The 57,671-nt window shown below is 43.8% G+C and carries 54 protein-coding genes and 8 tRNA genes (1 of these 62 running past the window's edge); 37 read left to right on the top strand and 25 right to left on the bottom strand.

Annotated elements, in window-relative coordinates; genetic code table 11:
• The 3 genes from cbiQ to EKG38_RS17775 form a co-directional block, all read left to right on the top strand.
• Positions 1 to 235, top strand: the end of a protein-coding gene (cbiQ, locus tag EKG38_RS17785; protein WP_126521583.1) for a cobalt ECF transporter T component CbiQ. The gene continues 533 nt to the left of window position 1, outside the view; only the last 235 of its 768 coding nucleotides appear in the window; its start codon lies beyond the left edge, outside the window; it ends in the stop codon at positions 233 to 235.
• Positions 236 to 282: 47 nt separating this feature from the next.
• Positions 283 to 948: an energy-coupling factor ABC transporter ATP-binding protein gene (locus EKG38_RS17780; protein WP_126521581.1), complete on the top strand. Its 666-nt coding sequence runs from the start codon at positions 283 to 285 to the stop codon at positions 946 to 948.
• A gap of 275 nt (positions 949 to 1,223) precedes the next feature.
• Positions 1,224 to 2,120, top strand: coding sequence for a helix-turn-helix domain-containing protein (locus EKG38_RS17775; RefSeq protein ID WP_126521579.1), 897 nt, complete (start codon positions 1,224 to 1,226; stop codon positions 2,118 to 2,120).
• Positions 2,121 to 2,230: 110 nt separating this feature from the next.
• Here the strand turns inward: EKG38_RS17775 and EKG38_RS17770 are convergent, their stop codons facing one another.
• From EKG38_RS17770 to EKG38_RS17755, 4 genes are all read right to left on the bottom strand, one after another.
• Positions 2,231 to 3,160: a SphA family protein gene (locus EKG38_RS17770; RefSeq protein WP_246033207.1), complete on the bottom strand. Its 930-nt coding sequence runs from the start codon at positions 3,158 to 3,160 to the stop codon at positions 2,231 to 2,233.
• Positions 3,161 to 3,978: 818 nt separating this feature from the next.
• Positions 3,979 to 4,254, bottom strand: coding sequence for a VcrB family reductive dehalogenase putative membrane anchor (locus EKG38_RS17765; RefSeq protein WP_185826897.1), 276 nt, complete (start codon positions 4,252 to 4,254; stop codon positions 3,979 to 3,981).
• 12 nt (positions 4,255 to 4,266) lie between these two features.
• Positions 4,267 to 5,697, bottom strand: a complete 1,431-nt coding sequence (locus tag EKG38_RS17760) for a reductive dehalogenase (RefSeq protein WP_126521575.1) — start codon at positions 5,695 to 5,697, stop codon at positions 4,267 to 4,269.
• A gap of 128 nt (positions 5,698 to 5,825) precedes the next feature.
• A complete protein-coding gene (locus EKG38_RS17755) occupies positions 5,826 to 6,737 on the bottom strand; it encodes a LysR family transcriptional regulator (protein WP_126521573.1) in 912 nt (303 codons plus the stop codon).
• A 555-nt stretch (positions 6,738 to 7,292) separates the two neighbouring features.
• Here EKG38_RS17755 and EKG38_RS17750 point away from each other — a divergent pair.
• From EKG38_RS17750 to EKG38_RS17725, 6 genes are all read left to right on the top strand, one after another.
• A complete protein-coding gene (locus EKG38_RS17750) occupies positions 7,293 to 8,402 on the top strand; it encodes a tetratricopeptide repeat protein (RefSeq protein WP_126521571.1) in 1,110 nt (369 codons plus the stop codon).
• 37 nt (positions 8,403 to 8,439) lie between these two features.
• The gene (locus EKG38_RS17745) at positions 8,440 to 9,963 is read left to right on the top strand and encodes a 4Fe-4S dicluster domain-containing protein (RefSeq protein ID WP_126521569.1); all 1,524 of its coding nucleotides are present in this window, start codon (positions 8,440 to 8,442) and stop codon (positions 9,961 to 9,963) included.
• Complete coding sequence (locus tag EKG38_RS17740; protein WP_126521567.1) at positions 9,963 to 10,271, top strand: VcrB family reductive dehalogenase putative membrane anchor; 309 nt, start codon at positions 9,963 to 9,965, stop codon at positions 10,269 to 10,271. The genes EKG38_RS17745 and EKG38_RS17740 overlap by 1 nt, the downstream gene beginning before the upstream one ends.
• An 84-nt stretch (positions 10,272 to 10,355) precedes the next feature.
• Complete coding sequence (locus EKG38_RS17735; protein ID WP_126521565.1) at positions 10,356 to 11,582, top strand: FMN-binding protein; 1,227 nt, start codon at positions 10,356 to 10,358, stop codon at positions 11,580 to 11,582.
• Positions 11,579 to 11,797, top strand: coding sequence for a hypothetical protein (locus EKG38_RS17730; RefSeq protein ID WP_126521563.1), 219 nt, complete (start codon positions 11,579 to 11,581; stop codon positions 11,795 to 11,797). The genes EKG38_RS17735 and EKG38_RS17730 overlap by 4 nt, the downstream gene beginning before the upstream one ends.
• A 66-nt stretch (positions 11,798 to 11,863) precedes the next feature.
• Positions 11,864 to 12,739: an AraC family transcriptional regulator gene (locus tag EKG38_RS17725; protein ID WP_126521561.1), complete on the top strand. Its 876-nt coding sequence runs from the start codon at positions 11,864 to 11,866 to the stop codon at positions 12,737 to 12,739.
• A gap of 96 nt (positions 12,740 to 12,835) precedes the next feature.
• Here the strand turns inward: EKG38_RS17725 and EKG38_RS17720 are convergent, their stop codons facing one another.
• Complete coding sequence (locus EKG38_RS17720; protein WP_126521559.1) at positions 12,836 to 13,597, bottom strand: substrate-binding periplasmic protein; 762 nt, start codon at positions 13,595 to 13,597, stop codon at positions 12,836 to 12,838.
• A gap of 213 nt (positions 13,598 to 13,810) precedes the next feature.
• Here EKG38_RS17720 and EKG38_RS17715 point away from each other — a divergent pair, with 213 nt between their 5' ends.
• From EKG38_RS17715 to EKG38_RS17700, 4 genes are all read left to right on the top strand, one after another.
• Complete coding sequence (locus EKG38_RS17715; RefSeq protein WP_126521557.1) at positions 13,811 to 14,380, top strand: histidine phosphatase family protein; 570 nt, start codon at positions 13,811 to 13,813, stop codon at positions 14,378 to 14,380.
• A gap of 623 nt (positions 14,381 to 15,003) precedes the next feature.
• Entirely contained in the window at positions 15,004 to 15,924 is a 921-nt protein-coding gene (locus EKG38_RS17710; protein WP_126521555.1) for a DUF2971 domain-containing protein, read from the top strand.
• 122 nt (positions 15,925 to 16,046) lie between these two features.
• The gene (locus EKG38_RS17705) at positions 16,047 to 16,526 is read left to right on the top strand and encodes an SLATT domain-containing protein (protein WP_126521553.1); all 480 of its coding nucleotides are present in this window, start codon (positions 16,047 to 16,049) and stop codon (positions 16,524 to 16,526) included.
• A 175-nt stretch (positions 16,527 to 16,701) separates the two neighbouring features.
• Positions 16,702 to 17,676, top strand: a complete 975-nt coding sequence (locus EKG38_RS17700; RefSeq protein WP_126521551.1) for a transposase — start codon at positions 16,702 to 16,704, stop codon at positions 17,674 to 17,676.
• 606 nt (positions 17,677 to 18,282) lie between these two features.
• On the opposite strand, the gene EKG38_RS17695 is transcribed toward EKG38_RS17700, so the two are convergent.
• On the bottom strand, positions 18,283 to 18,948 hold the full coding sequence (locus tag EKG38_RS17695; protein WP_126521549.1) for an NAD(P)-dependent oxidoreductase: 666 nt from the start codon (positions 18,946 to 18,948) through the stop codon (positions 18,283 to 18,285).
• Between the two features lie 102 nt (positions 18,949 to 19,050).
• On the opposite strand from EKG38_RS17695, the gene EKG38_RS17690 reads away from it, so the two are divergent.
• The 6 genes from EKG38_RS17690 to prpF all read left to right on the top strand — a co-directional run bounded on the left by EKG38_RS17690 (position 19,051) and on the right by prpF (position 27,278).
• Positions 19,051 to 19,944, top strand: coding sequence for a LysR family transcriptional regulator (locus tag EKG38_RS17690; protein WP_126521547.1), 894 nt, complete (start codon positions 19,051 to 19,053; stop codon positions 19,942 to 19,944).
• Between the two features lie 473 nt (positions 19,945 to 20,417).
• Complete coding sequence (locus EKG38_RS17685; protein WP_126521545.1) at positions 20,418 to 21,080, top strand: GntR family transcriptional regulator; 663 nt, start codon at positions 20,418 to 20,420, stop codon at positions 21,078 to 21,080.
• Positions 21,081 to 21,148: 68 nt separating this feature from the next.
• A complete protein-coding gene (gene prpB, locus EKG38_RS17680) occupies positions 21,149 to 22,027 on the top strand; it encodes a methylisocitrate lyase (RefSeq protein WP_126521543.1) in 879 nt (292 codons plus the stop codon).
• Between the two features lie 137 nt (positions 22,028 to 22,164).
• Entirely contained in the window at positions 22,165 to 23,289 is a 1,125-nt protein-coding gene (prpC, locus tag EKG38_RS17675; protein WP_126521541.1) for a bifunctional 2-methylcitrate synthase/citrate synthase, read from the top strand.
• A gap of 66 nt (positions 23,290 to 23,355) precedes the next feature.
• Positions 23,356 to 25,962, top strand: coding sequence for a Fe/S-dependent 2-methylisocitrate dehydratase AcnD (gene acnD, locus EKG38_RS17670; RefSeq protein ID WP_126521539.1), 2,607 nt, complete (start codon positions 23,356 to 23,358; stop codon positions 25,960 to 25,962).
• 113 nt (positions 25,963 to 26,075) lie between these two features.
• Positions 26,076 to 27,278, top strand: a complete 1,203-nt coding sequence (gene prpF, locus EKG38_RS17665; protein WP_126521537.1) for a 2-methylaconitate cis-trans isomerase PrpF — start codon at positions 26,076 to 26,078, stop codon at positions 27,276 to 27,278.
• A gap of 196 nt (positions 27,279 to 27,474) precedes the next feature.
• On the opposite strand, the gene EKG38_RS17660 is transcribed toward prpF, so the two are convergent.
• The gene (locus tag EKG38_RS17660; RefSeq protein ID WP_126521536.1) at positions 27,475 to 29,085 is read right to left on the bottom strand and encodes an ABC-F family ATPase; all 1,611 of its coding nucleotides are present in this window, start codon (positions 29,083 to 29,085) and stop codon (positions 27,475 to 27,477) included.
• Between the two features lie 322 nt (positions 29,086 to 29,407).
• Here EKG38_RS17660 and EKG38_RS17655 point away from each other — a divergent pair, with 322 nt between their 5' ends.
• The gene (locus tag EKG38_RS17655) at positions 29,408 to 29,905 is read left to right on the top strand and encodes a VF530 family protein (RefSeq protein WP_126521534.1); all 498 of its coding nucleotides are present in this window, start codon (positions 29,408 to 29,410) and stop codon (positions 29,903 to 29,905) included.
• A 419-nt stretch (positions 29,906 to 30,324) separates the two neighbouring features.
• Here EKG38_RS17655 and EKG38_RS17650 read toward each other — a convergent pair.
• From EKG38_RS17650 to EKG38_RS17615, 8 genes are all read right to left on the bottom strand, one after another.
• Positions 30,325 to 30,401 (bottom strand) — tRNA-Val (locus tag EKG38_RS17650).
• A gap of 144 nt (positions 30,402 to 30,545) precedes the next feature.
• A tRNA-Met gene (locus EKG38_RS17645) sits at positions 30,546 to 30,622 on the bottom strand.
• A gap of 196 nt (positions 30,623 to 30,818) precedes the next feature.
• A tRNA-Val gene (locus tag EKG38_RS17640) sits at positions 30,819 to 30,895 on the bottom strand.
• A gap of 2 nt (positions 30,896 to 30,897) precedes the next feature.
• Positions 30,898 to 30,974 (bottom strand) — tRNA-Met (locus EKG38_RS17635).
• 38 nt (positions 30,975 to 31,012) lie between these two features.
• Positions 31,013 to 31,089 (bottom strand) — tRNA-Val (locus EKG38_RS17630).
• Between the two features lie 2 nt (positions 31,090 to 31,091).
• Positions 31,092 to 31,168: transfer RNA gene (locus EKG38_RS17625), tRNA-Met, on the bottom strand.
• Positions 31,169 to 31,206: 38 nt separating this feature from the next.
• A tRNA-Met gene (locus EKG38_RS17620) sits at positions 31,207 to 31,283 on the bottom strand.
• Positions 31,284 to 31,505: 222 nt separating this feature from the next.
• On the bottom strand, positions 31,506 to 32,882 hold the full coding sequence (locus tag EKG38_RS17615) for an MATE family efflux transporter (RefSeq protein WP_126521532.1): 1,377 nt from the start codon (positions 32,880 to 32,882) through the stop codon (positions 31,506 to 31,508).
• A 32-nt stretch (positions 32,883 to 32,914) separates the two neighbouring features.
• Between EKG38_RS17615 and EKG38_RS17610 the strand changes: the two genes are divergently transcribed.
• A complete protein-coding gene (locus EKG38_RS17610; protein WP_126521530.1) occupies positions 32,915 to 33,529 on the top strand; it encodes a riboflavin synthase subunit alpha in 615 nt (204 codons plus the stop codon).
• 41 nt (positions 33,530 to 33,570) lie between these two features.
• On the opposite strand, the gene EKG38_RS17605 is transcribed toward EKG38_RS17610, so the two are convergent.
• Together EKG38_RS17605 and EKG38_RS17600 are read right to left on the bottom strand one after the other, a co-directional pair.
• Complete coding sequence (locus EKG38_RS17605; RefSeq protein ID WP_012142463.1) at positions 33,571 to 33,771, bottom strand: CPXCG motif-containing cysteine-rich protein; 201 nt, start codon at positions 33,769 to 33,771, stop codon at positions 33,571 to 33,573.
• The gene (locus tag EKG38_RS17600; protein ID WP_126521528.1) at positions 33,746 to 34,018 is read right to left on the bottom strand and encodes a hypothetical protein; all 273 of its coding nucleotides are present in this window, start codon (positions 34,016 to 34,018) and stop codon (positions 33,746 to 33,748) included. The genes EKG38_RS17605 and EKG38_RS17600 overlap by 26 nt, the downstream gene beginning before the upstream one ends.
• Positions 34,019 to 34,664: 646 nt before the next feature.
• Between EKG38_RS17600 and thrS the strand changes: the two genes are divergently transcribed.
• From thrS to rplT, 4 genes are all read left to right on the top strand, one after another.
• Positions 34,665 to 36,593, top strand: a complete 1,929-nt coding sequence (gene thrS, locus EKG38_RS17595) for a threonine--tRNA ligase (protein WP_126521526.1) — start codon at positions 34,665 to 34,667, stop codon at positions 36,591 to 36,593.
• A 3-nt stretch (positions 36,594 to 36,596) separates the two neighbouring features.
• Entirely contained in the window at positions 36,597 to 37,139 is a 543-nt protein-coding gene (infC, locus tag EKG38_RS17590; RefSeq protein WP_126521524.1) for a translation initiation factor IF-3, read from the top strand.
• 83 nt (positions 37,140 to 37,222) lie between these two features.
• On the top strand, positions 37,223 to 37,417 hold the full coding sequence (gene rpmI, locus EKG38_RS17585; protein ID WP_012142466.1) for a 50S ribosomal protein L35: 195 nt from the start codon (positions 37,223 to 37,225) through the stop codon (positions 37,415 to 37,417).
• Between the two features lie 18 nt (positions 37,418 to 37,435).
• Positions 37,436 to 37,795 (top strand): 50S ribosomal protein L20, encoded by a 360-nt coding sequence (gene rplT / locus EKG38_RS17580; RefSeq protein ID WP_012142467.1) that lies wholly within the window; start codon positions 37,436 to 37,438, stop codon positions 37,793 to 37,795.
• Between the two features lie 223 nt (positions 37,796 to 38,018).
• Here the strand turns inward: rplT and trxB are convergent, their stop codons facing one another.
• On the bottom strand, positions 38,019 to 38,969 hold the full coding sequence (gene trxB / locus EKG38_RS17575; protein WP_126521522.1) for a thioredoxin-disulfide reductase: 951 nt from the start codon (positions 38,967 to 38,969) through the stop codon (positions 38,019 to 38,021).
• 135 nt (positions 38,970 to 39,104) lie between these two features.
• Positions 39,105 to 40,220 carry an alanine dehydrogenase gene (gene ald / locus EKG38_RS17570; RefSeq protein ID WP_126521520.1) on the bottom strand — a complete coding sequence of 372 codons (1,116 nt, stop codon included), beginning with the start codon at positions 40,218 to 40,220 and terminating at the stop codon, positions 39,105 to 39,107.
• Positions 40,221 to 40,400: 180 nt separating this feature from the next.
• Here ald and lrp point away from each other — a divergent pair, with 180 nt between their 5' ends.
• The 6 genes from lrp to serS all read left to right on the top strand — a co-directional run bounded on the left by lrp (position 40,401) and on the right by serS (position 47,357).
• A complete protein-coding gene (gene lrp, locus EKG38_RS17565; RefSeq protein WP_012142470.1) occupies positions 40,401 to 40,904 on the top strand; it encodes a leucine-responsive transcriptional regulator Lrp in 504 nt (167 codons plus the stop codon).
• 183 nt (positions 40,905 to 41,087) lie between these two features.
• Positions 41,088 to 43,604 (top strand): DNA translocase FtsK, encoded by a 2,517-nt coding sequence (locus tag EKG38_RS17560; protein ID WP_126521519.1) that lies wholly within the window; start codon positions 41,088 to 41,090, stop codon positions 43,602 to 43,604.
• Between the two features lie 113 nt (positions 43,605 to 43,717).
• Complete coding sequence (gene lolA, locus EKG38_RS17555; protein WP_126521518.1) at positions 43,718 to 44,344, top strand: outer membrane lipoprotein periplasmic chaperone LolA; 627 nt, start codon at positions 43,718 to 43,720, stop codon at positions 44,342 to 44,344.
• A gap of 9 nt (positions 44,345 to 44,353) precedes the next feature.
• Entirely contained in the window at positions 44,354 to 45,685 is a 1,332-nt protein-coding gene (locus EKG38_RS17550; RefSeq protein WP_126521517.1) for a replication-associated recombination protein A, read from the top strand.
• Entirely contained in the window at positions 45,678 to 46,052 is a 375-nt protein-coding gene (gene crcB, locus EKG38_RS17545; RefSeq protein WP_126521516.1) for a fluoride efflux transporter CrcB, read from the top strand. Before EKG38_RS17550 ends, crcB begins: the two co-directional genes overlap by 8 nt.
• Before the next feature lie 18 nt (positions 46,053 to 46,070).
• The gene (gene serS, locus EKG38_RS17540) at positions 46,071 to 47,357 is read left to right on the top strand and encodes a serine--tRNA ligase (RefSeq protein WP_126521515.1); all 1,287 of its coding nucleotides are present in this window, start codon (positions 46,071 to 46,073) and stop codon (positions 47,355 to 47,357) included.
• 639 nt (positions 47,358 to 47,996) lie between these two features.
• Here the strand turns inward: serS and EKG38_RS17535 are convergent.
• The 6 genes from EKG38_RS17535 to punR all read right to left on the bottom strand — a co-directional run bounded on the left by EKG38_RS17535 (position 47,997) and on the right by punR (position 51,510).
• A complete protein-coding gene (locus EKG38_RS17535) occupies positions 47,997 to 48,332 on the bottom strand; it encodes a TusE/DsrC/DsvC family sulfur relay protein (protein ID WP_126521514.1) in 336 nt (111 codons plus the stop codon).
• Positions 48,333 to 48,442: 110 nt separating this feature from the next.
• A complete protein-coding gene (tusB, locus tag EKG38_RS17530; RefSeq protein ID WP_185826896.1) occupies positions 48,443 to 48,724 on the bottom strand; it encodes a sulfurtransferase complex subunit TusB in 282 nt (93 codons plus the stop codon).
• Positions 48,724 to 49,080: a sulfurtransferase complex subunit TusC gene (gene tusC / locus EKG38_RS17525; protein WP_126521513.1), complete on the bottom strand. Its 357-nt coding sequence runs from the start codon at positions 49,078 to 49,080 to the stop codon at positions 48,724 to 48,726. Before tusC ends, tusB begins: the two co-directional genes overlap by 1 nt.
• Positions 49,081 to 49,150: 70 nt before the next feature.
• The gene (gene tusD / locus EKG38_RS17520; protein ID WP_126521512.1) at positions 49,151 to 49,540 is read right to left on the bottom strand and encodes a sulfurtransferase complex subunit TusD; all 390 of its coding nucleotides are present in this window, start codon (positions 49,538 to 49,540) and stop codon (positions 49,151 to 49,153) included.
• A 156-nt stretch (positions 49,541 to 49,696) separates the two neighbouring features.
• Positions 49,697 to 50,356, bottom strand: coding sequence for a Bax inhibitor-1/YccA family protein (locus EKG38_RS17515; protein WP_126521511.1), 660 nt, complete (start codon positions 50,354 to 50,356; stop codon positions 49,697 to 49,699).
• Positions 50,357 to 50,607: 251 nt separating this feature from the next.
• Positions 50,608 to 51,510: a DNA-binding transcriptional activator PunR gene (gene punR / locus EKG38_RS17510; protein WP_126521510.1), complete on the bottom strand. Its 903-nt coding sequence runs from the start codon at positions 51,508 to 51,510 to the stop codon at positions 50,608 to 50,610.
• Between the two features lie 118 nt (positions 51,511 to 51,628).
• Between punR and punC the strand changes: the two genes are divergently transcribed.
• The 6 genes from punC (at position 51,629) to EKG38_RS17480 (ending at position 57,516) form a co-directional block, all read left to right on the top strand.
• The gene (gene punC, locus EKG38_RS17505; protein WP_126521509.1) at positions 51,629 to 52,888 is read left to right on the top strand and encodes a purine nucleoside transporter PunC; all 1,260 of its coding nucleotides are present in this window, start codon (positions 51,629 to 51,631) and stop codon (positions 52,886 to 52,888) included.
• Positions 52,889 to 52,974: 86 nt separating this feature from the next.
• Positions 52,975 to 53,065 (top strand) — tRNA-Ser (locus tag EKG38_RS17500).
• Positions 53,066 to 53,222: 157 nt separating this feature from the next.
• Entirely contained in the window at positions 53,223 to 54,446 is a 1,224-nt protein-coding gene (locus tag EKG38_RS17495; RefSeq protein ID WP_185826895.1) for a site-specific integrase, read from the top strand.
• Between the two features lie 148 nt (positions 54,447 to 54,594).
• The gene (locus EKG38_RS17490) at positions 54,595 to 55,728 is read left to right on the top strand and encodes a tyrosine-type recombinase/integrase (protein WP_126521507.1); all 1,134 of its coding nucleotides are present in this window, start codon (positions 54,595 to 54,597) and stop codon (positions 55,726 to 55,728) included.
• Positions 55,721 to 55,930, top strand: a complete 210-nt coding sequence (locus EKG38_RS17485; protein WP_126521506.1) for a hypothetical protein — start codon at positions 55,721 to 55,723, stop codon at positions 55,928 to 55,930. Before EKG38_RS17490 ends, EKG38_RS17485 begins: the two co-directional genes overlap by 8 nt.
• Complete coding sequence (locus EKG38_RS17480) at positions 55,927 to 57,516, top strand: hypothetical protein (RefSeq protein WP_126521505.1); 1,590 nt, start codon at positions 55,927 to 55,929, stop codon at positions 57,514 to 57,516. Before EKG38_RS17485 ends, EKG38_RS17480 begins: the two co-directional genes overlap by 4 nt.
• Positions 57,517 to 57,671: the final 155 nt, after the last annotated feature.

The following is a 57,671-nucleotide window of genomic DNA, read 5'->3' as shown; positions in this document are numbered from 1 at the left end:
CAGAAACTCCATGCATACCTGGCGCTGCTATGGTTATCTGTTCGGTATGCTGCTGGTGCGATCTTTCGATAGGGCCGATAGAATTTCACAGGCGATGAAGTGCAGAGGGTTTCGGGGGCATTTCCTGTCTCATGAACACTTACCGGTGACCAAACGTGAGTATGCTCACTTTGCCGCATACCTCTCCCTTATTTGTTTAATATTTTGCACCTCACTTAGCTCTTTCAACGTATAAAGTGGCTTGTTTTAATTATAAAATCAGCCGCTTAAAATAAGGTATCTATGCCATCATCAACACCTCTTATCGCGCTTAAGGGCGTAAGTTTCCAACACGCCGATGAAAGTGTCACTGCCAACAAGCTGGATTTTGAGCTCTACAGTGGCCAGAGTGTGGCGATATCGGGAATAAATGGTAGCGGAAAAAGTACCTTACTCTCCCTTATTATGGGGCTGAGAAGCGTCAGTTCAGGTGAGGTGCACCTGTTTGGCCACTCTTGCCGTACAGAGGCTGATTTCAGTCGCTTCAGAACCCGTATCGGTATGGTCTTTCAAGATCCTGACGATCAGCTTTTTTGTCCGACCGTAATTGAAGATGTCTGTTTTGGACCGCTCAACCAGGGGTTAACTCGAACGGATGCAATAGTTAGAGCCAGAAAAATACTTAAGCAGCTTAATGTTAGCCACCTTGAGAATAAAATTACTTATCAATTGTCCGGTGGCCAGAAAAGGGTTGTGGCGTTGGCGAGTGTCCTCGCGATGAAACCTGAGATATTGTTGTTAGATGAGCCGACAAACGATTTAGACCCGGAAAATACACGGCGGCTGATTGATATTTTAAAGGAGCTGTCGCTGCCTATGATTTTGATCTGCCATGATGCCAATATTTGTGCGCAACTGGTAGATAAAGAGTACCAGTTAACTCTGGGTACCATGGTTGCCTTGCCTTAGCGGGGTTGTTCAAAGGTGTAATACAGAGTTTCTTATATGGAACTTAATTGTATACTTCGTCTTTATGTGAACTCAAATTAACATGCCCCCTCCAAAAGTGTTAAAATATTAACATTCGTCTAAACGTCGACATTTCGCAATAGCTTTCATCTTAAATCATTATTTGTTATGGGTTTTGAGTTTCCAGGACCTACCTGGTGATGAAAGTTTTATTTTGATTTATTTTATACCGATGTTTCAAGTCAACAACTGATTGATACATAAATGGGGAGCTTATGAAGGGTGAAATAGTTAATGTTGATTTCGTTAACTCTTTTAGTCAGGGAGAGTTTGTTGTCACCACGATATCTGACTTCTTCGAAAAAGAGTTCCAGTATAATGTACAACCTTACATTCCTCACCGGCTCACATTTTTTGCTATTGTTTTTTTCACCGGTGGGAAAGGTACCCATAGTATAGATTTTACGAATTTTGAATATGACGGCGCTTCATTATTCTTTATCTGTAAAGGCCAGTTACATGCCTTTGAAAAAAATGAAGCTGCTCAAGGTTATGTTGTCTACTTTACTGAAGATTTTATCAACAAAAATATCAAAGGCTTGAGTGATAAACTCTACTATAAAATGTTTAACTATGCGCTGAACTCTCCTCAGTTACCCATATCTGAACTGGATAATGCCAGAAAAGATGCGATCTCATTGTTTGATATCATGTATCACGAATATAGTCGGCCCGATGACATCTGTCAGGAAGAAATTATTCGTGGCTTACTCGGTGTTTTATTGAGTTTTGTTGAGCGTGTACAAACAAAGAACAATATGTTTTTGACTGACCATCAGGGACATGCATTATTTTTGAAGCTACAGAAAATGATTGATGAAAAGATTTTTGAATCGCGAACGTCACATTTTTATTGTGAAAAATTAAACGTCAGCTATCGAAAATTAAATTCTGTCTGTAAAGAGTTTACCGGTATGACGGTGAGACAGTTTATAGATGAACGTTTAATATTGGAAATAAAGCGATATTTAGCGCACTGTGACTTTAGTATCAAAGAGATCTGTTATAAAACCGGGTTTGATGAACCCACAAATATGACAAAGTTTTTTAAATGTCACACCGGCATGTCTCCTAAAGAGTTTCGATTAACTGTCTCGCATAAACATAGTTAAAACATCTTAAATGATATTCTCAACTCCTTTAAGAGAGTGATTAAACGGCGTCTTGACGAGTGTAGAAGATGAAGGCAACGGTGATGACGTTGCCTTACTGGTATGTTGAATTAGAAAGATTTTGTCAGTGTAAATACCACCGATGACCCTTCGGTCATGTTCTTTGCTCCAAACTCATTGGTGTAGCGAATATTGCCTTGTAACAGCCAAGGTAAATACAGCACGTTCAGCTCACCACCAATGCCATACCCCTCTTTTCTTTCATCAGCCACGGTGCCATGACCATCCTGGCTGTCGTCACTGATCTGCCATGTCGCGCAATAACTGATACCGGGACGGATAAGCCAGGTATGATCGAGCATAAATTGTTTGCCTATACCACCCTCAATAGTGAATTCAGAACCTGGACGAACATCTGTTTCATCCTGTTCTCCATTGATTATGGTGCGGGTCAGGCCGCTGACTGACCAAGATTTCTCTGAGTCCAGATAGTAGGTGCCACCCAGAGTCATCATTCCTGACCAATAGCCCTTGCCCGGAGATGCAGCATCTGTTGAGTCGTAATCACCCGTCGGGGCGATAAGTGCCAGTCCAAGTGCCGCCTCATAGTTTTCCTGATACCAAAACAGGGCTAACGGCTCTAACACTATGTCGCCAACAGAGAATGAACTGGAGTCGTTAACGCCGATAGGCGCTATCGAGATATCTGTTTTGACCATAGGAACCAGAACGTTGTAGGCCCAGTTAGCCCCAAAGATTTTCTTTTCTGTTACGTGTACGATTCTGTGTACTTGTGAAAAAACATCTAAGTCGACATCTAAACCAGAATCATCACCGCGATCATCATTGATGGTATCGGCATTGTACCAAGTGTTGTACATACGATAATGCATGCCTGGTGGTGGCGGTGTACCAGCCATTACACCTTCGCCTCCCATTGGGTAATGCGAACCTGATGTCGCTGCAACAGCAGAACAGGTATTTAAAATAAGGCCTGTCATGCCAGCAAGATAAATCAGCTTAGTTTTTAAAGTTTTCAATTTTCATCTCCAAAATATACTCGTTTTTAAATTATTATATTTAAATGTTTTAGCTATTATTACTCTTACAATTCAGCTTGGTTGTTTTAATTGTCATTTGAAACTTGCGCTTCAGATTTTATATGTTCAGGCGGTGGTTCCTGGTGTTGTGTTCCCCTTGGTTATATGTTGTAACAGTACTGTTGTAATTGTTTGTGGTCAAATTACCAAAATATAATATACGCTTGTGAGTTTGGGGTTTAGTAGGCTTTTTGTTGTTTTTTATTTAGGTGTGGGTATTTGCGCTCTTGTTTTTGTTACTTGCTCGTTGTATTTCGGCGAGGTCAGTCACATAGTGTTTGTAATTGTGAGGGTGGCGTCATTTGTTTTTGTTGGTGTTATTCTAAAAGATGATAAAGTCATTTCTATAAAGAGTAGTAATAAGTTTTGTTTAATTTGCTGAACTGTTCCGTTTCATTCACTATCGTAAATGTGTCATGCTGAATTACTGTTTGAAAATGTCTTTTATAAAGGTGGTGTTGTTCGCAGGCGAGATAATTGAGTGGTAGGTTTCTTAGCGGACTGAGGATATATGATATGTGGATATATGATCTGTGGAGTGATTAAGTCTGGGGGAGGTAAGATATATAATGAAAGGCTGCACCTAATAATGGTGAGGATGTGATTAAAATAACATGTCAAAGCGACAAATTCATTGTGTATTCAAATTTTAATTGACACAAAACATCCCTTTTACGGAGGAGTACGGGAATAGATATATTTCCCGTATCGTTCAGCTCTCCGGTGATAGCCGAAGAGCTGAGCAAGGAGATAACGATTTATTTGCTTTCTGGTTGAATGAACTTTCTCCAGGTAAAGAGTGCCAAAATTAAGGCTGGAAGACCGAAGTTAAGCAGACCCATAGCACCCGATTGAGGTTCACCCTCGGCAAAGGATCCCCAGGACCAACCGATACAAATCCATGCAAATGCAAACGCGAAGAATAGGCCCAAATTGGCTTTCCAGTTTAAATTATAGCGACGTTGAAGGTACACGTAACCCCAAATAGCGCCGGTAGTGACCATGCCTAACAGATACCACATCAATCCCATCATTAACAATTTCCTCTAAGTAAAGTCGCCACTAAAACCACTACGCCAGAATTTTTCAACCGCTTTTTCATCATTGGTATTACCATAACCAAACAGAATATCGGCTTGCTTCATCATGGTGTGGACCGGACCGGCTGTGAAGGTATTTGAAGCATCAATGAGTCTATGGTGCCAGAAATCAGGTTTATTCCATGGACATGAGGCGATGCACGCTCCGCAATCCCCCCCATTGTCACACCAGAACTTGAAGCATTTCTTGGCGTCATTATGGAATTTGCGCATGCCTGGTTGACCTTGCCAGTTGTAGTCTGGGTCATCACTGCCGGCAAAAGTCGAACTCATTGAAGGCTTGTCATCCATACTGATGGCATTGCCCGGACAAGACTCGGCGCATCTTTTGCAATTTTCGCAAAAGGTTAGAATGCCGAAGTCCCTTGGTTTGTCGTAGGCCGCATCATCGAGTTCAAGGTTGGTATAAACTTTAGAAATTCGCACTCTGGGTCCAAGGTTAGGTGCGATAAGCGCGCCATTTCGGGCGCCTTCACCTAATCCTGCTGCAATAGCATAAGAGACCGAACTGCCAAGGTCATTACCGGAACCGACAGCCATGTATCCAAGCTCTCTTAAAAACTTGGCCATACCGCCACCCTGAATCGTGTTCTGGGTGTAACCCATAGCGGCAGTGGCAGATGCTGGGATCATAGGTGCCGTTGCCATTGCATCGTAATCCATATCGGTCAGCATAACGATCACGCTTTTAGGTTCGAAGGGAAAATCTTCCTCCCATGTCAATGTCTTCTCTTGTGTAAGATCATACAAGGGATCATAGTCCCAGCGTTTATCACGTTTACAAATTCCTACTCTGACCGCCCCAAATGTTTTTGCTGCCGTTTTTATTGCACTCAATATCTCAACCGAGTCTTTAAATGGGTATTTCTCTTTTTTGACTTCAGATTGATCCCAGCCAAATGTGCCTTGGTTGGGTACACCCATCGATTCCAACGGTGCTAATATATTCATTCCATGCCAGCAAGCTTGCTCCAGGGCATAATCGAGTTGGGTATAGCCGACCTTATTATTATCCGCACGAGTATGGGCCGTAGCGAATTGATAAATTCCTTTCTGAAAATTGAATGACTTCTCACCTGACTTAGCAGGGCCGTCAGCGTCATTACTTAGGCTCAAGTTACGTTCAGGGTGTTTTTCGCCGAGTGCTTTACTGCCTGCAAAGGTCAGTAAGACGTCACGTTGATCTTTACGTTTAAAAGATGGCGAAATTTCAACAGGATATCCATCTTGCTCGACGCCTTCGACTCTGTGTTTTATCCAGCTTCCGGCTCCGGCCACTGCGCCGACTCCAGCGATAGTGCCTGCACTTAATTTTAAGAGTTGCCGCCTGTGTTGATCAATGACCTGCTCATCTTTTTCTTTTTCTTGTTCTTTCATTTTCACCCTTATTACGTATCAATTTAAATCTGAAATTGCTGCTTGATCATAAATCTAATACCTAAATGGGAGTATTTGTTTGTTTGAAAAAAAGTATTCTACTTTTTGCAAGAATATAGTTTCTACGTTTATTCAATCGATTGCTGCAATAAAATACCGATCTCTTTCTTAAAAAAGTCCAAAACAACTTTTACTCTATGGGGGAGATAGTCTCTGCTTGAAAATAGTGACCACATATAAACATCGGTGCCATATTCTCCATCGAATAATAACTGTAATTTTCCGGATTTAATTTGTTCGTTACACATCTCCCTCGGTACCCAGGCGATGCCTTGGCCGCTTATTGCAGCGGAAATGCAAAGCTCATTGCTTTCTGATTCGAGAGGTCCATCGACATTAATACAATTGGAATGATTCTCATCAGTCCATAACCAAACATGTCCGGGTTGTATTCCCTTTGATGAAAGTAAACATGGGTAATTACTCAGTTGTTTGGGATGAGTCAACTCTGGATTCTTGGTTATAAATTCCGGGCTGGCAATAAACAGACGTTTCATTGTAGATAATTTGTGTCCTACCATAGTGCTATCCGGCGGATTACTATGAGAGACAAAGAAGATCAAATCGGCCTGAACCTCCATTGGATTCAATCTACTTTGGTAGGAGATGAATTTTAATTGCAAACCAGGGTATTGTTGATAAAACTTATTCAGCATGTCGTTACAGGTCAAGTTTATAAAATCCAGTGGTGCCGCGATGGTGACTGTACCCGATGTATTCCCCTGCAATTGACCTATGCTTAATTCAAGTGCTTCTATTTCTGTGAGAATCTTTTTGCTTCTGTGAATAAGCTCTATTCCTGCATCGGTGAGGGATAGGCTTCGCGTAGTTCTCTCAAATAAACGTGTGCCTAAGTGCTGTTCCAGTTGTGCCACATGTCGACACACCTTAGATACCGGAATGTTCAGTACTCGTGCAGCCCCGGTCAAACTGGAAAATTCGGCTACAGTATTGAATAGGGCAAGATCTTCCGTTTTCATTTATTCCAACTTTTTGAAGTTACTAGAATTGTTAATAATGGATTTTTAGTAATTAATGATAAATCGCTGTCTGTAATCGTTCTTATTCATCATGCCGTCATTATTAAGGATGTTGATTAACAGCTTTATTGAATTCTGCGTGGTAGATATTGCAAATCCTAATGGTTTCTCTTGTGACAAAAAAGGTTGGGGTGTGTCATAAAATGGTTGTTTTAGTCCTATCTCATGCTGGCTATCACTAAATGTGATCGAGCCCTCCCAATCATCGCCGTGTCTGGTAAAAAACCTACCGCCGTTAAGCGTATCAAGATGGTGAACTATTTTATCTGTCTTCTCGTATTTATCTGTTAGTGCTTAATTTTTTTGATTGGTCAAATATCGATATTAACCATTAAAGTGTGAGCCGCTTCTCCAAATTACCAGTTTGAAGTCTTGCTTCATATTTTTATGGTTTGGCACATATCTATCATTTTTCGACTTAATTGAACCTTTTGCCCGTTGCCACAATGGTTATTATGTTAACTATAAATTTCATGCTGTGGTAAAGGCGGATGAGTGATAGATAATAAATGGTTAGAACTGCTTGGTTTTTTACAAAAAAGAACTCATGAGTTTGAATGTAATGAATCTATTGTTGATTCACTAAATGATAAAGTCGTCTTTCTTAATAATCAGTTTGGTAATATCAATACAACAACTAATCCTCAATACATTGATTGGATTGAGCATGAAGCCTTCAGTGCAGTGCTTAATGATGTGTTTAAAGAGCAAAGGTTTGCAGAGGACGAGATAAATATCTTATTTAACTCACTTATCTCAACCAAACTTTATCAGCTTGCCTTAAGTTTGGTTATAAATAATAAACATCATATTGACGCTGCGGAATTTGACATCAAGCGGGGGATCATTCTTCAACACTTAGGCGAGAGTGAGCAAGCCGAAATAGCCTTCTATAACGCCATCAGCAATAGTCCAAAAAATTATTTGGGGCATTTTCACCTCGGCTATATCCGATTAACACAAGGTGATACTGAACAAGCGGTTAAATGCTTTACAGAATGTACCAAATTAGCGCCTGACTTTGTTGGGGGCTTCCAAAATCTAGCGGGTTGTCATTATCAGGCAAGTGAGTTCGAACAGGCCATAGATTCTTGTATTCAGGTTTACAAAATAGACCCCACACTCACCGCCTGCTATGTCACTGCCATAAGCAGCTTCTTGGCACTCAAGCAACTTGAGAGGGCGAAGGTTTGGTTAGATCGCGCCAAGAATAATCAAATAGAAAGTATCGAACTGAGTCGTTTAAGAGGTATTTGGGCACATCAAAATCAACAGTATCCTGAGGCTATCTTGGCGCTCTGTGAATATTTAGAGGCCAGACCCGAAGATATCGATATTTTTGCGATTCGCGCTCAGGCGCTCGCTGCCGATGGCCAATGGGAACCTCTGCTGATTGACCTTAAGGTTTTGCTTGAACTCGATCCTCACGACGCCTGGTCTCTGGAACATCTCTTTCTCGCGAATTTTCACACACAGCGATGGATACAAGCCGAGATGGCCATGTCTCAATTATCAAAAATTTCTACCCAATTTAAAGATAAATACCGAAGTCAAATGGATGAGGTTAGAAAAAAACAAGCCATTGTGATGGTGGATATTCAATAAAAACAGTAAATAAAATTGTAATAGTCAGAGGTAATTGATGAAAGATGATGCACAGATCGGAGATGAGGCAACGACTAACAGTTCACGCCGAAACTTCCTTAAGTTGGGTGGACTTGCCGCAGCAACGGCCACAGTAGGCGCCGGTGCCGGTGCCGGGTTCGTACTTGGCAGAGATCCCGATGCCAATATTGGCTGGGGAAGAACGGAAGCCGGTAAGGATATGTATTTTAACCGCGAGGCATTTGAGGTGGATTTTCCGCCAACAATGGAGGTGGTAGGGAATATTGAGCGACCAGAGTGGGGAGACTACCTGTTTAATCGTGCATTTAGTCTGGTTAAATCGATAAAAGGGGGCTGGGAACCCAGTGAAGACTGGACTCAAATTCCAGATCTCAGGGTGAGAGAATACTACGAAAAATACCCGAAACGTTGGGAAGAGATGTTGCTGTCATTTAGCGAAAAAGTAAAACATGACAATAACATTGAAAAGCATCGTGACAGATTCGCTCTTGCCTGGGCCTATTCAGGCGCATACAGCAAAGGTTTACACGCGGATTTCCCACCTGAGCCCACAGAGCATCCCGATGTGGATGATTTCAAGTGGGTGCAGAGAGAACCGAAGGAATTTAAATCGCCTGAGCATGCTTCTAAGTTGATTAAACAGATGGCATTCAAGTTCGGTATGAGTCTGGTGGGTATCACTAAGCTTGATAGTAATTTCGTATTTAAAAACATGATGCGTGGCATGCCCGAATGGGGAGATGAGATCCCAAAACACTGGAAGAATGTCATCGTTTTTGGCGTGCCGATGAACTGGGACCCTATGTATGCCGCGGTCGGTTATTCAACTTCCTATGATGCCTATTATCGCGCCAAGATGGCATCAGGATTAATGGCAGCCTATTTAGGAGAGTTAGGGTATGCCGCTCGTCCACAGTTCCCCGGTAACAGTTATGAAGTGATTATGCCCCCCTTGGCCATGCTTGCAGGTCTTGGTGAGTCGACGCGCAATGGGATCTTGATGACGCCTGAAGTGGGGCCCAACATTCGCCTCGCGGCTGTGATCACTAACTTGGATCTGGAACACGATAAGCCGATAGATCTGAACATGAAACATTTCTGTGAAAGTTGCAAAATTTGCGCAGATGCGTGTCCGAGTGGCTCCATCAGCAAAGCTGATAAACCCGATGATGTGGTTCGTGGTATACGGAAGTACGCATTTAACCAAGATGGTTGTTGGAGATTCTGGAATCAAGGGCCGACCCCGAGTGGTCTAGGCTGTCGTGTCTGTATTGCTGTATGTCCGTATACCCGAAAAAATAACTGGATACATGCCTTAGTTAAACAGGCAGAACCCAGGGATCCTACCGGCGTTACACGTAATGCATTATTAGCGATGCAGCATAATTTCTTCTATTACCCCGATGCAGAGTCATTTCATCCGGAGTGGAGTGGTGGCAATTTTGCAAGTTACCATCAGCCACCAGAGTGGATGAGAAGTGAAGAGTATCTGAAAGTCGAGAAGACTTGGGAATATGACGGCAACTGGGAGGGTTTCTAATGTTTCCGCAATCAACGCTATTGGATCCACTGTTTTGGATGGTATTAGGTGCAATTCAGGTCTTGGTGTTTACAGGGGCGAGTCAATGGGCCAAAGAATATCAATTAGGGATGAATTGGTGGAGGTGGTCAGTCGTGGGATTTTGGTGGTTAAGTTTTATTTTGACCATTGCCGGTGCATTTACACTGCTGGGCGAAAATGAAGGCAACGCCGGTTGGTATGTTCTGGGTTTTGTCGGGACACTATTGGTGATCGGTGGCGCGGCAATACTTAAAGTGCTGGTTCTGTTAAAACCGAATCCTCAATAACGCAATATCCCCCGGTGTCAAAATCCTTGTCACCACATTGATAACCGGAGCCCTGAGTTTGATTTCAGGGCTTTGAGAGGTTTTATGTATAGCAAGAAACGCAGCGACTTCTGGAAAAAAGTTGCCAGTATCGTGTCAGTGATACTCTTACTACTGGCCTGGTATGGTGGAAGTACCCGAATTACCGATAACCAGAGTGGTATGGTGGATCAGTTGTTGATTAATGGAGATCTCTTAAATCAGATCGATGACCGCCTATATGAAGGGAGGATCCTGAATAAGCTTAACCCGGTCGAGTATATCGGTCTTGGTAGTGGCATTGGCTACGGGGGCATGACTGAGGTTGCAGTAACAGTCTCTTCACTGGGGGATATTCAACGAATCGCTGTCTTATCATCTAAGGACACCAGCTCCTATCTGGACAAGGTCATCCAATCAAATTTGATGGAGAAGTTACTTGGAAAAAATATCAAATCGAACTTCGAAATTGATGGTGTCAGTGGGGCGACTGTATCGACCAATGCATTAACAGAGGCCATTAAACGGGCAGCAGATCCGGTTAGATTCGAATTGTTCGGTATTAATCGGGCTGAGAATGAAAAGCCCATCTCTCATTTTCGATGGCTGGATCTGCTGGCTATTGCGATGTTTACGATGGCTATTTTGGTAAACAAAACACGTCATCGCAAAAAGAGTATGTTTAACTGGGCATTACTGCTCACCTCTATGTGTGTATTTGGTTTTTACTCCTCTAGCTTATTTTCATCATCGACAATGGGGATCCTTATTTCTGGGGCGTGGCTTACCGGACTGGGTAACTATACCTCGATAATCTTACTTTCTCTGGTGATCCTATACATCATCGCGACGAATAAGAACGTGTATTGCAATACTCTCTGTCCCTTTGGGGCGACACAGGAGTGTTTGGCAAAGCTTGGCAATACAAAAACGATAAGTTTAACACCTGTTTTTTTTGAATGGTTTCCAAGGGGACTCTTACTGGTAACTTTATGTTTAGGCCTCTATTACCGCAATCCGGCGTCATTTTCATATGAACCATTCGGCATCATGTTTGGCATGATAGGTTCAATATATCTCTTTGTTTTAACGACGATAACAATCGTAACCTCATTGGTTGTTAAACGACCTTGGTGCAGAACCCTTTGCCCGATGAATCCAATGACAGATTTTATTCGGTTCAACAGGCAATGGTTTAAGTCAGTATTAAATAAACAGCGATTAAAAAGACAAATTATTCTAACTAATCAGATGGTTGGTTCAGAAGTGAAGCGCAGTGAGGTGTCTAAATGAGGAAGAAGTTGCTGTTCATATTTTACATTGTTTCAGCGGTGTTTGTGTGTGTTCACCTTGGGTTAAGGGTCAATCACTTGACTCAATTGGAAGCGAGTAACACGCCACTCTTTGTTGCTACCTATTCAGAGCATTCTACAAGCTCAAAGGTACCAGTTAATGACGCGATTAATTATAAAGAGTGGGCAGAAAAGTTTGAAGAGCAAACGAAGTAACATTTCTGTTAGCAACAGTAGCTGATGCATTGCGAGTGTATTAAATGAGTTATAAATGGGAATGTAATGAGTGACGATATGATATTCGGTGTCGAGTTTCCACGGTCAAAAATTGATTTTGACTTTGCCATGCATACGATGCAGGATTTTTATAGTAACTATGAGAGAGGCTTGTTTACCGATCCCCACCGTCTGTTCTTTAATGCCATTATTTATATTACCCATGGACGCGGCAAGCATTATATCGATCATCAAGTGTGCCAAATAAGACCAGGTACAATACTGTTTATATCGAAATATCAGGCGCATAGGTTTGAATATAATCCAAGTATTCGCGGTTACATCATACCATTTTGTGACAATATTTTGTTTTATGGTAATGATGACCCTTATAAAAGCAGGATCCGATCGGCTTTTGAAGAGATTAATTTTTTGCATGAAAAAGAACAAACCTGCAGCTTCTTCTTTGAGCAGTTATGGTTGGAGTACAAAAACCTGCACAGTAATCTAAGCGAAGAGGTGATCCGTAACTCCTTACGAACGTTAATATTAAAAACATTGGTTCGACAGCATCAATCATCCTTTGAATCAAATAGCCACGCTCACTATTCATCAGATTATTGCAAGTTTCATGATCTGATTAAGACTCACTATGTGTATACCCGTACTGTTGAAAAATACGCAAATATGATGGGCGTTACGACAAAGAAATTGAACCAAATTGCCAAGGAAAATACCGGGAAAACAGGAAAGGAGTTGATCGATTCATATGCGGTTTTAGAATCTAAAAGGCTATTGGCATACAGTCAGGATCCGATTGCGTCTATTGCCCAGAAGTTAGGATTCAGTGAACCAACCAACCTGACAAAATTTTTTAAAAAGCACAGTGGTTTGACGCCTAAAGAGTTTCGGAACCTATGTTTATTCCATAATTCCAAATAGCATCTTTTGCTAAATAATGGACTTAGGCGAAACAATTGACCAAGTCTTAGATGCGACAACGGTATCGGTTCATGGTCAACACCATGAAGATTGATATCAATTCGTTTTTAAATACTGTTGTAATATCTTGTCTACCTTTCCCTCTGTCGTGAGTTTCTCTGCAGCAGAGCGAATTTTACCTATCGGGAGCGGGTTATCAGTCGGACCTTGCTTTGGGACTTGTAGCCAGGCTTCGATTGTTTTCAGGCTTAATCCCGGGAATTCGAATGACGACTGCAGGCCGAGTTTTTTGCTTTCATATAGAGCCGTATTATCAATTGTCAGAAACGCACTAATTCTATTCGAGTTCAGCATTTTTAAGCCCTGAGTAAAGTCCTTTAGCTCGTAGGTTAGTAGCCTATCGTCCAGTAATATTTCGGGACAAAAATTAGTGCCTCTTAGGTAACCGATGCTAGCAACTTTATCCGGATCATAGATCTCTTCATGGCTCAGGAGTGGATTTCCTTTCTTTGTTAACAGGATGACATTTTGTATGAATAGCAGAGAGATGTAGTCAACTTCATCATCATTATCAGAATTTCGGCTAAATATGGCAAAGTCAGCGTTGCCGTTTTTAATGTAATTAACCACGCGGGAATAGGGTAATAACGTTATCTGAATCTGTATATTCGCTTCATCGGCTATGGCTCTTGCAATATCTGGAATGATGCCTTTGATGGCCCCATCTTCAACATAACCAAATGGTTCAAACTCAATAGAGGCGAAAGTATATTCATCAGCCTGCGTATAGGGAAGAAATAGAGGTGAAAATAACAACAGAAAGAGCAATGTAAGATGCCGGGTTCGCAAACTTGTCATTCTTGTCCTGCCATCGCCTTAGATAGATGTGTCTAAGTATAGCAAGTAAATTTGGCATGATTGAGCCTGTGTCGGTGGCCTCCACTTGTAGTTTAAGTCAACAAAAAACTCTGAAAACACTGTGAATTATCCCATAGCATAGGAGATGAGCTTGGTGATAAAATTGAGTGTTCAAGGCCTGTCTAAATACCCGTTCCAGGATCCACGTTAAGAATGAAAATACTCTTTTGTCGTCACGGTGAAACCCAATGGAATAAACAGGGGAAACTGCAAGGTCATCTCGATAGTCACTTAACTCTGGAGGGGCAGTGTCAAGCCAGACGGTTAGGCACTCAATTAGCCTCTCATCATCCTGATCTGATATTCACCAGCGATCTGGGCCGTGCCATGACGACGGCGACCTTAGCCAACCATAACTTGAATTTACCCATTGAATCGTCCCCCTTATTGCGTGAGCGATGCTTTGGTGAGTTACAGGGGCTGCATAATAGTGAATCTCTCGGTTTATGGGAGGCTTACGAACGTCGTTTCGTTGGCAATGAGATGGAGATTGAGGGGGCCGAATCTGCTACCGATGTATTGAGTCGGGTACAGCACTTCTTGCGCGGATTATCTAACATAGATGTGAAAACCCTGGTAGTTATCGGCCATGGGGAATGGTTACGAGTCATTCAAAATCTCTTCGCCGGAGAACAAGCTTGGTCCAACCGCCAGTTACTCCCGGGTAATTGCGAAATCATCGAATTTAACCTGCAAAACTTTCAGCTCGATGCTTTAATCTAAAACCCCGCTTTAGCTTCTGGTTGAGTTGGTATTAGATAGTTTTTTGAAGGTTATACCTTCATTGTTATCTATCACCAGCGGTGAGTGCTGTGCATCGATGCACCAATGTCGTAATCACAAGATGTGAAAGAACGACCTTATGTGCAGATACGTCTGCGAGACGGTGAGAGAAGCAAAGATTCAAGCTAACGAACGAGAAGCATGGATGCTGAACTGGCTTTTAGATAGGGACATTGTTGTAAGGATAGCCGCATCTACACTGGGTTATTCACAAGAAGGTCTTTCCTTCAATTTGACTGTATTTTTGCACAGTTATAACTAAATCTTAAGATTGTTGTGCAATATCGATGCATTTGACGCATCGATAACACGGCAGTGATTTATTATATACCTTAATATCAATAGGTTAGTCTTTACTAAAAAGTGTTATGCAGACCTCATAAACACCCACGCATCTTTTTACCGGACAGTTTTTAGTGTTTTTGTTCACGAAACAAAAAATAATCCTTTTGCAGCAATGAGTTGTAGATGGTAGCTTTACCTAACTGTTCAAGCAGGAAAGAACGTTATCGTGCTGCTAGTGAATAAGCTGTTAGGTTTTATGGCAAACATTGGAGTTATGGATGACTAAAAAGATTTATAAATATATTGGTCCTGATATTTTGGAAGTCGCTTTTAATAAAGAAGACTATTGTGGTTTTAAGTTCTCTTTCCCAAAAGATTACAATGATCCTTACGAATTATTTTTAACAATCAACTTTGAAGATGACCATGAAGTCATCGCTTTCTATAATGAAGTCGTTCGGGAGATCCAGCAATTCCCTACAACTTGCTTTTCAAATTCTCCAATAGTTGCTCCTATGTGGGCGCACTATGCACATAATTCAAAGGGGTTTGTGGTTGAAGTTGATGAAGAAAAGCTTCTAGAGTATTTAAAGGATGCTAATTTAGGAGATGTTGTATACCAAGACACGCCGAGAACTGAACTGAATGGTACTTTTAATATGGCTTACCGAAGGGGAAAGCCTCGCGATATGATGTTCCTCAGAAATGGGGTACAAAATGCAGCCTACTTTACTAAGCACTCATGTTGGAATTATGAATCAGAGAGGCGCTTAGTTGTTTCAATGGATGACGTTTCAATTATTAATGAAAATATGATCGCTTATATACCAATAGATTGTGTTACAGCGATCATATCAGGTTCTTTAACCAAGCCTTTATATAAAGAAAAGGCTAAAGAACTTTGTACCGAAATTGATTCTCAATATCTTGAAGCAAAAATAGGAAAAAGTAGCTCAAATCAATATTTTCTTGATGAGAACCTGAACACTTATACTTTCAATGAAGACAATATAATTGCTTGTAAAAGCTACTGTGATAGTTGTAAGGAGCCAGTCCAAGAGTATAACGAATTCTGTCCATGGTGCTTAATAACCGAAGAAGATATGGATAATGCTGCATCAAATAACCCTTTAAGGATGTTTGCTGATGCTGGCACACTTGAGAGTTATATTCGTGGTTTTAACCGTATTGGTAAATAAAACCTAACAAGAAAATTAACAAGGACACGTAACAGTTGGCTACGTTTCGCTTCGCTACACAATTTTAGCCAACCATTACTTAGCCTGTTATTTGGGCGATATATGCTTAAAAGGAGTCAGCAGTGAATGAAGCACAATTAAAAATGCTTAAAAAATGGAGAGCTCGATTCAAAAGAGCTCAAATAGCTCAAAATGAGTCAGGGGTTCTATGCCAAAAGTTAAATTACTGGGTTGGTATTCCCGTTATTGTCCTTGCAACTATAGCTGGGGCTCTAACGTTTTCGGATTTGTCCGCGCAATATAAATTAATCCCAGGTTTTATTAGCGTTTTTGCAGCCGTTTTAGCTTCAATACAAACATTTTTGAAGTTCTCAGAAAAAGCCGATTTACACCGATTAGCAGGCGGCCATTTTGGAGAACTCAAGAAAGAGATTGAATTTATAATCAATTTTCCTCCTGAGGCTTCTGTTCTTGAGAATAAAATTGATGATATTAGAAAACGAAGCGATCAATTAACTAAGGAGTCGCCATCAGCAATGAGTTTTGCTTGGAAGGCTGCTTCTACAGAAACACAAGATGATAATAATGCATATAGCATATAACAAGCTAATAAATGAGGACAAAAAACAGTTTTCTGTTTTCGTTCCTCAACATTTTAGCAAACAATTTTCAGCCCATTATTAGAGGTAACTAATGGGCCACCCATGTTAGTTGGCGAGCATTTGCATTGACTTCTACACTTGAAAGATTCGATTTTGGATGTTTCAGGAGGCAAGGATGCCTAAACCTCGCTCTAGTCAGGTCAGTTTGGAAGATACGCCCTTTTATCATTGTGTGAGCCGCACGGTGAGAAGGGCGTTTTTATGCGGAATAGATAATTACTCTGGCCAATCTTTCGAGCATAGGAGAGGGTGGGTAGAAGATAGACTTTTACTGTTAACGTCTGTCTTTGCCATCGATATTGCAGCCTATGCGGTAATGTCGAATCATTTGCATATCGTGCTGAGAATAGATTCAGAATTAGCGCAAGCTTGGACAAGCATCGATGTGGTAAATCAATGGCATCAGTTGTTCAAAGGTACATTGCTGACACAAAAGTTCGCTAAAGGTGATGCCATTGAGTCTTATGAGATTGAAACGCTCAACGAGACGATAGCAGAATACCGACGCAGGTTGATGGATATAAGTTGGTTTATGCGTGCACTTAACGAGCCTATAGCGAGGCAAGCCAATAAAGAGGACAACTGCACTGGGCGTTTTTGGGAGGGGAGGTTCAAGTCCCAGGCACTACTCGACGAAGCTGCCGTGCTCGCTTGCATGGCTTATGTTGACCTCAATCCAATCAGAGCCAATATGGCTGATACGCCAGAGCACTCTGATTTCACCAGTATACAGCGCCGAATCAAAGCAGCGTTCAAAGGGTTGCAATCGGATGTACTGCTGCCATTTGTAGGCAATGAACGTAAAAATATGCCTAATGGGTTAATGTTTGATATTAAAGATTACTTAGAGCTGGTTGATGATACCGGAAGAGTAATACGTGATGATAAGCGTGGTGCGATTAAACCCGGTACGGTGAAGATACTAAACCGACTAAATATTCCGCTTGAAAACTGGCTTAAAGTAACCAGTGAATTCAAATATCTCTTTAAAGGTCCGGTAGGTACGCTAGAAGAGTTAACACGTTATTGTGAGCACCTTGATAAAAAGCGTATAGCTAATGCTAGTAGTTGTCGATACTGGCATAGCTGACATATCTTGCTGTGGTTTAACTTCTTCTCCTCAAGGTCATTTACCCGACAAATCAGTCACGCCTTCGGTTTGTATGTTGCGACCGTTTGATGACAAATATCGCTGTTGTGTTAGGTTTGTCGGGTTATATCGTCATACAACCGTTTAGAGTGACAGGCTTAGAGTGCTGTTTATCAACCCGCAGAAGGTGACTTTGAGAGAATACCTTAAAATGGGTGGCTTGTTTAGTTGTTTAGTTTCAAACCTGTTCTCGCAAGTTTCAAAGAGTGCAATTTCTTCTTTGGTGGTGGGGCTGTTTTGCTGGTTAGGTTGGTTCGCAGTTTCCTTCCTTGCTGTGGGGCAGTTACATTTGTCGTTAGGTTATAAACTATGAAACGGTCAATTAGCAACGCCTGCGAGAGGGTTCAAAAAAACGCCGCTTCGCTCTGGTTTTTCGTCTCCTGCTAGCGGCGTTAGCACATATCCTGTTGCCATACTTTTCCTAACGAAGACCTCATGAGCTAGAGCTAAATCTCTAGCTCATTGATGTCCATAAGCGGGTTAGTTGCTTAAAATGGGTGGCGAGATAGTTTTTGAGAGAGTTTTTGAACGTTCATTTTTACCAAATCAACTGGCCATATATACCCCCTTACCAACAAACTGATCATCGTTCACTTGATCCAATAAAAAGCGGGACAGAAGATGCGTAGAGACCTTGCCGCCTTGAAATTTTTTACCGCTGGTCTTAAGTGGTTTGCTGGACGGAGCATCGTCCATCGCGCCACAACGAGCAACAGTCCAATTAATATCCGATTGCTGCAGTAGCTCATACTCCTTCTCCCGATCAATATAGATATCCCCCAGTAACCGGGGAGCGACGCGCGATAACAAAAAGTTCATAAAAAAACCGTTTCGATCTTCCGGGAGCTTTAGGCTCACCCCTCCGGTTAAAATAAAGCGACGAATATTATGTTTTGCCAATAGGGGAAGTAAAGCTCGGGTACTGTTAAAGCACGGCATATCTCTGGCGGACGCTCTGGCAGCTTTCATGCTCTGGTTGATCCCGGCTGGCCCTAAAGTTGACACCACTGCCTCGGCCCCTTTAAGTAAGATATCGAGACTTTCACTGTCTCTGGCGTCTCCTTGAATAACGGTGACGTTGGGGTGCGGCTTCACCTTCGACGGAGTACGGGCTAATATCCTCAGATGGTAACCTTGCGCCAACGCTTCTTTGACCACTTGTTGTCCAACAAGCCCCGTAGCACCAAGTAAAGCAAGTGTTTTTATTGTCATAATTAGGTTCTCAATGTGATTTGAGTGCAGTATGCCACTTGCGGAACTGTCTGGTTAGTAGCTAAAATCAATCAACTCTGATCCCAAAACGGTATCAATCATATGTTATTGAATTACCTCAAGCCCATGGCCATCTTTGCGACTGTGGTAGAAACAGGCAGCTTTACCTTGGCAGGTAAACGCTTAGGTATGCCGCGTGGCAAGGTGAGCGAGCAAATAAGCCGGCTGGAAAGCTATTTAGGTGTGAAGTTATTCCAGCGCAGTACTCGCAAAGTCAGCACTACCGAGGAGGGGGAAGCTTTGTACCAGCATGCTTGCGATCTACTGCGCTGCGGTGTTGAAGGGGTCGATGAGGTGAAAAACTTTGCCGAAGAGGTTAAAGGTAGGATTCGGATCACCACGACCAATGACTTTTATCAATGCCTATTGCTGCCGATTTTGAAACGTTTCCATCAAACCTACCCCAAGGTGCAGTTTGACCTTCAGATCACCGAGGAAGCTCTGGCTATCATCGATGACTCCATCGATCTGGCGATTCGTTCCGGCGATCTACCAGATTCAGGCCTGATTTCGTTACCGCTCACCACTACCCGGTTGAAGTTGTACGCCAGCCCGGAACTGAAGCATAGCCTTCCCGAATATCCGGCACAATTGGAGCAATACGACTGGGTGGCGATTAGCAACGGCGGCCAAATCAGTCCATTGACGCTCACTCACCAAGAGGGAAAGCAAGTGACATTACAGCCGCGGTATCAACACTTGGCAAATACCGTTTCCAGCTACAGCCTGCTAATTGAGCAGAACTTTGGTATTGGTTTGATGACCGAGCACACTGCAAATGTCTTAGTGGAGCAGGGGAAATTGATCCCAGTATTGCCAGGCTGGTTCTATCAAGCGATGCCTATCTCGCTGCTATATCCGGCACGTCTGCATATGGCCAAGCGCACACGATTATTGATAGAAGAGATACAATCAGCACTCAACCCGTCAGCCTGAATGTAAATAAATTGGGTCAAATAAATTGGGTCAGAGTAAGAATTAATTGAAATATTTGAGGTGCCGACAGGATAGGCAGAACTTTGTCCAAGCGTAAAATCACCACAAAGCGCTACGCTTTCACGGACAGCACGGAGGTAAAGATGAAGAGCTTCACTCTAACGCGTTTTTTTCCAAATGTGAGTTACAAAATGATCAAACTTTGATTGTCTTAAGACATCTTTCCTCTAGCCCAGTAACCCGATCAGACAGGATTAAGGCGTATTACTCGGTTCTGACGTCCTCCTCCTTATCTAACTTTTTGTTTTATTGATACTTCCTTCAGATTCTCACACCGACTAGATGATTAATTGTTCAAGATTATGACGATTAGTTGAGTCTTTTTGTCGACAATGTGCCGGTTTTTTATTGACCAGCTCGGCAAGGTAGGGTTATATTGTCGACAATCTCATTTGTAATGAATATGTAAATATATGACCTTTTTCAACGAACAGCCTGTTACAGCGGCAGATAAAACATTTTTTCAAATGCGAAAAGATATTGTTGAGGGGGAGATCGCTTCCGGATCTAAGCTTAGTGAAACTGAGTTGTCGACAAAATATGCCGTGAGCCGTGCCGTCGTTCGCGAAGCCATCAATCGCCTCGAGTCCTGTAACTTGGTCGAGCGTAAGGCAAATGTCGGCGCCAGAGTGGTCACCTTAACACCGGAAGGTTTAGTCGAGCTCTATCAGGTTCGAGAGTCTTTAGAGGGGATGGCTGCGAGGTTAGCTGCAAAAAATATGACCGATCAGGAGATTGGCGATCTGAATGTGCTATTAAATACCCATTTTCAAAAGGTCAAAACCGGCGAGTCCTATTACCAGGAAGCCGGTGATGTCGATTTTCATTATCGAATCATTCTCGGCAGTAAGAATAAGCACCTTATATCCATGTTAATAGACGGCATTTATCATCTGGTGCGTATGTATCGGGTTCAGCTTGGAATGACGGGCCCCAGGATCACTACCGCATTTGATGAACATAAGCACATAGTCCAAGCCATATCCAACCGGGATGAAGAGCTGGCAGAGATGCTGATGCGTCGTCACATCTTGTATTCGAAAAATAATGTCGAAAAGAAATTAGAAAGCAATTAATTAGCAGTTAGTTAGCAGTTAACTAAATTTAAACCGATTTAGTATCCAGCTCTAAAGGGAGAACAAAGATGAGTGCAGGTAAGAAGTTTCGTCAAGCATTGGCTGAAAATAAACCGTTGCAAATAGTGGGGACCATCAACGCCTACTCGGCAATGATGGCAAAGCAAATTGGCCATCAGGCTATCTATCTTTCCGGCGGCGGTGTCGCTAATGCCTCCTACGGTCTGCCGGACTTAGGTATGACATCACTCAACGACGTTATTGTCGATGTGCAGCGCATCACCTCGGCTTGCGATCTCCCTCTGCTTGTCGATATCGATACCGGTTGGGGTGGGGCGTTTAACATTGCTAAGACGGTGCGAGATATGGAGAAAGCCGGCGCTGCGGCGGTTCATATGGAAGATCAGGTTGCGCAGAAACGTTGTGGTCACCGTCCTAATAAAGAGATCGTGTCAACGGCAGAGATGGTCGACCGTATTAAAGCGGCGGTAGATGCCCGTACCGATCCCGATTTCTTCATCATGGCACGTACCGATTCATTCGCTCAAGAGGGGCTGGAAGCGGCGATTGAACGTGCTAAAGACTATGTAGCGGCCGGCGCCGACGGTATCTTTGCTGAAGCGGTTAAAACTGAAGCACATTATCGTGCATTCTCGGATGCACTTGATGTGCCTATTCTTGCCAATATTACTGAGTTTGGTCAAACAGAACTCTGGAACAAGGACCAGCTCGGTGAGTGGGGCGCTGCGATGGTGCTTTATCCATTGAGCGCATTTAGAGCCATGAATAAAGCGGCCGAGATGGTATATACCTCGATTCTTGAACAGGGCGATCAAAAAGCTGTGGTCGATTCGATGCAAACGCGTATGGATCTATACAACTACCTGGGATACCACGAATACGAACAGAAGCTCGATAGTCTGTTTGCTGAAGGTAAAAACCTCTGATCCAGATAGAACTATTTTAGTTAACACCCTACAGCTTATGTTTTGTGACTAGCCTGGTAAATATCAAAATAGGTAATAACCGGGCCTTAAATTCATACCGACACATAAGAGCAGATAAATAATAAAAGGAACACGTTATGGTAGATAAGAAACTCAGTGGTGCAGGCCTTCGTGGCCAAAGCGCAGGCGAAACAGCCCTTTGTACAGTTGGAAAGTCAGGTTCAGGCCTGACCTACTGTGGCTACGATGTTTCAGACTTGGCCGATAATGCGACATTCGAAGAGGTAGCTTATCTGCTGTTTAACGGTGAGCTGCCAAATCAGACTCAGTTGGATCACTATAAAACAGAGTTATACGCCCAGCGCGATCTTCCCCAAGCGCTGAAAGAGGTTCTGCAACGAATTCCGGCTGATGCTCACCCTATGGATGTGATGCGTACCGGTTGTTCTTTCTTAGGTAACCTTGAGCCGGAAAACGATTTCAGTGAGCAACACAAAGCCGCAAATCGCCTGTTAGCGGCGTTTCCTGCGATTATGTGTTACTGGTATAAATTCTCTCACGAAGGTGTTGAGATTGATTGTGTGACTGAGGAAGACACAATCGGTGGTCACTTCCTGCACCTGCTTAACGGTAAGGCGCCATCGGAGCTGCATCGCCGCGTCATGGATGTATCGTTAATTCTTTATGCCGAGCATGAGTTCAACGCATCAACCTTTACCGCACGCGTGTGTGCATCGACATTATCAGATATGTTCTCATGTATTACCGGTGCTATCGGTACGTTACGTGGTCCACTGCATGGCGGCGCGAACGAAGCGGCAATGGATATGATCCAAAAGTTCAGCTCGCCTGCAGATGCCAAGACTCAAATGGCCGGCATGCTGGAGCGTAAAGAGAAGATCATGGGCTTTGGTCATGCAATCTATCGCACATCAGATCCCCGAAATGTCATCATTAAGACCTGGTCTGAAAAGCTGGCTAATGAATTCGGCGATACTTCACTTTATGATATCTCTGTCGCCTGTGAAGAGTTTATGTGGGACAGCAAGAAGCTGTTTTGTAATGCGGACTTCTTCCATGCATCGGCTTATCACTTCATGGGTATTCCGACTAAGCTGTTTACGCCTATATTCGTCTGTTCACGTCTTACCGGTTGGGCCGCTCATGTGATGGAGCAGCGCTCTAACAACCGTATTATTCGCCCGAGCGCAGACTACACAGGTTCAGAGCCTAGAACCGTTACACCTATCAGCAAAAGATAAGCTATAAGGTCCTGGGATATCCATCTCAGGACCACAAATCCTTTCGATAAAGAAGCGGAACCAGCTATGAATACCTCATACCGTAAACCATTACCGGGTACAGATTTAGATTATTATGATACCCAAGCCGCCGTCGATGCCATCAGCCCCGGTGCCTATAGCAAACTTCCCTATAGCTCTCGTGTATATGCCGAAAACCTGGTACGCCGCTGCGAGCCTGCTAAGCTCACCGACTCACTTAAGCAGATCATCGAACGCAAGCGAGACCTCGATTTTCCATGGTACCCCGCACGCGTGGTTTGCCACGATATTTTAGGCCAAACGGCTTTGGTTGATTTGGCGGGTTTACGTGATGCGATTGCCGATAAAGGGGGGGATCCGTCGAAGGTTAACCCTGTGGTACCGACTCAGCTAATTGTCGATCACTCACTGGCTGTTGAGCATGCAGGTTTTGAGAAAGATGCCTTCGAGAAAAACCGCGCCATTGAAGATAGACGAAACGAAGACCGATTCCATTTCATCAACTGGACTAAAACGGCGTTTAAAAATATCGATGTGATCCAGCCGGGTAACGGCATCATGCATCAGATTAACCTTGAGAAGATGTCGCCTGTGGTGCAATCCCGTGATGGCGTCGCTTTCCCCGATACCTTAGTCGGTACCGACAGCCATACGCCCCATGTCGATGCATTAGGCGTAATTGCGATCGGCGTCGGTGGACTGGAAGCCGAAAGCGTAATGCTGGGCCGCCCATCTTACATGCGCCTGCCGGACATCGTCGGTGTCGAGCTGATGGGTAAGCGTCAGAGCGGCATAACCGCTACCGATATCGTGCTGGCTATCACTGAGTTTCTGCGTAATGAGAAAGTGGTTTCTACTTACCTTGAGTTTTATGGCGAAGGCGCGGCCAATCTGACCTTGGGCGACCGCGCAACGATCTCAAACATGACTCCTGAATTTGGCGCCACTGCCGCCATGTTCTATATCGATGATAAGACCATAGATTACCTGAAACTGACAGGTCGTGATGACAGCCAGGTTAAGCTCGTCGAAACCTACGCTAAGCAGAGCGGACTTTGGGCCGACAGTCTTAAAGATGCCGAATATGAGCGCGTACTGCGTTTCGACCTGTCCTCGGTAGGCCGTAATATTGCCGGGCCATCGAACCCACATCGCCGCGTATCCACGAGCGATCTTGCCGTAAAAGGCATTAGTGGCGTTGTCGAGAATGAAGAGGGCTTAATGCCCGATGGCGCGTGTATTATCGCCGCGATCACAAGTTGTACCAATACCTCTAATCCACGTAACGTGATTGCCGCGGGCTTGCTTGCGCGTAACGCTAATGCAAAAGGACTGACCCGTAAGCCGTGGGTGAAAACCTCATTGGCACCGGGATCGAAAGCGGTGCAGCTCTATCTTGAAGATGCGAATTTATTGCCTGAGCTCGAAGCGCTCGGTTTCGGTATTGTCGGTTTTGCCTGTACCACCTGTAATGGAATGAGCGGTGCGTTAGACCCGGTTATCCAAAAAGAGGTGATCGAACGCGACCTATACACCACCGCTGTACTGTCCGGTAACCGTAACTTCGATGGTCGTATTCATCCTTACGCTAAGCAGGCTTTCCTGGCGTCGCCACCTTTGGTGGTCGCCTACGCGATTGCCGGTACTATTCGCTTCGATATCGAGAAAGACAGCCTGGGTATTGATAGCGACGGCAATGAGATAACACTTAAAGATATCTGGCCATCCGATGAGGAGATCGATGCGGTTATTGCAAAGAGCGTTAAGCCTGAGCAGTTCCGTAAAGTCTACGAGCCCATGTTTGACATTAAAGTTGAGTATGGCACCGATAACGATCCGCAATACGATTGGCGTCCACAGAGTACCTATATCCGTCGCCCTCCATATTGGGAAGGCGCATTAGCAGGTGAGCGTGCCATGAAGGGGATGCGGCCACTGGCGGTACTTGGCGATAACATCACAACCGATCACCTGTCACCGTCTAATGCCATCATGCTGGACAGTGCCGCTGGCGCCTATTTGGATAAAATGGGTCTACCGGAAGTGGACTTTAACTCCTATGCAACGCACCGCGGTGATCACCTGACCGCCCAGCGAGCTACCTTTGCAAATCCTAAGCTGTTCAATGAGATGGTGACTCTGCTTGGCAAGAACGGTGAAGTCGAGGTTAAGCAAGGCTCTTTTGCACGTATCGAGCCAGAGGGTCAAGAGTCACGTATGTGGGAGGCGATTGAGACCTACATGGAGCGCAAGCAGCCGCTTATCATCATCGCGGGCGCCGATTATGGTCAAGGCTCAAGTCGAGACTGGGCGGCTAAGGGTGTTCGTCTTGCCGGTGTCGAGGTGATTGTCGCCGAAGGTTTCGAGCGAATTCATCGTACCAACTTAGTGGGCATGGGTGTCTTGCCGCTTGAGTTCACTAATGGTGATAATCGCCATACCTATCAAATCGACGGTACAGAAACCTATGATGTGTTTGGTGAGCGTACACCTGGCGCGGCATTAACTGTTGTCATGACACGTAAAAACGGTGAGCGTGTTGAGATACCGGTTAAGTGTCGCTTAGATACCGCTGAAGAAGTGTCTATCTATGAGGCTGGCGGTATCTTGCAGCGCTTTGCCCAAGACTTCTTAGCGTCGTCTGTTGAATGACGCTTAGTGGCTGATGGCAGTTCGAGCCGCCAGGTTTGAGTTATTGGCTCTAATCTGGCGCTTGTTTACCACATCAAATTCATATCGAGAAAGAATGTTAATGGTAAGCTCTTATGACTAGTAAAAAAGTTCATCTACCTCAAATAAAGGTGCCTGCGACCTATATGCGCGGTGGCACCAGCAAAGGTGTGTTTTTTAACTTAACCGATCTACCCGAATCCGCACAAATAGCGGGCAGCGCCCGAGATGCATTGTTGCTGCGGGTTATCGGCAGCCCCGATCCATACGGAAAACAAACCGACGGCATGGGCGGCGCGACCTCAAGTACCAGTAAAACGGTGATCGTGGCGAAAAGCACAAAGGCCTCCCACGATGTCGACTACCTGTTTGGCCAGGTGGCTATAGATAAGCCATTTGTCGATTGGAGCGGTAACTGCGGCAACCTGTCTGCTGCCGTGGGCTCGTTCGCCATCAGTAGCGGTTTAGTCGATGCCAGCCGCATTCCGGATAATGGCATAGCCGTTATAAGAATTTGGCAAAAGAACATCAGTAAGACCATTATTGCCCATGTGCCCATCACCAATGGTGAAGTACAGGAAACCGGTGACTTTGAACTTGATGGTGTGACATTCCCTGCGGCAGAGGTCGAAGTCGAGTTTATGGACCCTGCCGATGGAGAAGGCTCTATGTTCCCAACGGGTAACCTAGTCGATGATTTAGTGTTACCAATCGATGTGGTTGCCAGCGGTGTGCTTAATGTCACCATGATCAATGCCGGTATTCCAACCGTGTTCGTTAATGCAAAAGATTTAGGTTATACGGGCGCCGAGCTACAAGAGGCCATCAATGGCGATGAGAAAGCCCTGACCATGTTTGAAAGCATTCGTGCACATGGCGCTGTGATGATGGGCCTGATAAAGCATATCGATGAAGCGGCAGGGCGCCAGCATACACCAAAAGTGGCCATCGTGGCTGAGCCTGTTGATTACAGCTCATCGAGCGGGAAATTAATCAATAAAGCCGATATCGACTTAAACGTACGCGCACTCTCTATGGGTAAACTCCATCATGCCATGATGGGCACGGCCGCCGTTGCCATCGGCACTGCTGCGGCAATACCCGGCACACTGGTGAGCTTGGCTGCGGGTAATATCGAGAGAGAAAGTGTTCACTTTGGCCACCCTTCAGGCACGCTAAGAGTGGGTGCACAGGCAAGTCTGGTAAATAGTGAGTGGAGAGTAAATAAAGCGGTCATGAGCCGCAGCGCACGGGTGCTGATGGAAGGCTGGGTGCGTGTTCCGGCCGATGTGTTCTAAAGGCTATTTATTTAAAGTAAGCTTGTTCTAAAGTGAATGTTTTCTAAATTGAAGTGTGCACCTGTGCAGTAGCAATGCTCACACTTAAATGAAAACAAAAAAGCTGTCACTCATTTGTTCTCTCCAGGAGAACATGGTGACAGCTTTTACGTGTTATCTTTATTAATGGATTAATAAAGGAATAACTTCAGGCTGATTAGGAGACTTTTCTCGCTTCCATCTCTTGCTGGCTTGCCATGTACTCGTTGAACGTACCCTGGAAGTTAACCAACTGCTTATCTTTCACGTCAATAATACGCGTGGCCAGCGATGAAACAAACTCACGGTCGTGGCTAACGAAGATCAGTGTGCCTTGGTAGGTCTTTAGTGCGTTGTTTAACGCTTCAATCGCTTCCATGTCCATATGGTTGGTTGGCTCATCCATAATGAGCACGTTGATGTCCATCATCATTAACTTGCCGAATAACAGGCGGTTTTTCTCACCACCCGAGCAGTTTTTAACTTTCTTGTTCGCATCATCTTCAGTGAACAAGAGGCGGCCTAACATGCCACGAACCATTAAGTCGTTGTGCTTAGGTGTGCGCCACAGGGACATCCAGTCGAATAGGTTTAGGTCGTTATCAAAGTCTTTGCTGCTGTCTTGTGGGCAATAGCCGATTGACGCATTTTCAGACCACTTGATCACACCTTGGTTGTTTTGTAATTCATTCACTAAACAACGCAGGAAAGTAGATTTGCCGACACCGTTCTCACCGATAACCGCAAGTTTTGCACCTGCCTCGAGAATAAGCTCGCCGCCTTCGAATAACATTTCGTCATCAAAACCGTGACCCAGGTTTTCCAATACCAGCGCTTGGCGATGCAGCTTCTTACCATCGTCGAATCTGAGTGATGGCGTCATACGGCTCGACGACTTAACCTCATCGAGTGAGATTTTATCGAGCTTCTTAGCACGAGAACTGGCCTGTTTCGCTTTAGATGCGTTGGCACCGAAGCGGTTAACGAAGTCCTGTAGCTCGTTCATCTCGGCGCTCTTCTTAGCGTTACCGGCGAGTAGCTGCTCTTGAATTAAGGCTGCGGCTTCCATGAAGTACTCATAGTTGCCCGGATAGATGCGTAGCTCACCGTAGTCAATATCAGCCATATGCGTACAGACAGTGTTTAAGAAGTGTCTGTCGTGCGAGATGATGATCATGGTGCACTTACGCTTGTTTAGCTGACCGGCCAACCAGTTAATGGTGTAAATATCCAGGTTGTTGGTAGGCTCATCGAGTAGCAAGATATCAGGGTTTGAGAATAGTGCTTGTGCCAATAACACACGCAATTTCCAGCCTGGTGCGACTTGGCTCATTAGGCCAAAATGAAACTCTTCTTCGATACCGGCTTCGAGTAGAATTTCACCCGCACGGCTTTCGGCGCTGTAACCGTCCATTTCGGCAAATTCGCTTTCGAGCTCACCTACCTTCATGCCATCTTCTTCGCTCATCTCTGGTAGAGAGTAGATCCGCTCACGTTCCTGCTTTACTTCCCACAGCTTAGCGTCACCCTGAATTACGGCGTCAATCACGCTGAACTCTTCGAATGCAAACTGGTCCTGGCTTAGTGTGCCGACCTTTTGGCCTGGTGTGATTGAGACATTACCAGAGGTAGGCGCAAGCTCACCACTGAGGATCTTCATAAACGTGGATTTACCACAACCATTTGCGCCAATTAAACCGTAGCGGTTGCCATTACCAAATTTAGCGGAAATGTTTTCAAACAGAGGCTCTGGGCCGAACTGCATCGTGATGTTTGCGGTAGAAATCAATGGAATATCCTGAAAAGTTAAGTGTTTGGAACTTAGCAAAAATAAAGCCAACCCAAATAGGAAGTGCGTTTGCGTAGGTAAAACAGCCGCGGATTATACAGACATAGCTGCTCATATGTCGAGTAATGACAGCATTTAAACGCAGTTATCTGGTAGGAAGATAATAATAACGGGGTGTATTTTCATTTTTGAGTGGGTGAATAGCAGGATTTATTGTTACTATAACCCCATTGAACAGGCCACTTAATTTGGGTGGTCCAGTTATTCACTCGGTGAATGCTGATATTTTTTATAGACATTACCTGCGGTATTTGGACATCTCATGATTGAACAGCAACAAAACAACCCATTACATGGCCTAAGTCTTGAGACCATGGTCACTGAGTTAGTCGATTTTTACGATTGGAAGATTTTAGACGCGGCATTGCGTTTAGCGTGTTTCAAGACCAATCCGAATATGCCTGCCTGCCTTAAGTTTTTGAAAAAGACCGAGTGGGCGAGGGAGCGTGTAGAAGCTTTCTACCTATATCGTTTTAAGCGTATGCCTAAAGGCAGTGCGGCTCAGTTTGAACTTAAGCCGCGTGAACGTGGTTTCGAAGATGGCATTGTGCCGCGCAAACCTCAAGAGCTAACGGTTGAACTTATCGCTGAGATGCGTGCTAAGGCCACCGCTGATTATGAAGCGATGAAGCAGAATAAGGGCAGTCGACCAAGTTACGGCAGTGATAAGCCAAGAGCCCAAGATTCTTATGCGCAGAATCGTAGCTCAAATAATAAACCTGCACCGTCGCAAGATCCTAAAAACCCTTGGGGTAAATAGGCTTTCATCAATAGGTAGTAATACCAATCGGTATAATATCTATAGAAGAGTACAGTCAGGCGCCGTTATTATCTTAAGTATTGAGATAAAAGCGGTGCTTTTTTTTGGGTGAAAGAGTTTGGATTAAAGATTCGCAAGACAGATTTAGAAAGAGTGAGAGGGTAACCTTTAAATTAACTTGATAAAAATCAGACATAAAAAACAGATTTCGCTGGTGTTAGCTTCTCTTAAAAAGAGATGGTACAACCGAGTGGATTACTATTTCAGAGAAGAATACCGACCCCTACCGCCGCCGTTATAAAGAGAGGGTAGTGCTTTAACTAAGCTTGCTGAGGTTATCTGTTTCATGTTGGTAAAATTCAGGCATAAAAAAACCAACTTTCGTTGGCCTGTGATCTCTGCTCGCTATAAAGAAGAGATGGTACAACCGAGTGGATTCGAACCACCGACCCCTACCATGTCAAGGTAGTGCTCTAACCAACTGAGCTACGGTTGTATTGGTTGCGGAAGCTGGATTACTTTTATAAGGGCAGGGCAACGACCTTCGCCTTGTTCTTATAAATAGTTGAGTCCGAGTAGCTTTTATACTGCTCTATCCCGCGATATTATAATTGATGTTTTGATTCTTCAATAAAAGAATTGGTTGCGGGAGCTGGATTTGAACCAACGACCTTCGGGTTATGAGCCCGACGAGCTACCATACTGCTCCATCCCGCGTCCGATAAACGCTATAAATTGTTTTGATTCTATCTATAAAAGAATTGGTTGCGGAAGCTGGATTACTTTTATAAGGGCAGGGCAACGACCTTCGCCTTGTTCTTATAAAGAGTTGAGTCCGAGTAGCTTTTATACTGCTCCATCCCGCGTCCGTATACGCTTTAAATAATAACATTTTAATTCTGTTATCAAGAATTGGTACAACCGAGTGGATTCGAACCACCGACCCCTACCATGTCAAGGTAGTGCTCTAACCAACTGAGCTACGGTTGTATTGGTTGCGGGAGCTGGATTTGAACCAACGACCTTCGGGTTATGAGCCCGACGAGCTACCATACTGCTCCATCCCGCGACATTATAATTGATGTTTTGCTTCTTCAATAAAAGAATTGGTACAACCGAGTGGATTCGAACCACCGACCCCTACCATGTCAAGGTAGTGCTCTAACCAACTGAGCTACGGTTGTATTGGTTGCGGGAGCCGGATTTGAACCAACGACCTTCGGGTTATGAGCCCGACGAGCTACCATACTGCTCCATCCCGCGACATTATAATTGATATTTTGATTCTTCAATAAAAGAATTGGTTGCGGGAGCTGGATTTGAACCAACGACCTTCGGGTTATGAGCCCGACGAGCTACCATACTGCTCCATCCCGCGTCCGTATAACGCAATAACATTTTGATTCAGTTATCAAGAATTCCTAACTGTCCGTTTGGCTATTGCCTTGGAACGAGCGCTATATTACGGGATACAGCTTTGGTTGCAAGTAAAAAAACAATTATTATGGTTAAGTGTAGAATTGATGTGCAACTTGCTCTTTTATACGACATATACAAGGAGGAACCCGCGGATCCCTCGTTTGAAAGCCTGATTATTGACTCACTTATGGGCAGTATCCAGGATGACTTGCTTTAAATCCCCCTTTTTTTGGATATGACGTAATCGCCATGCAAATAGAATTGCCGCACTGGTTAAACCTGCAATCAACCCAATCCAAAAACCGTGCGCTCCCATAGGCGGTACAATCAAATCCGTTCTGGCAAGTATATAACCAAGCACCATACCGATAGCCCAATAGGAGACTAAGGTGATGTAAAGTGCGCTTCGCGTGTCTTTATACCCACGCAGTGCCCCTGCAGCGACAACTTGTACTGAATCAGACAATTGATAAAGCGCCGCCAAAAACATCAGGCTTCCTGCTAACGCGACCACTTCGGGATTATCGTTATACAGGTATGCAATCTCTTTTCTAAAGAGGACGGTGATTATTGCCGTGATGATCGCAAGCGTGAAAGAGAGACTTAATCCCACTTTTGTGATTAGCTTCGATATATGGGCTTTATCTTGCCCCAAGTAATAGCCAACACGAATAGATACCGCAATACCTATAGAAAGTGGCAGCATGAATACAATAGATGAGAAGTTTAGTGCTATTTGATGGCCTGCAACAACATTGGCGCCTAGAGGAGCCAGTAATAACGCGATAACAGCAAACAGACTCACCTCAAAAAAGAGTGCCATGGCGATAGGAAAGCCATGTTTAGTCATATCCCAGATGGTTTTCCAATTAGGTTTATGAAATGACTTGAATGGTGCCAGTTCAGCAAACTTTTTATGTAGTTGCATATAAATCATCATGGCAATGAACATAGCCCAAAAAACTAAAGCTGTAGCGATACCGCAACCCGCACCGCCCATTGCTGGTATCCCAAAGTGTCCATAGATAAAGATATAGTTAGCGGGAATGTTTACGGCTAACCCGACAAAGCCGATAACCATAGTCGGTAAAGTATAAGAGATCCCTTCACTACAGCCTCTAAGTACCTGGTAGAGTACGAAGGCGGGGACTCCCCATGCGAAGCCTTCAAGGTAACCGATGCTTAATCTGGCAAGTTCTGGATCTAATTCCATCATGGTAAATATATTTTGTGCAAAAGTGAGAAACACGATCACACCTATACTGCCTATTATGGCAATATATCCAGCTTGATGCATAAGAGGTTGAATGGCTTTCTGGTTATTCGCTCCATGATGGTGAGCAAATACAGGCGTAAATGCCATCAGAAGACCTTGAACAAAAAGCAGTGCCGGAAGCCATAGACTGGTTCCGACGGCAACAGCTGCCATATCCACTGCACTAACTCGACCAGCCATTACTGTGTCAATGAAGCCCATCATGGTCTGTGTGACTTGGGCGATAAGTACAGGTAGTGCAAGTTGCACTAAACGTTTGGCTTGAAAGCCGAATTGATTCATGAAAACTGCCTTTAATATGAATGAGAGGTAAAATGTTTACAGGTATAGTTCAAGCCACGTGCGAAGTGGTTGCGATAAATAAGAAAGATGGCTTAAATACGCTTGAGATCGCTATGGAGCCCGAGTTACGTGAGGGGCTCATAACAGGCGCGAGTGTTGCTAACAACGGTGTCTGTTTAACGGTTACACGAATTGCAGATGATAGGGTGTTTTTCGATGTAATGGAAGAGACTTTGAGCGTGACCAACCTCTCAAATTTGACTCTTGGTTCTAAGGTGAACATTGAACGTTCATTAACATTTGGAAGTGAGATTGGTGGCCATATTTTATCTGGCCATGTACATACGCAAGCACGTATTCTGGAAGTGAGCGATACCGCTAGTCATTTTGATATCAAACTTGGCGTTGATGCAAAGTGGATGAACTATATTCTCTACAAAGGTTTTGTTGGCGTAAATGGTTGCAGTTTAACGGTAGGAGAGGTTACCGATACCAGTTTTATGTTGCATCTAATTCCTGAGACATTAAAGCTGACGAACCTCGATGATTTGAAGGTCGGGGGATCTCTGAATATTGAAATAGATAGTCAAACTCAGGCAATCGTAGATACTGTCGAGCGTGTACTGGCCAAGCGCGCAGCTTCATAAGGCAAGTGCTGTGACTGAGTCGTCATGAGGTGATGGGCAGCTTAATAGATCTGTTCATCGCCTGAGTCGATAAATAACTCAATCTTATGTCGTGCCTCATCGATATGGATCCTAAGGTGGATGGGGTTACAACAAATCCTGCAGTCATCATAGTAATCTTGATCACCACTGGTACCATCGACATCTATATGTTGATGGTGTCCACAATGAGGACAACTAATCGTTTGTGTGGCATACCTCATCTTTATACTCCTGCTCACTCATCGTTCCAAGTAAACATCTATATAAACCAATATCCTGGTAACTGAAGCAGAAAGATCTTGAACCTGTCAGGTTGTCTTCCTGTTGCTTATTACCTACACAGATAGATACAGCTATCTCAGGCTTGTATTTATGCTTAGTCTGAAACAAGATTTCTTTACCGTTAAGTATAGCCCATGGTGTTTCAAGCTTGTGCTCATCACGTTGAGATTTAACTGTCCTACCCAAGGTTGCCTCTCCTTACCTGATACCGAAAGGCTCCGGTATCCTTGAATTTTGAAACAGTTAGATAGATAGATAGATAGATAGATAGAATGTTTATCAATTTTACTGCTGATAAGTCAGGTTGGTATTAAATTATTTTAATGGGCAGCCAGTCTTCTTGATGGGTAACACGGCTACTCATGCTTAATAAGACGTTCATTTGTTTGCACAGCCAGATAAATGAAAGAGAGGGGGGAACCCGGACACTGGCCTGAGTAGCTGTTTGAACCTTTAATCGTTATTAGAAATAGCGATATTATCGAGTGGGCTTTTATTAACCTCCAGAGTTATTTCCATATCGAATAACAGTGCCTGTTGATTTTGCAACTCTCCACTGTTTAAAGATGCACTTAGACTAAAATGAGCCGGTGAAGGATTGATGACAATAACGTTTTAATATGATGACACTAAAATTAAGCCGAAAATCCCATTATTGACGACTGAATCGAGCTGTTTTGCTTGCGTAACAACGACTAAATCTCGTAGAATTACGCGCTTGTGCCTACGGTGATTAAGACTCTTGTAATGGCTTATCCCATTGGTGCTTTTCTTTTATTATTTAATTAGCAAGTGGCCCTACGTGGGGGTCACCACTGGATAAGGAATTTTCATGCCTGTTATTACACTTCCTGATGGAAGCAAACGTGAGTTTGCCAACCCTGTTTCTACTTTAGATGTCGCTGCCGATATCGGTCCCGGTCTTGCTAAAGCATGTATCGCCGGTCGAGTTAATGGTGAGCTTAAAGATGCTTGCGATATCATCGACACCGATTCAGAGCTTTCTATCATCACAGCAAAAGACGAAGAGGGTGTAGAGATCCTTCGTCACTCTTGTGCCCATCTACTCGGTCATGCATTCAAGCAACTATGGCCTGAAGCTAAGATGGCTATCGGTCCGGTTATCGACAATGGTTTTTACTATGATATCGATCTTGACCACAAGCTAACTCAGGAAGATATTGATGCGCTGCAAAAGCGCATGACCCAACTTGCAAAGACAAACTACAAAGTTGAAAAACGTGTAGGCAGTTGGCAAGTGGCCCGCGATACATTTGAAGCTCGCGGCGAAACATATAAGATGGAAGTCTTGGATGAAAATATCAGTAAAGACGACCAGCCAGCTTTATATCATCATGAAGAGTATGTTGATATGTGCCGTGGCCCTCATGTGCCAAACATGAAATTCTGTCAAAATTTTAAACTGATGAGTGTGGCTGGTGCATACTGGCGTGGTAACTCAGACAACAAGATGCTACAACGTGTTTATGGTACTGCCTGGGCAGACAAAAAAGCACTTAAAGTACACCTTAACCGTCTGGAAGAAGCGGCTAAACGTGACCATCGTAAGATTGGTAAGCAGCTCGACCTTTATCATATGCAGGAAGAAGCGCCTGGTATGGTGTTCTGGCATAACGATGGTTGGCGTTTGTTCCTCGAACTTGAGACGTTTATTCGTCAAAAGCTAGGTCAGTACACATACCAAGAAGTAAAAGGTCCGTTGATGATGGATCGTGTGCTTTGGGAACGTTCTGGTCACTGGGATAAGTACGCCGATGCCATGTTCACGACTAACTCTGAAAACCGTGAATATGCCATTAAACCAATGAACTGTCCGGGTCATGTACAGATCTTTAATCAAGGTCTTAAATCATACCGCGATCTACCATTGCGTATGGCCGAGTTTGGTTGCTGTCACCGTAATGAACCATCAGGTTCACTTCATGGTTTGATGCGCGTACGTGGCTTTACTCAAGATGATGCTCACGTTTTCTGTACTGAAGATCAAGTACAGCAAGAGGTTAGTGCTTGTATCAAGATGGTATATGACACCTATGAGACATTTGGTTTCAAAGATATCGTCGTTAAACTATCGACTCGCCCAGAAAAGCGTATTGGCGACGATGATATGTGGGACAGATCTGAGGAAGCACTTAAGCAAGCATTGACTGCGAATGATATTGCTTATGAGATCCTACCTGGTGAAGGGGCTTTCTACGGACCTAAAATTGAATTTACGCTACATGACTGTCTCGATCGTGCATGGCAGTGTGGTACGGTTCAGCTAGATTACGCTTTACCGGGCCGTCTTGGTGCAACTTATGTTGCCGAAGATAACAGCCGTCAAACGCCAGTTATGATCCACCGTGCAATTTTAGGTTCATTAGAGCGTTTCCTGGGTATTCTTATTGAAGAGTATGCGGGTAAATTTCCTACTTGGTTGGCCCCAATGCAAGTCGTAGTGATGAATATCACCGATAAACAGTCCGATTATGTCGATGAAGTGGTAAATATCTTCAAAGAAAGTGGAATTCGTGCATCTAAAGACTTGAGGAATGAGAAGATAGGCTTTAAAATACGCGAGCACACCTTAAGGCGTGTTCCTTATTTATTGGTCGTCGGTGATCAAGAAATGGATAATAAGGAAGTAGCGGTGCGAACCAGAGATGGTGTTGACTTAGGCAAAATGCGAATCGAAGATTTCGCTGCTAAGATAAATGAACAAATTTCGCTCCGTAGTCTCAATTTGTTGGAGGATTAGGTCATAAAGATCAAAAAAACAGCAGGGCGCCAGGCGGCCCCGAACAGAATTAATGAACTCATCGTTGGCGTTCCTGAAGTACGTTTGAACGGATTAGCTGGTGAGCCACTTGGGTTGCTAACAATTATTGAAGCACAAGAAATAGCCGATGAGGCTGGTGTGGATTTAGTTGAAATTAGCCCTAACGCTGAGCCGCCGGTTTGCCGTATAATGGACTACGGAAAGTTCCTTTTTGATAAAGCAAAATCTCAAAAAGAACAAAAAAAGAAGCAAAAAATCGTACAGGTGAAGGAAGTTAAATTCCGTCCCGGTACTGATGAAAACGATTATCAGGTAAAACTACGCAACCTGAATCGCTTTCTTGATGACGGTGACAAAGCGAAAGTAACGCTGCGTTTTCGTGGTCGCGAAATGGCTCACCAAAGTCTTGGTATGAATCTTTTGAATCGTATTAAAGATGATTTGGCTGAGATAGCAGTAGTTGAGTCTTTCCCGAAAATGGAAGGTCGTCAAGCTGTGATGGTCCTCGCGCCGAAAAAGAAATAGTAAGGCCAAATAAAAGTAGCAGGGTCTGTTAAGGTCTCTGCTCGCCTTGCGTTTTATTAATATCCCAATGCGGAGTTTTAGCAATGCCTAAAATGAAAACAGACAAGGGTGTAGCGAAGCGTTTTAAGAAAACCGCCAATGGTTTCAAACGTAAGCAAGCCCATTTACGTCACATTTTGACCAAGAAGAGCACTAAGCGTAAACGTCACTTACGTGCAAAATGTCAAGTAGCTAAGTCTGATGTGCCTGCAATTGCACGTCAACTACCATACGCTTAATTAAAGGAGCAATGAACAATGCCTAGAGTTAAGCGTGGTGTAACCGCTCGTGCTCGTCACAAGAAAGTACTTAAATTAGCCAAAGGTTATTACGGAGCTCGCTCTCGTACTTACCGTGTTGCAAAGCAAGCCGTAACTAAAGCTGGTCAATATGCTTACCGTGACCGTCGTCAGAAGAAACGTCAATTCCGTCAACTTTGGATTGCACGTATCAATGCGGCATCTCGTCAAAATGGTCTGTCTTACAGCCGTTTCATTAATGGTTTGAAAAAAGCCTCTATTGAAATCGATCGTAAGATCCTGGCTGACATCGCTGTTTTTGATAAAGTTGTATTTACAACTTTAGTTGAGAAAGCAAAAGAAGCATTAGCTAAGTAATTAGTTAGTACATCTATTAAAAAGGGACCTTCGGGTCCCTTTTTTGTGTCTGGAACTCTTATATCTAATTACCATGGATGGATTTAATTAGACTTTGTGTCTGGAATAGCTATGACACTCTATTGTAATAAACCAATTTGCTATTTATGAATTTCAAAGAGTTGCAGACAAAAAAATAGTAGGCTTTTGCCTACTATTTTAATTTTTCATACCTAATTAGCTTCTACTTCGAGTCTAAGTAACGCTCGGCATCGAGAGCCGCCATGCAGCCGGTTCCTGCAGAAGTGATGGCTTGACGATAATGTTGATCCATTACATCACCTGCGGCAAACACGCCTTCTATACTAGCTTGAGTCGCATTACCATCGAGGCCACTTTGAACCTTGATATAACCATTGTTCATCTCCAGCTGGCCTTCAAACATCTGAGTGTTTGGCTTATGACCGATGGCAACGAATACACCCATAACTTCAAGATCGGTAATAGAACCGTCTTTAGTGCTCTTCATCTTAAGGCCAGTAACACCCATCGCGTCACCGACAACTTCATCTAATGTGTTGTCTAAGTGAAGAATAATGTTACCGTTCTCGACCTTGTCCATAAGACGCTTAGTTAAGATCTTTTCGCTGCGGAATGCATCACGACGGTGAATTAAGTGTACTTCAGAAGCGATGTTGCTGAGGTACAGTGCTTCTTCGACGGCTGTGTTACCACCACCAATCACGGCAACTTTCTGGTTGCGATAGAAGAAACCATCACAAGTTGCACAGGCAGACACGCCTTTGCCTTTGAATGCTTCTTCAGATTCCAGACCAAGATACATGGCTGAGGCACCCGTAGAGATAATGAGTGCATCACAGGTAAATTCACCATTGTCGCCTTTCAATTTGAAAGGGCGAACCTTAAGATCAACCTCATTGATATGATCGAAAAGGATTTCAGTTTCAAACTTCTCTGCATGTTTTTGCATGCGCTCCATTAATGCCGGACCGGTCAGATCGTCAGCATCGCCGGGCCAGTTCTCAACTTCGGTCGTGGTAGTTAACTGACCACCTTGTTGTAAACCTGTCACTAATACAGGTTTTAGGTTTGCGCGAGCGGCATAAACTGCGGCTGTATAGCCTGCAGGGCCTGATCCTAATATTAGTAGTTCACAGTGTCTAGCTTGACTCATTCTTATCTCCGTACCTTTAGCGAATTGCAGCGATTGTAGGGAATTTAATGCATCGGGTAAAGGCAATATTTTAGATTGCTCTAATCGAAAAAGGGAGCCTTAGGCTCCCTTTGATTGTCTTAACTAAAACTGGTGTTAGTTAAGTAAGATTGCTGGGTCAACAAATTCCATGTTCAGTGCTTCAGCAACTTCACTGCAGGTGATCTTGCCATGCATGACGTTAAGGCCATTTAGCAGATGTTTGTCTTGTAACAGTGCTTTTCTATAACCAAGCTCGGCAAGCTTAATGATATAAGGCAAGGTTGCATTGTTTAGTGCGAAGGTTGACGTACGTGCTACGGCACCTGGCATGTTAGCGACACAATAGTGAACCACTTCATCTACGATATAGGTAGGATCTTGGTGAGTGGTAGCATGTGAAGTCTCGATACAACCACCTTGATCTATTGCAACGTCGACGATTGCAGAGCCAGGCTTCATGCGCTTGATGTGGTCTTTAGTGACGAGCTTAGGGGCTGCTGCACCTGGAACCAGTACGCCACCAATAACTAAATCGGCTTCGAGAACATGCTTTTCAATGGCGTCAGCCGTCGAATAGATAGCCTTTACCTTATTATCGAATTGAATATTAAGGCGTCTTAGTGTATCGATGTTACGGTCAAGAATAACAACTTCTGCACCCAAACCTACAGCCATCTGCGCAGCGTTAGTACCCACCATGCCACCGCCAATGATAACCACTTTAGCAGGCTCAACACCCGGTACGCCGCCAAGTAACATACCACGGCCGCCCATGTTTTTTTCAAGCGCCATAGCACCTGCTTGAATAGACATTCTACCGGCAACTTCAGACATAGGTGCGAGAAGGGGGAGGGTACCGCGGTCATCGGTCACAGTTTCGTAAGCGATACAAACTGATCCACTTTTGACTAAATCTTCAGTTTGTGGGAGATCTGGAGCAAGGTGTAAATAGGTAAACAGTAGCTGATCTTCGCGTAACATTGCACGCTCAACTGCCTGTGGCTCTTTGACTTTTACAATCATTTCCGCTGTAGCAAATACTTCTGCCGCGGTAGCTAAAATTGATGCGCCTACATCGATATAGTCTTGATCTGTAAAACCAATCCCAGTACCTGCGTTTGCTTCAATAAAGACCGTATGACCTTTATTTGTCAATTCACGTACACTTGAAGGGACCATTCCAACACGATACTCGTGGTTTTTGATTTCTTTAGGTACACCAATTATCATCTTCGAGCCTCAAATTGCATAAAAACCCATTTTTTATGGGTGTAATTGTTATTTTGTCGTGTCCTGAACGTGCTTGTCTCAGGGAAATCTAGTATAGTATCAGTTCAGCAGTTTATGCTGCTGAAGTTTTGACATACGTAGTGATAAATGTTGTTTTAGTGATAAAGCAAGGTTAAAAATATGGTTAATAATAAAAAGAGTCCTATAAAAGACTTAGATCGGATAGATCGAAACATACTTAATGAGTTACAAACTGACGGTCGCATTTCCAATGTTGAGCTTTCAAAACGTGTAGGTTTAAGTCCTACCCCTTGCTTAGAGAGAGTTAAAAGACTTGAAAAACAAGGGTATATTAATGGATATACGGCATTAGTTAATCCCCATTTCTTGGGTGCATCCTTGCTTGTATTTGTTGAAATTACGCTTAATCGTGATAGTTCGGAAGTGTTTGACAAGTTTAATCGTGCTGTTCAATTACTCGATGACATTCAAGAGTGTCATTTAGTATCCGGCGATTTTGACTACCTGTTGAAAACGCGCGTATCAGACATGTCTGCGTACCGCCGCTTATTAGGTGAGACTTTACTTAGGCTGCCTTCTGTTTCTGACACACGTACATACGTTGTGATGGAAGAGGTAAAGCAGACGAGTAAAGTTGCAATAAATGTTACCGCAGAATCTTAATTTCTAAGTCTGTAATACCAAAAAGGAGCCAACTATGGCTCCTTTTTTTATCTTGTTTATAAATTCATCATTTACATTAAATAAACCATAGATAATGTGTTTGAATAGCTTAAATCGCTGCAAAAGGGCGTTATTTTTGATATCTTAGAGCAACCTGTCTTATTCTTTTTCGTGGGTTTTCATTTGTCTAAGGGAAATAGTATTAAAACGCTAAGCGGAGTGCAGCGTCTTCTTGAGGGGGGCCTCATTATTTGTTGCATGCTAGCAACTTATGTTCTTCTTGCCCTCAGTAGTTTTTACTCTTCCGATCCGGGCTGGAGTCAATCGCATTTCGAAGGTGAAATTCAAAATGTTACCGGTGCGGTAGGTGCATGGACAGCGGATGTGTTGTTCTACTTCTTTGGTTACACCGCTTATCTTATTCCAATCATTATGGCTTTGACGGGCTGGTTGCTTTTTAAACGTACCCACAAGTTACTCGAAATAGACTATTTTTCGGTAGGTTTAAGGCTCATTGGTTTTCTGCTCATTGTTTTCAGTTTAGCCGCGCTTGCCAGCATGAATGCAAATGATATCTATGAGTTTTCCGCCGGAGGTGTCGCCGGAGACGTGATCCGTGATGCCATGTTGCCTTATTTTAATAAATTAGGTACCACTCTACTGCTGCTTTGTTTTGTTGGAGCAGGCTTTACACTGCTCACCGGAATTAGCTGGTTAACGATTGTCGATTTAACCGGTTTTTCCGCTATTTGGGTATTCAACTCTCTACGTTCGCTACCCGAACGCTTTAAACGTGATTCTGCAGAAACCGAAGATACACAAGGCTTCATGTCTGTGTTCGATAAATTCAAAGAGAAACGCAATCAATCTGAAGACGATTTTGAAGATGAAGAGCTTGACTCAGAACGTTTAGAAACTCACTTAACTCAATTTGAAGAGATAAATCATGGTGAAACTCTTAGCGCAAATGGTCGAATCGAGCCACAACTCGAAAATGATGAAGGTCAGTTCGAGCATCATGAGCTAAACATCGATACCGATATGCCGGTTCCGGTATCTGAATATGATGAAATTGATTTTGACAATCAAACTTCAGTAGGCGCTGTAAGCCCTGCTAAGCCAAAGGTTGTCGAGTCCGCTAAAATCGTTGATGGTATTGTCGTTTTACCAGGGCAAGATCTCGAGCAGGCAAAGAAACCCATTACTCCGCTGCCAAGCATCTCTCTGTTAGATGTCCCAAATAGAAAGGCTAATCCAATCAGCCGTGAAGAGTTAGATCAGGTTGGGGCACTGGTAGAGGTTAAACTTGCCGATTTTAATATCGTAGCAAAGGTTGTTGGGGTTTTCCCCGGACCCGTTGTTACCCGATTTGAATTGGAATTGGCTCCGGGCGTTAAAGCATCGAAAGTCACTAACCTTTCTAAAGATTTAGCACGCTCACTATTGGCTGAAAGTGTTCGAGTTGTGGAAGTGATCCCTGGCAAGGCCTATGTCGGCATCGAATTACCGAATAAGTTTCGTGAAACCGTATTTATGCGAGATGTGTTGGACAGTAAAACATTCGCAGAGAGTAAGTCTCATTTGAGCATGGTGTTAGGTCAGGATATTGCAGGTGAGCCTGTGGTTGTCGACTTGGGCAAAATGCCACATCTCCTGGTTGCCGGTACAACGGGTTCGGGTAAGTCAGTCGGTGTGAATGTGATGATCACCAGCTTGCTGTATAAATCCGGACCCGACGATGTTCGTTTTATCATGATCGATCCTAAGATGCTCGAACTCTCCGTTTATGAAGGGATCCCACATCTTCTTTGTGAAGTCGTTACCGATATGAAAGAAGCGGCAAACTCGCTTCGATGGTGTGTGGGTGAGATGGAGCGTCGATATAAGCTGATGTCAGCCCTTGGGGTTCGAAACCTGAAAGGTTACAACGCGAAAATTAAGGAGGCGAAGGAATCAGGCCAACCCATCACAGATCCCTTATGGAAATCTTCAGATAGCATGGAGCCCGAGGCCCCGGAACTGGATAAGCTCCCATCTATTGTGGTCGTGGTGGATGAGTTTGCCGACATGATGATGATTGTCGGCAAAAAAGTAGAAGAACTTATCGCCCGAATCGCTCAAAAAGCACGTGCAGCGGGAATTCACTTGATACTTGCAACACAACGACCTTCTGTCGATGTGATCACGGGTCTGATTAAGGCCAATATTCCAACCAGAATGGCATTCCAGGTATCAAGCCGTATCGACTCGCGTACTATTCTAGACCAGCAAGGTGCCGAAACCCTACTGGGCATGGGTGATATGCTCTACCTGCCACCAGGGACCAGTATACCCATTCGTGTTCATGGTGCCTTTATCGATGATCATGAAGTTCATGCTGTCGTGGCCGATTGGCATAGTCGAGGCAAACCGCAATATATTGAAGATATCCTGCAGGGATCCACTGAAGGTGAGCAGGTATTGTTGCCCGGTGAAACCAGTGAAGCCGATGAAGAGTCCGATGCGCTCTACGATGAAGCGGTCGCTTTCGTTACCGAGACTCGCAGAGGTTCAATATCCAGTGTGCAACGTAAGTTTAAAATCGGTTATAACCGCGCCGCTAGGATCATTGAGCAGATGGAAGCTCAGGGAGTGGTGAGCTCTCAAGGACATAACGGTAACCGTGAGGTACTTGCACCGCCACCGCCTAAGGTATTTTAGTCCGGTTAAGCCACTGCTACTAAGCATGAATAGATATTAATCTTCTGCCCATGCAGGAGTCATCTCCAATAACGATATGATATTGGGGATACACAATAGTTTAAGGAATGACAATGAGAAAGACCCTATCAATACTTGCTATCAGCCTGCCACTATTGGTCTCGGGTTACGCTCAGGCCAGTGAGTCAGGAGTGTTAAAAGCAAAACTTGCCGAGATATCGACCCTAAAGGCAAACTTTACCCAGACAGTGACTGATATTAATAAAAAAGAGATCCAGAAAGGGAGTGGTGTATTTGCACTGGCTTATCCGAATCAATTTTATTGGCATCTCACAGAGCCGGATGAATCATTAATCGTTGCCGATGGTCGTGATGTTTGGATCTATAACCCTTTTGCAGAAGAGGTCTCTGTTATGGATCTCAACCAAGCAATCAATGCATCGCCGATTGCACTTTTGGTTCATCGGGATGAAGAAACCTGGTCAAAATACACGGTAACCAATGAAGAAGGTTGTTTTAGTATCGCTCCAAAAAGTGTCGATGCGGGTGTTGAATCTGTCGATGTGTGTTTCGATGGAAACACCTTGACCCAAATGGTGCTGCAAGACCAGCAAGGGAATGTAAGCCAATTTATGTTATCGGATCAAACTGCCATCAGCGACGACGAGCTTTCCATGTTTAAATTTACCGTTCCGGATGATGTTGATATCGATGATCAACGTCTAAATACCGTCAATTAAGGCTATTTAGTGTCAAGTTTTAGTTTCGATTTTGCGCCCGATTTTAGGCCTTTGGCTGCTCGAATGCGGCCTGAAACCATATCTCAGTATATTGGTCAAACTCACCTTTTAGGGGAGGGGAAGCCCCTTCGTAAAGCCCTCGAGGCCGGGCGCGCTCACTCTATGATGTTCTGGGGACCGCCAGGTACCGGAAAGACAACGTTGGCCGAGTTAGTGGCTAGTTATGCCAATGCGCATGTCGAACGTATTTCGGCAGTGACATCGGGCGTCAAAGAGATCCGCACTGCTATCGAGCACGCAAAGAATGTTGCCGAATCCAGAGGACAAAGAACCTTACTTTTTGTCGATGAAGTGCACCGTTTCAATAAGAGTCAGCAAGACGCCTTTCTTCCCTTCATCGAAGATGGGACCGTGATATTTGTTGGGGCGACGACAGAAAATCCCTCTTTCGAGATCAATAACGCCCTGCTATCGCGTGCACGGGTTTACCTGATCAAGAAGTTGACCAATGATGAGATAGTGCACATCGTTAGGCAGGCTCTGACAGACGAAGAGCGTGGCCTGGGTAAGCGACAGTTACAGATCCCTGATAATGTTGCACAGAAACTCGCCAATGTATCTGAAGGTGATGCGCGAAAGGCATTAAACCTGATTGAATTGATGAGTGACATGCTAGCTGATGGTGGGAGTTTCAGCGAGGACATGATCATCGAAGTTGCGGGTCAACAACTGGCAGGCTTCGATAAAAATGGTGATCAATTTTACGATCTTATCTCCGCTGTACATAAATCCATTCGTGGTTCTGCACCGGACGCAGCCTTGTATTGGTTTTGCCGAATGTTGGAAGGAGGATGTGATCCTCTTTATATCGCACGTAGATTACTGGCCATTGCGTCAGAAGATATTGGTAATGCCGATCCGGTGGCTATGACGGTTGCACTAAACGCATGGGAATGTTTCCATCGCGTAGGTCCAGCGGAAGGTGAAAGAGCCCTGGCTCAGGCGATAGTTTACCTGGCGAGTGCACCTAAGAGTAATTCTGTCTACACGGCGTTCAAAGCCGCGAGACAGTTAGCCCGTGAAACCGGCCAGGAAGCCGTGCCTGAGCACCTACGTAATGCACCCACACAGTTGATGCAAGACCTCGGGTATGGCGAAGGCTACCGCTACGCACATGATGAGCCAAACTCCTATGCGAGCGGTGAATGTTATTTCCCTGAAGGTCTGGCTGAATCCCGGTTTTACTACCCGACGGAACATGGCTTTGAGAAGCGAATAAAAGCTAAATTAGAACATTTGGCGCAACTTGACAGAGACAGTGAGATCAAACGGTATGAATAATATTCTATTTGTCGCGCTGGGAGGATCGATTGGGGCAGTTTTTCGTTATCTGATCTCAATTTTCATGCTTCAGCTATTTGGCTCAGCATTTCCTTTTGGTACACTGTTAGTCAATGTCATCGGCTCGTTTCTGATGGGTACAATTTATGCCCTCGGCCAAGTCAGTCAAGTTAGTCCTGAAATTAAGGCGTTGGTTGGTGTAGGGCTTTTAGGGGCGCTTACTACATTTTCAACTTTTTCCAATGAGACTCTGTTATTAATCCAGAGTGGTGCTTGGATAAAGGCATTTTTTAATATCGCTCTGAACCTCTGCCTATGTATATTCATGGTCTATCTGGGACAGCAGTTGGTTTTTTCTCGCATTTAACTATTAAGAATATAAAACATGTTAGATCCAAAATTTTTACGTACAGAATTAGAAGCTACGGCCGAGCGCCTGGCAACCCGCGGTTTTATTCTAGATGTTGAGCGTCTAAGTAAGTTAGAGGAAAAGCGAAAGTCGTTGCAAATGGCGACTGAAGAGCTGCAAGCTTCCCGTAATGCTATATCCAAATCGATTGGACAAGCAAAAGCGAAAGGGGAAGATGTTGCACCTATCATGGCTCAAGTGGGCGATCTTGGTTCGCAACTTGATTCAAAGAAGCAAGAGTTGTCAGAGTTACTTGAAACATTGAATGCTATTGCCATGAGTATCCCTAACTTACCTGATGAATCTGTGCCTGCCGGTGTCGATGAAAGTGAAAATGTCGAGGTTAGACGTTGGGGCACACCTAAAGAATTTAACTTTGAAGTGAAAGATCACGTCGAACTTGGTGAAACTTTAGGTGGGTTAGATTTTAAAACAGCGGTCAAAATTTCCGGCACACGCTTCATTGTCATGAAAGGGCAAATTGCCCGCATGAATAGAGCACTGGCGCAGCTTATGCTAGATGTTCACACGACAGAGCATGGCTATACTGAAGCCTATGTACCTCTGTTGGTCAATGAAGAGAGTTTACTTGGTACGGGTCAGTTACCAAAATTTGGTGAAGATCTTTTCCATACCAAACCTGCAACTGAAGAAGGCCAAGGTTTAAGCCTTATCCCAACAGCGGAAGTTCCGTTAACGAATATCGCTCGCGATACCATTATCGACGAGAGTGAGCTTCCGGTTAAACTGACTGCTCATACTCCTTGCTTCAGAAGTGAAGCGGGATCTTACGGTCGTGACACTCGTGGTTTGATCCGTCAACACCAGTTCGACAAGGTTGAACTGGTTCAATTGGTTAAGCCTGAAGATTCGATGGCCGCATTAGATTCATTAACAGGTCATGCTGAAACGATTCTACAAAAGCTGGGTCTACCTTACCGCACCGTTGTTTTATGTACCGGTGATATGGGCTTCGGTGCAAGCAAAACCTTCGATATTGAAGTTTGGTTGCCGGCTCAAAATACCTATAGAGAGATCTCATCTTGTAGCAACATGCAAGACTTTCAGGCCAGACGTATGCAAGCCCGTTACAAGGCTAAGTCAGCGAAGAAGCCTGCACTATTACATACATTAAATGGCTCTGGACTCGCTGTAGGCCGTACGCTTGTTGCGGTAATTGAAAACTACCAAAACGAAGACGGCAGCATCACAGTACCTGAAGTTTTACGTCCATATATGGGCGGTTTGGAAAAGATCGGTTAAAGCCGTAATTTACTTAGGCATTCATTATATTTAGATGAGTTCCTTAGCTTTACTAAGCATGGTTAAAATAGTCAGTAAAATAATAATTAAAACAAAGGATTAAGTGCAATGGATAATGGTAGGCGCTACTTTCAGTGGCTTACCTATGTGGCGATCATCTGTGTGTTTGGCGCTGTAATGTTCGCTACATTCGGGAAGGCTGCATTAGTCGTAATAAAGAACATAACCTGAGACATTAAAACCCGAAATTTCATCATAGAAACTTCGGGTTTTTTATTGGAACATGCAGGACTTGAGTACAAAGGGTGTTTGGCGACATCTATGATGTTCGCTACATTCGGGAAGGCTGCATTAGTCGTAAAAAAGAACATAACCTGAGACATTAAAACCCGAAATTTCATCATAGAAACTTCGGGTTTTTTATTAGAACATGCAGGACTTGAGTACAAAGGGTGTTTGGCGACATCTATGATGTTCGCTACATTCGGGAAGGCTGCGTTAGTCGTTATAAAAAATATAACCTGAGACATTAAAACCCGAGATTTAGTATTTGAAGCCTCGGGTTTTTATTGGAATACGCAAGACTAGAGTACAAAGGTTGTTTGGCGACATCTAAGATGCCCGCCAGATTCAGGAAGGTTAGATACATTTCGCCGGTTTAGGTAAACCTGCAACCTTTGTCGCTTGTTTAGCCGGGCCGGTAGGAAAGAGAGTATACAAGTACTTAGAGTTACCCTTATCGGCACCTAACTTTTGGCCAATGGCTTTAACCAGTATACGTATTGCCGGGCTTGTCTTGTATTCTAAATAGAAATCACGCACAAAGTGAATGACCTCCCAATGAGCCGGAGTGAGCGTGATCTGCTCTTGTGCGGCTATGAGTTCTGCAATTTCTTCGTTCCATTGCGATACCTGCTTAAGGTAGCCCTGATGATCTGTTTCGATCTGCTCGCCTTTATATTCAAAACTATTCAACTGCTATTAACCTCTGGACCTGTTAGATCCATAACTGATCTGACTAATGTTTAAAGGGCTGATGTCCAGCCAAACCGACAAAGATGATAGTACTAAGATGAGAGTACTCATCACCAAGTGATCACCTTGTCATGCGTTAAAGACTCTTTTACGAATGTGTCGTAGTCGATAAGGGGATAGTCTTTAAACCGCTTGCTCAATCCACGAGCTTCGACATCGTCCTTGAGTAACATGACCCTGATATCGGCTAATCTCTCTCGCCACTGAGACAATAAGAGACTATTCACGCCATTTCCGGACAATAGTACCGAGTCTTGTTTATCCATATATTTAATGCAACATGCGAGCGCATTATCTTGTTTGGCTGACGTTTGAATATGGTGTAAATTCATCAGAATACTAAGACCTCATCAACCTTCGATAGCTGCTCTGTTATTAATGATGGGGAAACCATATCAGCCTCAATGGTGAGGTCTGTCAAATCAAGTCCATACTCGAGTAAAGACTCTTCGCAGACGAGTACTGTCTCTACATCATACAGGGGGAGGGCGCCGAAAGTGGCAATATAATCTTTCGCGCCAATAAGTTCCGGCTGCTGGTCTTTGACAAGGTTAAGTACGCCGTCATCGACAAAGATTAAACTGACTTCCTGCTCGAAACTGGCACTCAAGAGTGCGAGATCTAATGCCTCTCTGCCATGAGGAGAACCATGGGGGGCCCGGCGAAATAGTATCGCGACTTTTTTCATTTTAATCTGCTCATCAACAATCACACATTCCTAAGATCTTAAAATAATAGTGTCCTATAACAATAGTATCCTAAAAGCTTACCACTCTGTCGGCAGCCTCTATACCTGTAACCAGCTCACCCAAGCCGCCCATCTCGAACGGTTTCTCCATATTCCAATGGCTAAGCCGATTCTCCTTAGCCTCATTTTGAGACAGGACACCCCGTCTCAGAGCGGCCGAGACACAATTAACCAGCTGAACTTCATATTGCTGATTCAACGACACCCAGGCATCGGTCAGGTTAAATTCATCGGAAGCCGGGCTGTTAAGAGTATTGGTATTTAGCACGCCATCTTGATAGAAGAAGACTCGTTCAATTTCGTGACCTGACTCCAGTGCGGCTTTCGCAAAGCGGTAGGCATTATAGCTGGCCGAACTCGCATAGGCTGCGCCGTTGACCTGAATGATGAATTTACTCATTTAACAAATTACTATATTGATGATAGATAGGCAAAAAAATAGCCCCGATTATGGGGCTATTCTAACTAAAATTTACGGTTGAAACACGTTATTTTGGATATGCCATTCAATGGCATAATAATCCAATACTCGTTCATCCAATAAAAGTATGTGTCCTTAGTCGTCGCCGCCGATACCCATTAGATGAAGTAGAGCGATGAATAGGTTAAGGAAATCCAGGTAAAGAGAGATTGTGGCGCGGATGTAATTTGTCTCGCCGCCATTAATGATACGGCTGGTGTCATAAAGAATGAAACCAGTCATCAACAAGGCGATACCCGCATTAAGCGCCATAAATACCATGCTGTTGCCCAAGAACATATTAACCAGCAAGCCGACAAACATGATCACTAGACCGGCAATAAGGAAGCCTCTCATAAATGAGAAATCTTTCTTAGTTGTGATGGCATAACCCGATAAGGTCACAAAGATCACTGAAGTTAAACCAAGGGCTTGCATGATTAACTCTGGGCCATTTGCCATGCCGGCGTAATGGTTAAGAATATAACCCAGTGAGGCACCTTGCATACCGGTAAAGGCGAATACCCAAAACAGACCCGCAGCAGATTCAGCCTTTCTCAATGTCACAAATAGAATCGCTAAGCTACCAAGTGACATGCCGATAGAGACCATAGGGCCAATCTGTAATGCCATTGCCATACCTGCACAAACTGCAGAGAATGCCAATGTCATCGAAAGTAACATGTAGGTGTTTTTCAGGAGCTTGTTCACTTCCAGTGTGGAAGCTCCTGTAGAATAGAGTGTTTGTTGTGTCATATTGCTCTCCGAAAACCTTCTGGGACGATCACTAACCATCTTGTTTAGATTAACCTAAATCAAAAGAGTTCCATTATCCATGATTTAGTTTCTAAATTTAGGGACTAAGTCAGTGCTCAAGTAAATCTTAAGTTATTGAATCATACATCAGCTGGAAACAGGGTTAAAGTGACAAAATCGATTTTCATCGACTCATCAGCCTCTATTTCCCTGAACCTTAATTGAAGCTTAAATTAAGGTTCGATTCTGGATTAATGGAACCAGTCTTCATGTAACTTTTCACTATCACCTAAGTATTCAAGTACCCATGACATAGCCGGTGACATGTTGGCACCGTTCCACGCCAGGCAACAGGGACTCGGTGATTTTATCGTGACTAACTCCTTTTGTATGAGTGCGCCAGCCTTGATGAAGGGCTCGGCAAAATGCATTGGCATGTAACCAACACCAAGGCCCTCTCTGAAACAGTTAATCGCACGTATCCAGTCAGGCACGACTAAGCGACGCTGATTTTCGAGTAACCAAGTCATACGCTTTGGGATCTCTCTTGAGGTATCTTCGAGACAGATTGAAGGGTATTGACGCAACTCATCATCGGTTAGTGGTCTGTCAACCTCTGCAAGAGGGTGCCTCTTGCCGACTAAAAATGCCCATTTTATATCGCCCATATCTTTAAAGTGATAGTCACCACCCACCGGAATCGCCGTTGTTGCGCCGATAGCAATATCGCTTCGCCCATTGGCAATGGACTCCCACACACCGTTGAATACTTCAATTCGAATGATCAATTCTACGTCGGTGAAATGCCGGTAGAAATCGGCAATTAATACACTTATTTTATCGGCTCTGACCATGTTATCTAACGCGATAGAAAGTGTGGGTTGCCAACCATTAGATACCCGCTTGGTATCATCTTTCATGGCAGCCATATTGGTGAGAATAGACCGTGCCTGTTTTACGAAGGATTCGCCAGCCGGGGTGAGCGTCACACTACGATGATGGCGTTCAAATAATATGGCCCCAAGTTCCTCTTCAACCTGTTTTACCGCATAGCTGACGGCCGATGGAACTTTGTGCAATTTGTTGGCCGCGGCGGTGAAACTCCCGACACGAGCGACCATATCGATTAATTGGAGTGATTGTTCAGAAAGCATACCAGCAGTTCCTTGCTGTGAAAATTATTGAAAGCTGATGTCAAAAATAAACGTTTCACATCATTTAAGCAAGTATTTAGACTCCGGATCCTCAGTAAACATCAGATTAAATATTTATATGAATCCAGTTAATAACACCAAGTACTTCTTCTTTTTAGGCTACCTTGCATTGCTCAGCATGTTGGGCTTTATCGCGACCGATATGTACCTTCCGGCATTTAAAGCGATAGAAGATTCGATGCAAGCAACCCCAGCTCAAGTCGCAGGCTCGTTAACCTGTTTCCTAGCCGGTTTGGCCATAGGACAACTCCTGTATGGACCATTAGTACAGCGTATAGGAAAACGTAACTCACTGCTATTAGGTCTTATGATTTTCGCAGCTGCAAGCTTCTCACTTGCATCGAGTGAAACAGTGCTCTCTTTTAACATTGCCAGATTCTTTCAGGCACTAGGTGCGTGCAGTGCGGGTGTCATTTGGCAAGCCATTGTTATCGAGAAATATGACGCCACTAAAGCCCAGAGTGTTTTTTCTAACATTATGCCGCTTGTAGCACTTTCACCCGCATTAGCTCCACTCCTGGGGGCCTTCGTACTTGAAAGCAATGGATGGCCGACTATCTTTCTGATTTTAACTTGTTTAGCTATCTTTCTTATGTTGCTAACAGTCTTGTTTGTGCCTAAAGAAAAAGTGAGTTCCACTGCACAAGAGGGAACTAAAAAGCTCACTTATTGGGACTTATTGAATAATCCTAAGTATCTGGGGAATGTTGTTATCTTTGGTGCCTGCTCTGGTGCATTCTTTGCTTACTTAACCGTGTGGCCGATCGTCATGGAGCAACATGGATATCAGGCTAAAGAGATCGGACTAAGTTTCATACCACAGACCATCATGTTTATTGTCGGTGGCTATGCGAGTAAGATCTTAATTCGTAAAGTGGGCACAGAAAAGTCACTCAGCGTCTTACTGACATGTTTTGGTGTGTGTGTAGTAGCGATTGTCGCCTGTTCATTGCTAGTTAAAATGGACAGCATTCTACCTTTGCTGATCTCATTCTCAATCCTTGCAGGTGCAAATGGTGCTATCTATCCCATAGTGGTCAACAGTGCCCTTCAGGAGTTTACCAAGCATGCAGCAAAGGCGGCGGGTCTGCAGAACTTCCTTCAGATCAGTATCGCTTTTGGTGCCTCTAGCCTCGTTGCTATCTGGGCAAGCTATGGTGAAGTTGCCATTGGATTTGGGATCTTAATCTGCTCCTTTGGTGTCATTGCCGGTTACAAGTTAAGAAACAGCAAATCATGGGAGAAAGTACGGGAAGAATTTGTTATGCCAGATCCTGCCCGCGTCGCACTGAAGCAAGATAAGCTGGATCTTGACTGAAATTTATTCGAACACGCTAATTTGAATAAAAAACAGAGATAAGGACTTTACATCGTTATCGAGTCGCTATATTATTCGCGGCGTTCGGAGAGATGGCAGAGTGGTCGAATGCACCGGTCTTGAAAACCGGCACGGGTTTATAGCCCGTCTAGGGTTCAAATCCCTATCTCTCCGCCATATTGAAATCGAGAAAAGCCGTTGATTATCAACGGCTTTTTTTGTATCTGAAGCATTTCGGAACAGTCCTACAGGATTGACTGAGACAATGCACTTATTCCGCGCTCCAAATTGCACCTATTACACACGTATTTGCTACCCAAAGTCTTTGAGAGATATGGGTTTTCCCTTTGATGTAAAAATTTCCTTGTTAACGAAAACTAGAGCCATCGCCAAAAAACGAAATTTACGGGTGATTTTGGCTGTTAATCAAGCAATGGATTCAATTACGACAGAAACTGTTCCAGGTGAATTCAAATCCTCACTAAATAAACAAATTGATGCAGTTCGACTTAGTTTCAGTGACGTCTCTGCTGAAGGCGTTCCACTGCGTTTTGCCACAAAGGGTAAAATCGAGGTAAGGGGACCGAACTTAGCGGTTAAACAATGCGAACAAGTTCCTCTTAAGCTTGCTTTAGAGATGTTCATTAGCTCTAAAAGCAAGGAAGGGGTTCGCACTTTAACAGTACAGCAGCTTCATCAGCGTATTAGTCATTTTATTGATGCCATTAAACCTGATTTCACCGATGAGGTCACGAGCGCTTGTGCGCTTGGCTATAGAGATTTGTTACTCGACGAGGGAAGAAGCCACAAAACCAATAAGGATTATCTCGCTGCTTCGTCACAGCTCTTTAAATGGTGTTGCCTAATGCAGTTCACTGACGCTAATCCATTCGCATTGATCACACTTAAGCAGCACTCCCTGGTTGAGCCTAATTCAGCGCGAACGCGCTGGCAGAAAAGAGATTTACAGGCCTTATTTAGTCATGAAGAGTTTCAAAAGGCTGAAAACGACTTGAAGTGGGCCACATTGCTGATGATGTTTCAAGGGCTGCGACCCTCTGAGGCTTGCCAATTACGTACCGCAGACGTTATTAAACAAGAAGGACTTTATTGTATCAAGATTAATAATGGGGGCGAGAAGCAGAGAGTAAAAAATGCCTCATCTCTACGTATTCTGCCGATTCATCAATTTTTATTAAAGCATGGCTTTATTGAACTGGTTGAAAGAGCTAACAAGGCCAAAAGGGTTCAGCTGTTTAGCTATATTCCGACTAACCAAAATGAGGACTGGAGTCGGCAGTATTGTCAATATTTTGGGCGAATGCAGAACCGAATGGGGATGAAGCCAGGTTCTAGACCAACGCCCTACGGCTTTAGACACACTTTTATAGATGAGCTGAAACAGCATGAAGTTGACGAAAACATCGTAGCTGAGCTAGTGGGGCATAAAAATCAAAAAATCACATTCGGCAGATATGGGAAAAAATACAAAATTTCTCTATTAAAAAAATACGTCGATGTCATTTCATACGATATTGATTGTACTCGATTATTTTAGCTAAATGAACTCTGTAACTTGGTTCACCTACTTGGTGAAATTGGTATACTACTGATTTATAAGCACTTTAGTATGGTTTTTGCTTTTTGTGCTGTGTACGCTGTTGACAAATATCAAGGGCAGCGCTTGCTCCCCTCAGGTCAACATTATGGAAAAGTTTAACGATTACGCAAAGCAATATTTAGCAGAGAGCAAGTTTGATAAAGCACATTCAACCTATGTGAGTGAGTGCTCGAAAGTTAAAAATCTAGTCATTTTTTTTGGAAAAAAACAAATTAGGTCGATAAGTCAATCTGACATTAAGCGATGGAAAATTAAAGTTCATCGACGTTTTAGCAATAAAACCATAAACGAACATTTTACAATTCTTAGAGCTATTTTTTCTTGTGCATTAAGTGATTGTGTTTTGGGTCGTAACCCGATGACTGGGGTTGAAAACCTTAAAACACATACCGCTGAGCCAAAACCATTGGGACGTGAAGAGCTTTTAAAGCTTTATGCTACACCTGCCCAATGTGAAAGTGGCAAAGCACTGGTGTTTCTAGGCGTGCTAACAGGGTTACGAATTAGTGAACTCATAGCTCTAACTTGGGATTGTATTGATTTTGAATCGAGAGAAATCAAAGTTCATACGGCAAAAGTCTTGGGCAAATACAAAGTCCCTAAGACTACTAGTTCAATCAGAACTGTTGAGATGAATCAGCACGCATTCGCGTTGTTAAAGAAACACTATGAAGTCACCGGTACCCTTAAGTCTCGTGTCATTAGAGTGCTTCAGAATGATAACAAGACAATTGAAAAACGACGTGTTCAACATTTGTTTATCAATTCTCAGAGCAATAAGCCATTCATCGACTCTAAGCAGTATTCAAAAACATTCTTCACCCCACTTTTAGCGAAGGCCTCTGTGAGACATCGAGGTCCCAATCAGCTGCGTCACACGTTTGCTAGTCAGTGTTTAACTGCTGGAATTAGTAAAGAGTGGATTGCGAGACAACTTGGTCATAACTCGACGAACATGGTCGATAAGCATTACGCTCGCTGGCTTCAAAGTGACGCACCAGATAATGCCGCAAAATATAGTGATGCTATGGGGTCTGTTTTTGCTGAACCGTCAGCCAGTCAGTTGGATAATAGCAAGTCGGTACCGGCTATCGTCGCATCAACCTGGCGTCAGCTTCAACCCAAAGGCCTATTTTCCGCTTTTATCATGGGCCCGCTTCGCGAAGGTCAACCTGATGTGTTTGTTGTTCAGCGTAGGGGAGGCCTGACTCATGTTTGATTCGATATGGGCCTTAAAACGCATTTTGATATGGGCCGGAGATTGCTTTGGTTGTGGCCACGCTCTGAAAGTGGACCGTGGTATTAACCAGCTAAGCTATCGTCACACTTTTGGCTACGCAAAAGATGAAACGATAGCTGCTGGCAAGGGGGAGCCCTTGACCCCGTTTTTGCCCCACACCTCACAAGGAGGTGTGGCATGAAAATTATCCGCTTTTTATATCGACAAATGAATCTGAATACGACGGGGAAGCACCGAGCAAGAATTCGTAAAACACTAGTCCACTCGCTTCGTATTCTTACAGAAAAGAAGTCAGGGCCTGAATGGGATGAGTCATTATCTGGAGGAAATTTACTTTGGTTCCAGAACAAATGTCGACCGCTCGATGACTATACGCCTGAGCAAAAACAAGTTGTATTCGATACGATTGTACCCCCAAAACAAATCACCAACATGTCACGAGTTAAAACTAAGCGACGGCAGTACAAAGCAAAAATTCAAAATGCGATAAAAGTTGAGCGTATGCATGGCCATGATGATGCCGCAGATTTGTTATGGGATCTTATCGGGATTTCAGATGATGTACATATCAAGGAGATCAAGCTTGCCGAATTTGAGATGATGACCATGAATCGCCATAAGCAGCGAATAGAGATGGTAAAGACATTTATCAAGGCACACAACAAGCTCATTGACTCCAGGCCCAATAAAAATGCTACTTATGTGCAGGAAGGGATCCTGAAGATTCCACACCGTTGGCAGGTTGGTAGTGATATCGTTAGCCCACAGGACTTTATCGACTTTACCAATGCATTTTTAACTCACCATTTCCCAAACTATCCTATTCATGCGTTGGTCGTTCACACTGACGAACGGGAGAAAAAAGAATTGACGGGGGCTCACTGCCACTATTTTTTATCTGGACAAGAAACTGTTTTTGGCAACTGGGACTTACTCAAAACCCAGGTTGAAGTGGTGAATCAATATCAACGCGAGAAAAATAAACGCTTAGCAGCTGTAGCTGAGGCCACAGGCGAGGTTAGTGCTAAAACAAATATAGAGGATGAAGAGGCGGCTGGTGCTGACAGCGAAGGGGAGGCTGAAGAAGAGCTACTGCCGGAAAATTGCATTTTGACGTTGGAGCAGAGCGCTATTCATGGGGAACGATTTCAGCGTATGTTTTTTGATTTTGTTAACGACAATCTATTAAATGACAAAGGATTAAATGCAGAGATAGCGCCGGAGTCTGAACGCAAATCCGAAGAACGTAAAATTTTGAATCGTGATGCAAAAAAAACAAAATCGGAGCGACCTTACAACTATGCTACACGTAGCATAGAGCTTAAAGAGAAGCGGCTTGCCCACATTCAAAACCAGATAGTAGAGCAGCATCAAGAGTTAGAAAATGTTCAGTTAAATATTGATAGACAAAAGATACAGGGGCAGCAGGAATTAGATGCAAAACAGGTAGCTAAGGACAGCTTAACAAATGATGTAAAGCAACTAGAAACAGAGATAGAAAATAAATTAGAGACAAAGTTTGTCAACTACCTTTCTGAGCTGTGCAGCGCTATCTACGCACGCACTAAGGCGTTAAATAAAGGGAATGATGCGCTGGCTGCAAAGTTTGCTAAAAACATAGTCACTAAGATACATGGGGCCTCCACACCTGAGCTTGAGCAGGCGTGCATTCAAGTATTAAACATTGCAGGGGACGATGTGTTGCTTAATGAATATGACAGTAGCAATGATACATCCCCTAATGAGGTAAGCCCTGAAGTAGTTTAGCAATAAACCAAAATGTTGAGATAAAATTGAGCCTGTAAATAATTTTGTGTAACTACCTTTCAATCAGTACCCTACATGGGTCAATGGAAGGTAGAACATGAACAAAAAAGAACTAGAAGCATTCGCTAAGGAAGCTGCAAAAGGCATTAAAACTG

The sequence above is a fragment of the Shewanella canadensis genome (genome assembly GCF_003966225.1).
Taxonomy (GTDB): Bacteria; Pseudomonadota; Gammaproteobacteria; order Enterobacterales; family Shewanellaceae; genus Shewanella; species Shewanella canadensis.
This window is presented reverse-complemented; position numbering and strand designations above follow the sequence as displayed.

Bases quoted from the DNA above. Each gene is read 5' to 3' on its own strand.
- EKG38_RS17780 (WP_126521581.1), top strand. From the start codon at position 283: ATGCCATCATCAACACCTCTTATCGCGCTTAAGGGCGTAAGTTTCCAA.
- EKG38_RS17775 (WP_126521579.1), top strand. From the start codon at position 1,224: ATGAAGGGTGAAATAGTTAATGTTGATTTCGTTAACTCTTTTAGTCAG.
- EKG38_RS17765 (WP_185826897.1), bottom strand. From the start codon at position 4,254: ATGATGGGATTGATGTGGTATCTGTTAGGCATGGTCACTACCGGCGCT.
- EKG38_RS17760 (WP_126521575.1), bottom strand. From the start codon at position 5,697: ATGAAAGAACAAGAAAAAGAAAAAGATGAGCAGGTCATTGATCAACAC.
- EKG38_RS17755 (WP_126521573.1), bottom strand. From the start codon at position 6,737: ATGAAAACGGAAGATCTTGCCCTATTCAATACTGTAGCCGAATTTTCC.
- EKG38_RS17745 (WP_126521569.1), top strand. From the start codon at position 8,440: ATGAAAGATGATGCACAGATCGGAGATGAGGCAACGACTAACAGTTCA.
- EKG38_RS17740 (WP_126521567.1), top strand. From the start codon at position 9,963: ATGTTTCCGCAATCAACGCTATTGGATCCACTGTTTTGGATGGTATTA.
- EKG38_RS17735 (WP_126521565.1), top strand. From the start codon at position 10,356: ATGTATAGCAAGAAACGCAGCGACTTCTGGAAAAAAGTTGCCAGTATC.
- EKG38_RS17730 (WP_126521563.1), top strand. From the start codon at position 11,579: ATGAGGAAGAAGTTGCTGTTCATATTTTACATTGTTTCAGCGGTGTTT.
- EKG38_RS17725 (WP_126521561.1), top strand. From the start codon at position 11,864: ATGAGTGACGATATGATATTCGGTGTCGAGTTTCCACGGTCAAAAATT.
- EKG38_RS17720 (WP_126521559.1), bottom strand. From the start codon at position 13,597: ATGACAAGTTTGCGAACCCGGCATCTTACATTGCTCTTTCTGTTGTTA.
- EKG38_RS17715 (WP_126521557.1), top strand. From the start codon at position 13,811: ATGAAAATACTCTTTTGTCGTCACGGTGAAACCCAATGGAATAAACAG.
- EKG38_RS17710 (WP_126521555.1), top strand. From the start codon at position 15,004: ATGACTAAAAAGATTTATAAATATATTGGTCCTGATATTTTGGAAGTC.
- EKG38_RS17700 (WP_126521551.1), top strand. From the start codon at position 16,702: ATGCCTAAACCTCGCTCTAGTCAGGTCAGTTTGGAAGATACGCCCTTT.
- EKG38_RS17695 (WP_126521549.1), bottom strand. From the start codon at position 18,948: ATGACAATAAAAACACTTGCTTTACTTGGTGCTACGGGGCTTGTTGGA.
- EKG38_RS17690 (WP_126521547.1), top strand. From the start codon at position 19,051: ATGTTATTGAATTACCTCAAGCCCATGGCCATCTTTGCGACTGTGGTA.
- EKG38_RS17685 (WP_126521545.1), top strand. From the start codon at position 20,418: ATGACCTTTTTCAACGAACAGCCTGTTACAGCGGCAGATAAAACATTT.
- prpB (WP_126521543.1), top strand. From the start codon at position 21,149: ATGAGTGCAGGTAAGAAGTTTCGTCAAGCATTGGCTGAAAATAAACCG.
- prpC (WP_126521541.1), top strand. From the start codon at position 22,165: ATGGTAGATAAGAAACTCAGTGGTGCAGGCCTTCGTGGCCAAAGCGCA.
- acnD (WP_126521539.1), top strand. From the start codon at position 23,356: ATGAATACCTCATACCGTAAACCATTACCGGGTACAGATTTAGATTAT.
- prpF (WP_126521537.1), top strand. From the start codon at position 26,076: ATGACTAGTAAAAAAGTTCATCTACCTCAAATAAAGGTGCCTGCGACC.
- EKG38_RS17655 (WP_126521534.1), top strand. From the start codon at position 29,408: ATGATTGAACAGCAACAAAACAACCCATTACATGGCCTAAGTCTTGAG.
- EKG38_RS17615 (WP_126521532.1), bottom strand. From the start codon at position 32,882: ATGAATCAATTCGGCTTTCAAGCCAAACGTTTAGTGCAACTTGCACTA.
- EKG38_RS17610 (WP_126521530.1), top strand. From the start codon at position 32,915: ATGTTTACAGGTATAGTTCAAGCCACGTGCGAAGTGGTTGCGATAAAT.
- EKG38_RS17605 (WP_012142463.1), bottom strand. From the start codon at position 33,771: ATGAGGTATGCCACACAAACGATTAGTTGTCCTCATTGTGGACACCAT.
- thrS (WP_126521526.1), top strand. From the start codon at position 34,665: ATGCCTGTTATTACACTTCCTGATGGAAGCAAACGTGAGTTTGCCAAC.
- rpmI (WP_012142466.1), top strand. From the start codon at position 37,223: ATGCCTAAAATGAAAACAGACAAGGGTGTAGCGAAGCGTTTTAAGAAA.
- rplT (WP_012142467.1), top strand. From the start codon at position 37,436: ATGCCTAGAGTTAAGCGTGGTGTAACCGCTCGTGCTCGTCACAAGAAA.
- trxB (WP_126521522.1), bottom strand. From the start codon at position 38,969: ATGAGTCAAGCTAGACACTGTGAACTACTAATATTAGGATCAGGCCCT.
- ald (WP_126521520.1), bottom strand. From the start codon at position 40,220: ATGATAATTGGTGTACCTAAAGAAATCAAAAACCACGAGTATCGTGTT.
- lrp (WP_012142470.1), top strand. From the start codon at position 40,401: ATGGTTAATAATAAAAAGAGTCCTATAAAAGACTTAGATCGGATAGAT.
- lolA (WP_126521518.1), top strand. From the start codon at position 43,718: ATGAGAAAGACCCTATCAATACTTGCTATCAGCCTGCCACTATTGGTC.
- crcB (WP_126521516.1), top strand. From the start codon at position 45,678: ATGAATAATATTCTATTTGTCGCGCTGGGAGGATCGATTGGGGCAGTT.
- serS (WP_126521515.1), top strand. From the start codon at position 46,071: ATGTTAGATCCAAAATTTTTACGTACAGAATTAGAAGCTACGGCCGAG.
- tusB (WP_185826896.1), bottom strand. From the start codon at position 48,724: ATGAATTTACACCATATTCAAACGTCAGCCAAACAAGATAATGCGCTC.
- tusC (WP_126521513.1), bottom strand. From the start codon at position 49,080: ATGAAAAAAGTCGCGATACTATTTCGCCGGGCCCCCCATGGTTCTCCT.
- tusD (WP_126521512.1), bottom strand. From the start codon at position 49,540: ATGAGTAAATTCATCATTCAGGTCAACGGCGCAGCCTATGCGAGTTCG.
- EKG38_RS17515 (WP_126521511.1), bottom strand. From the start codon at position 50,356: ATGACACAACAAACACTCTATTCTACAGGAGCTTCCACACTGGAAGTG.
- punR (WP_126521510.1), bottom strand. From the start codon at position 51,510: ATGCTTTCTGAACAATCACTCCAATTAATCGATATGGTCGCTCGTGTC.
- punC (WP_126521509.1), top strand. From the start codon at position 51,629: ATGAATCCAGTTAATAACACCAAGTACTTCTTCTTTTTAGGCTACCTT.
- EKG38_RS17495 (WP_185826895.1), top strand. From the start codon at position 53,223: ATGGGTTTTCCCTTTGATGTAAAAATTTCCTTGTTAACGAAAACTAGA.
- EKG38_RS17490 (WP_126521507.1), top strand. From the start codon at position 54,595: ATGGAAAAGTTTAACGATTACGCAAAGCAATATTTAGCAGAGAGCAAG.
- EKG38_RS17485 (WP_126521506.1), top strand. From the start codon at position 55,721: ATGTTTGATTCGATATGGGCCTTAAAACGCATTTTGATATGGGCCGGA.
- EKG38_RS17480 (WP_126521505.1), top strand. From the start codon at position 55,927: ATGAAAATTATCCGCTTTTTATATCGACAAATGAATCTGAATACGACG.